Consider the following 57,671-nt stretch of genomic DNA (forward strand, 5'->3'; position numbering starts at 1 on the left):
ACGTCCGTCGCGATGGCGAGGCCGTCGAATTCGTCAGCGACGTCGGTGAGCTTGTCGATTCGACGACCGAGCAGCGCGACGCGTGCTCCGCGCGCCGCCAGCGTCCTTGCCGTCGCGGCGCCGATACCCGTACCTGCGCCGGTCACCACCGCGATGCGGCCGTCGAGAGTTGCGGTGTTCTCGTGTTGTGTCAGTGCTTCATGTGGCAGTGCTTGTTTCGTCCTGGCTTCTTGTGTCATAGCTACAAGGATCGAGCGGCTCGGACGGCACGAACAGACCGCGTCGTGAGGGGTCCTCGCACTACCTGGCTGTCGATCGCTGCGAGCCTAGACTTTCGCTATGACCGCACTCGGAGAGTTCCTGCGCGCCCGCCGCGAGCGTGTCGACCCTGCGACGCTCGGTCTGCGGACGGTCGGCCCGCGGCGTACGCCCGGTCTGCGTCGTGAGGAGGTTGCCAGTCTCGCCGGCATCAGCGTCGAATACCTTGTGCGGCTCGAACGTGGACGCGACCGCAATCCGTCGGCTGCGGTCGTGGCCTCGCTGGCCGATGTACTCGGACTCGATGATGCCGAGCGTGAGCATCTCGCCGCACTCGCCGATGTGCGCATCGACGTCGACTTCGCCGATCATGAGGTGGTCGAACCGATACGAGTCTTGATGGCTCAATGGCAGCAGCCTGCGATCGTGATGAATCGGTTCATGGACCTCCTCGCGATCAACGACGCAGGAGCAGCACTTCATCAGGCGATCGGGACCGTGCCCGGAGACAACATGTTGCGCAAGCTCTTTCTTGATTCGCACGCTCCGTCGATCTATCCCGATTACGAGTTGCTGGCGGCCGAGACCGTCGCCAACCTGCGATCGCTCACCGGAGCAGACATTGATCATCCGCGTCTGCGCGACCTCGTGGGCGAACTCTCGCTGCACAGCCCGTTGTTCGCCGAGATCTGGGCGCGCAACGAGGTTCAGGTGAAGTCCAGCGGCGCCAAGCGGATAGTGCTCGCCGACGTCGGCGTCGTCGAATTACGTTGGGACACTCTCGAAGTCGCCGGTGCGCGGGGGCAGAGGGTCGTCGTCTACCAGCCTGTCGAGGGCACCGGCAGCGCCGAGAAGCTCGCACGACTCGACGCCGCCGCCAGGGTCGGTGTGGTCGGCAGCTGACCCGAACAGCACACTGCCCCGGTCTCGTGAGACCGGGGCAGTGCAGTGGGGTGATAGATCAGGCGTTCGCCAGCACCTCGGTGGTGGTGATGGCCTGTGCTACACCGGTAATCGTCGCGGCGACCTTGACGGCCTCCCAGACCTGTTCCTTGGTCAGGCCGCCATCACGGACGACCTTCGCGTGCGCTGCCGTGCAGTCGTGGCAACCGTTGATGGTCGACACGGCGAGGCTCCACAGCTCGAAGTCGGTCTTGTCGACGCCGGGGTTGCCGATGATGTTCATCCGCAGACCCATGCGCACCTGGGTGTAGTCGTCGCCGAGAAAACTCTTGGCGCGGTACGCGACATTGTTCATGCCCATGATCGACGCCGCGCCCAGCGCCGCGTTGTAGGCCTCGGCCGAGAGGGTGTCCGCGGCTTCCTCGGAGACCTCGGCCAGCACCTTCGCGTTGCGAGATGCCGCAGCCGACGCGAGGAAGGTGCCCCAGAGCTGCTGCTCGGAGAGCTCGGTCGAACGCGCCAGCGAACTCAGATTGAGCTTGAGGTCCTTGGCGTACTCGGGGAGGGCTTCCTTGAGATTGTCGATGCTCATGCCGATTCCTCTCAGACGCTTGCGGTGAGGAGCTCGCCGGCGTCGATGGTCGGATCGCCCTTCTTCCAGTTGCAGGCGCACAGCTCGTCGGACTGCAGTGCGTCGAGAACACGCAGCACCTCGTCGACGTTGCGGCCGACGGAACCGGCCGTCACCGAGACGAACTGGATCTCGTTGTTGGGGTCGATGATGAAGGTCGCGCGATCGGCGACGCCATCGGCGTTGAGAACGCCTGCGGCGGTGGCGAGCTCACGCTTGAGGTCGCTCAGCATCGGGAAGGGGAGGGTCTTGAGGTCCTCGTGCTGTGCACGCCACTGGAAGTGGACGAACTCGTTGTCGACGGACGCGCCGAGGACCTGGGCGTCGCGATCGGCGAACTCGTCGTTCAGCTTTCCGAAAGCGGCGATCTCGGTCGGGCACACGAACGTGAAGTCCTTGGGCCAGAAGAAGACGATGCGCCACTTGCCGGGGTGATCGTCGCTCGACACCTGGGTGAAGTAGTCGTCGGGCTGCTGGGCGTCCACCTTGCTCAGGTCGCCTCCGATGACCGCCGTCAGGTTGTAGGCGGGGAACTGGTCTCCGATGGTCAGAAGAGCCATGTGTGTTTTCGCTCCTTCGTGTCGATTGCGTTCGTGGGTGGCGCGCGAACTCACGTTCTGCAGTTGCCTCTCAATTCTGCCGAAAAGCCACCAAAAGCGAAACGTGATGATTAGCACTAGACTGATAGGCATGAGTGATAAAAGTTATCAGCCGTCCGTGGCCGGTCTGCGGGCGTTCGTCGCACTCGCTCGCAAACGTCATTTCGGTTCTGCGGCAACAGAACTCGGTGTCAGCCAGCCGTCTCTGTCGCAAGCACTCGCCGGCCTCGAGGCCGGGTTGGGCAAGCAACTCATCGAACGTACAACGCGGCGTGTCTTCGTGACGCCGGAGGGCGAGATGCTTCTACCCAAAGCGATCGCGGTGACCGACGCCGTCGACGAATTCCTCTCTGCCTCCGCGGGTTCCGACGATCCACTTGCCGGCACTCTGCGACTCGGCCTGATCCCGACGGTCGCGCCATACGTTCTGCCGACCGTACTGCGCGGGCTCGCCGCCGAATTGCCCTCTCTCGCTTTGCGGGTCGTCGAGGACCAGACGGCGCGACTGGTGGCGCAGTTACGTGAGGGCTCACTCGACGCCGCGTGTCTCGCGCTACCCGCCGACGTGCCCGGCCTTGCCGAGATACCGATGTACGCCGAGGATTTCGTGCTGGCGCTGCCGTCCGATCATCCGTTGGCCGGACGCAAGCGCGTCGACCCGAGTTCGCTCGCCGACCTTCCGCTCCTGCTGCTCGACGAGGGGCACTGCCTACGCGACCAGGCGCTCGAGGTGTGCCGACTCGCGGGCGTGCGCGCCGACATCGGGCACACCCGAGCGGCGTCGTTGGCGACCGCGGTGCAGTGCGTCGAAGGTGGTCTGGGCGTCACGCTGATCCCAGGGACCGCCGTTGCCGCCGAAACAGCGGGCGGCGACCTCGCGACCGCGACATTCACGACGCCGCGGCCGGGGCGTCGAATCGGGCTGGTCTACCGCGAGTCGTCGGGCAGAGGCGAGTCGTATCGGCGACTGGCGTCCATCATCGCCGGTCTTGTCGAACAGACCGGCGCGGTGCGCGTGGAGAAAGCGGCTGCCGTGTGAGAGTGATTCGGTCGGCGTCTCAGTGTTCCTCGGCGAGGGCGTCGGCGGCGGCGGTGCGGGCCAACTCTTCCCACTCGTCGAGGAGACTTGAGTCGACATCGCGGACCATGTCGCCGACGCGTTCGGTGAGTTCGACGATCTCGTCGGTCAACACCGTGGTCGGAACACCCTGGCGCAACACGCGATAGCAGTCGGATAGGTACCGCAGTACCACTCCTTCGCTGCGGGCCAGACCGTAGGCAGAGATCAGTTCGGTGAACGTCATCGCTCGCTCGAGCATCAGCCGGAGGACCGACTTCGGCGACGGCGGAAACCCCGCTATCCACGGGTGGGTCCGGCGGTAGACACCGAAGGCGTAGTCGATCTCCTCGGCGAGCGGTTGCGGCCAGGTGATCTCCTCGAGCCGCGCCATGCGCTCCTCGTACTCGACGCCGTCGGCTTTCATCTCGGCGATCGCAGCGTCGCGCGCTTCCTTGCGCTGTGCCATCAGCACCGGGCGGGGATCGTCGAGAGTGGATTCGAGGATCGAGACGACGTCGAGCGCATAGGTCGACGAATCCGGATCGAGTAGCTCGAAGGCGGCGAGCGCGAAGGCCGACAGCGGGTTGGTGAGTGCGAAGTTCTCGGGCATGTCGACGCTGAGCGCGACGTATCGGCCCTCGTCGTCGGGTTCGGGTAGTTGTACGACGATGCCCGCGTCGCGCAGGTCACGGTAGAGGCGAATGGTGTGGCGGATCTGTCCCAGTTGTCGATTGCGGGGAAGATGGTTGTCTTCCAACAGATGTCGCGTGGCCGCGAAGCAATCTCCGGGCCGGCCGAGGACTTCGAGCAACATCGCCGTTGTCATGCGGAAGTGCGAGCGCAACGGCTCATCGGGTGCGTCGACGAGTTGCAGGAACGTCTTCTCGCCCCAGGAGACGAAACCCTCGGGTGGCTTCTTGCGCACCAGCTTTCGCAGTTTCTTCGGGTCGTCGCCCGCCTTGGCGACCGCGCGGGCGTTCTCGACGTCGTGCTCGGGTGCCTGCGCGACGACGTAGCCGATGGTGTCGAAGCCTGCTCGCCCGGCGCGGCCGGCGATCTGGTGGAATTCGCGGGCGCGCAGACGACGTACGCGCGTGCCGTCGTATTTGCTCAGACCGGCGAACAGGACGGTACGGATGGGCACGTTGATGCCGACTCCGAGGGTGTCGGTACCGGCGATGACCTTGAGAAGTCCCTGTTGGGCAAGGCGTTCGACGAGACGTCGGTAGCGCGGCAACATGCCTGCGTGGTGGACCCCGATGCCGGCGCGGAGCAGCTTCGACAGGGTGGAGCCGAATCCGGTGGAGAAGCGGAAGTCGCCGATCGCCTCGGCGATCTGAGCCTTCTCCTCCTTGGTGGTGATTCGTGCCGACAGGAGTGCCTGCGCGCGCTCGACCGCTGCTGCCTGGGTGAAATGCACGACGTAGATCGGGGCGCGACCCGCGTCGATGAGTCCCTCGATCGTCTCGTGGATAGGCGTCATCGCATACGTGTATTCGAGGGGGACCGGTCGATGGGTTCCGGTGACCGCGGTGGTCGTGCGGTCGGTGCGTCGCGACAGGTCGTCGACGAAGAAGCTGATGTCGCCGAGCGTCGCCGACATCAGAAGGAATTGCGTGTGCGGAAGCTCGATCAGCGGGACTTCCCACGCCCATCCGCGGTCGGACTCGCCGTAGAAGTGGAACTCGTCGGCGACGAGAACCCCGATATCGCTGTTCGGACCGTCGCGAAGTGCGAGGTTCGCGACGATCTCGGCGGTCGCGCAGATGATCGGAGCGTTGGCGTTGACCGAGGCGTCGCCGGTCATCAGGCCGACCTGGTCGGCCCCGAACTGAGCGCAGAGATCGAAGAACTTCTCGCTGACCAGCGCCTTGATCGGCGCGGTATAGAAAGCTCGTTGGCCCCGACATCGGGCGAAGTAGATGGCGCCGGAGGCAACGAGCGACTTGCCCGAACCAGTCGGTGTGGCCAGGATGACGTTGTTACCCGAGATCAACTCGAGCAGCGACTCCTCCTGATGGGGATACAGGTCGATGCCGCGGTCGGCCCACCATCCGGTGAACGTGTCAAATGCGGCGTCGTCATCGTCGGCGACAGGGGTCAGCGTCGTCGCCGACCCCGAAACGGACTCGTCGATCAGTTCGGCGATGACGAACCGCCGTTGCCGTCCTCGTCGTGGAGATCTCCGGTGCCGTCCGGATCGACGTCGCCACGCGATTGCTCCGCCAGGAACCGCTCGAGTTCAGCGCCGAGCTCATCCCCGCTGGGCAGCGGTTCGTCGGCGGCGAGCAGAGATGCGCGCTGAGTCTGTGCCTCGGTGAAGCTGTCGTACTGCGCCTCGAGCGCCGCGACGACGGATTCGATCTCACCGTTGCCCGACACCTCGGCGTCGACCTGCTCACGCACTGCCGCTGCTGCGGATTCGAGTGCACTGGTGGGCAATTCGAGACCTGTCAGTCCCGACACCGCCTCCAGCAGACGTGCTGACGCAGCCGGGTAGTCGGTCTGGGAGAGGTAGTGCGGCACGTGCACCGACAGTCCAGAGGTGCGTCGTCCGCCCTGACCAAGGCGCAGCTCCAAGAGCATCGACGCACTCGCGGGGAGCTTCATCTGCGAACCCCACGTCGGTAGGTCGCCCAACGATTCGGGCTCGTTGCCGTGCGCGGTCAACGACGACGGGCGGGTGTGCGGAACGGCCATCGGGATGGCGTTGAGACCGATCACGTCGGTGACCCGGAAATGGTCGGCGAGGCGTCGAATGGCCTCGGTGAACTGTTCCCACCGCAGGTCTGGCTCCGAGCCGGACAGCAGCAGGAACGGCTTGCCGGCGTTGTCGCGGATCGCGTGCAGCGTGAGCGTTGGCATCTGCACGTCGGTGAAGGTCTCGCCGCTGAAGGTGATCGTCGGACGGCGAGAGCGATAGTCCATCAGCTCGTCGTTGTCGAAGGTCGCGACCACCTCGGAGTCGAGCGAGTCGCGAAGATTCTGCGCGGCGAGTGCCACGGCGTGTCCCGCGTCGGCGAAGCCGTCGAGCGCGTGGATCAGTACGGGGCCGGTTCCCGCAGCGTCGGAGACCTGGGGAGCGGGGAAGGCGAGCTCGAAGAGCTGACGGCCCTCGTCCGGATTGGAATCCATGTCGTCCCTCCTCTTGAAGATCGGCACGTGCCTGTCCTACCTGTTCGTCGAATTGTCCCGCATCCACACCACTCGTGACCAATCGGTGTCGCTCGTCGAGCGTCCGCGTGACGCATCTGTGTTGTTCTTGCAGCGGATCCTTGTGTGTTAGCGGATCTTTGTGTGTTCAACAACCGCGCCCACCTCTCGATTCCCCGTGATGATCTGGAGACCGTCGGAGTGTCGTGAGCGGTGCCTCGGCCTTGCGGTGGCACAGTCGAAGGTCGTGGGTGTACGCAGTGTCGGTGTGGTGATGGGGTTGGCCGCGGCTTTTCTCGTGGCGTCGTGTTCGGTCGATGGTGATGCGACGCAGAACACTGCCGATCTCTCTTCGCGATCGGTGACCGCAGCCGATTTTCCGGTTTCGGGTGCTACCCGCGTTCCGCAGAACTCCGTCGCATACGCGATCGGCGACCTCATCGGCCGACCAGCCAACTCGCCCTACGATCCACCCGCGTGTCAGCCCGCGGCGGTCGGCTCCGACGGAGCCGTCGTCTATCTGGGAATCGTCGAAGCCGACCGTGCGTCCTTCACCTCCGCCGTCGTCGGAGTCGATGACGCGTTGAGCACGGTGGTCGATCAGGCGCGTGCGTGTCCTCGAGCGACCACCGGCAACGCGACGACGGCGACGAGCAAGGTGCAGACAAGGGTGTCCGACGCCCCCGAACATCCTGCCGGGGTCGATACCGCTGCCGTCCTGCGGACTGTCGAGACCGGTGGCGACCAGGCGCCGCTCTTGACGCGCACGATGACCTACATCGGACAGCAGGGCACGGTGCGCGTGTACTGCCAATACCGGTGGCCATCAGCGGGTGACATCAGTTCCGAGGCGAAGGGTCAGCTCGGAGCTCTGTTCGAGAAGGTGTTGCGGGCGGCTTTCGGTTCGTGAGTTTGTGCACCCGTCCGAGGGTGTGCACAACGTCGGTCATCGGAGCTTCTCGCGGGTTCGGGCGTCTCCGGGTGAACCCAAGATGTTCGACATGTCACTTCGAAACGATTCGTCGAACGGGCCGATCCGGACCGTCTCCGCGCTGCTCACCGCTATCCCTGGCTTCTTCGGGTTCATTCCCGAGCGCTCGCTCGTGCTCCTGGCACTCGCGCCGGACGGACGCACGGTCCAGGCGTCCGTACGGCTCGATCTCGACCTTGCCCCCGACGGCTCACCGGCGCGACCGATGCTCAACGAGATCGACAATCTGGCGCGAATATTTCAGGGCTACGGCAGCGCCGACCTCATCGCGGTCATCGGTGATGACCGCTTCGAACTTGATACCCGCACGTATGAGCAGATTCTGTCGAAAGTCGATCGGCGGATGCGACTGTGCGGAGGCATTGGTCGCGGCTACGTGTGCAGTCGCTTCGCCGAGGGGGAGCCGTGGACGCAGATCTGGGAGCACGGCGCTGCGCTGTCGGCGCAGTCGTTGAGGCACTGCGGGGTGCTCACCGACCCTCGGATCTCGCCGACCGCGGTGTCCGGTGCCGTGCATTCAGGGCGCTTCCTCATGGCGAACCGCGCGGAGATCGCAGCGATGCTCGCTCCGACGCCTCATTGCGACGACGGCTCCTGCAGCACCATCGCCGACGACGGCCGCTTCGATGACGAACCACCACAGGAACTCCTGGTAGCGATCTACGAGGCGGTCGTGATGGAGTCCGACTACTACTCGTGCGAGCGGGTTGCCGAACTCGAACGCGCGATCTGCGACGTTCGGGTTCGCGATGCGGCCCTGGCATTCGCGGTCACAGATCTTCGCTCAGGTGCCGAGATGTTGTGGCGTGAACTGACCCGACGGTTGACCGGTACCGGACGAGCCAGCGCTGCAACACTCCTCGCGCATCTGCACTACATCGCAGGTGAGGGGAGTTTCGCAGGTGTGGCGCTCGACGTCGCGCGCGACGCCGACCGCAACTGGAAGCTCGCACAACTCCTCGACCACTCGCTGCGCAACGGATTACGTCCGGACAACCTGTGGCACCTCATCGGTGATTCGTACGACGCGGCAGCGGAGCTCGGCCTTGTCTTGCCGCACGCAACCCTGCGCGATGCGGGTTGACGTGTTGCTCCGAATTGTGTTGTCGCTCAGACCTTTTCGACGAACAGTGAGTGGGCCATCTCCGGAGACAGTGTCAGTCCGGCGTGCCCTGGCGTGCTGATCTCCACCTTCTGCGGCGTGCAGGTCACTGTCACGCGTGCGTTCGGGACCACGCCCGCCTCGCGCAGCGCCGCGATCAGCTCTGTATCCGACTGCGCGTGCTCGGAGAGTCGACGCACGATCACCGCAACCGCCTCACCCTGCGGGAGGTCGGACAGGCGCGCGGCCTCACCAGTGGACGTCGTCGTCTCGACGCCGAGCTCTTCCAGGCCGGGAATCGGGTTGCCATATGGCGAGGTCGTCGGGTTGTCGAGCACGGCGAGGAGACGGCGCTCGACGTTCTCGCTCATGACATGCTCCCAGCGGCACGCTTCCTCGTGGACCTCGTCCCAGGGCATGCCGATCACGTCTACGAGCAGCCGCTCGGCGAGACGATGCTTGCGCATCACGGCGACCGCGAGGGCGCGACCCTTGTCGGTCAGCTCGAGGTGCCGGTCGCCTGCGACGCGCAACAGTCCGTCGCGTTCCATACGCGCGACTGTCTGAGACACAGTCGGTCCGCTCTGCTCGAGTCGTTCGGCGATGCGTGCGCGCAGTGGGACGATTCCCTCTTCTTCGAGGTCGTAGATCGTCCGGAGGTACATCTCGGTGGTATCAACCAGATCGTTCACTTGAGCCAGTCCCTTCCGTCTTTACAAGAGTACCTTGACCTGCGTTCGAGACTGCCTCGTCACATGCCGAACGCGTCCGGCCCGCGCGGCGAGGCACTAGCCTTGGTCGTGTGCGTAGTGCGTGGAGACATCAATGAGCGCGGCAGTGATCTGGAGCGAGGAGTTCCTCTCGTATCGCTGGGCACACACCCACCCGATGAATCCCGTGCGCTTGGCGCTGACGATGACGCTCGCGCAGAGCCTCGGAGTGCTCGACGATGTCGACGTCGCCGAACCACTTGCGATCGGCGATGATGCGCTGACCGTCGTCCACAGTCAGGACTACATCGACGCGGTGCGTGCTGTCGGATCGGGGACGGCGTCGTTGTCGGGCCCGCTTCTCGAGCGTCTGTTCGGTCTCGGCGACTCCGACAATCCCGTGTTCGACGGAATGCACGAGGCGGCACGGCTGTTGGTCGGCGGAACGCTGGCGGCGGCGCAGGCGGTCGGTTCCGGGGCGGTGCGTCGAGCAGTCAATATCGGTGGCGGGATGCACCACGCGATGCGGTCGCGGGCTGCCGGATTCTGCATCTACAACGACTGCGCGGTGGCCATTCACTGGCTACTCGAGAACGGCTTCGACCGCATCGCCTACATCGACATCGACGCGCACCACGGTGACGGCGTGCAGGTGGCGTTCGCGTCCGACCCGCGCGTGATGACAGTGTCGCTGCACCAGCATCCGGCGACGTTGTGGCCGGGAACGGGCTGGCCGACCGAGGTCGGCGACGACGGCGCGGAGGGTTCCGCGGTCAACATCGCCCTGATGCCCGACACGCAGGACCGGTTGTGGCTGCGCGCCTTCCATGCCGTCGTTCCGTCGCTGATCGCCGAGTTCAAGCCGCAGATCATCATCAGCCAGTGCGGCGCCGACAGCCATCGCGCCGATCCGTTGACCGACCTGTCGCTGACCGTCGACGGGCAGCGCGCCGCGATGATCGCGATGCGCGACCTGGCCGAGAAGCATTGCGACGGTAGGTGGATCGCGGTCGGCGGAGGCGGCTACGGCGTGGTGAACGTCGTCCCGCGTAGTTGGTCGCACCTGCTCGGGGTCGTCCTTGATCGTGACGTTGACGTCACGACCCCGATCAACGAATCGTGGTGCGCCACAGCCGAACAGATCGCAACGCAGGTGCATTCGGAGTACTCGCAGGCGCCCGTGCATGTGATGGGCGACGATGGCGACGTCGACTTCGTCGAATGGGATGGCGACACGGGGCAGGAACCACCGCCCGGCATCGACGAGAGCGCCCAACGACAAACCGATCGCGCCATCATGGCCACTCGCCGTGCCGTGTATCCGCTACACGGACTCGACCCGGAGGACCCCCGTGACTGATTCCCCCGCGACTGACACCTCAGCCGCTGGTACCCCGGCCACTGATTCCCCAGCCGCTGGTACCCCAGCGACGGATTCAGCCGTGCAGACCGCTCCCCGGGACGATCACGGAGAGGGTGAGCGCCCGCGCGGTCCGTGGGATTACCCCCGACACTGGATCGCCGATGTCCTCGCGTCCGACGGTGGCGTGGTGCATCTGCGTCCGATCGTTCCCGACGACGCCGACCGCGTCGTCCGATTCCACTCGGGTTTGTCCGAACGCACCAGGTACATGCGCTACTTCGGTCCGACGCCGACGCTTCCGCCGCGCGAGGTCGCACGCATGACAACGGTCGACCACCGCAACCGGGTTGCGATCGTCGCAGTGCTCGGTGGGGAGATCATCGCGATCGGCATCTACGAGGGACTCGCCGCCGACGGCAAGCCCGAATCTGCCGAGGTCGCCTTCGTCGTCGCCGACGAACACCAGGGCCGCGGCCTCGGGCCGATTCTGCTCGAACATCTCGCCGGTGCCGCTGCCGAGAACGGATTCACCCGCTTCGAGGCCGAGGTGCTCAGCGAGAATCCCAACATGGTCGCCGTCTTCCGCGACGCCGGCTACCAGATCTCGCGCGCATTCGACGGCTCGACGGTGCACGTCGAGTTCACGATCGATCCCACCGAGGCGATGCTCTCGGTGCGCAACGACCGTGAGCGCGCCTCCGAGGCGCGCAGCGTCGCCAACCTGTTGCGACCGGCGTCTGTTGCCGTGATCGGGGCGTCGACCGATCCCAAGAAGGTGGGAAACGCGCTGCTGGCCAACATCATTGCGGCCGGATTCACCGGCCCTGTGTTCCCGGTCAATGGTCCCGACCGTGACGGTGAACCCGACGATGAGCAGGGCGGATCGGCTCACGACGCGGCGCGTGCCGGGGCGACGCGCCAACCACAGCGACGCCATCGCGGCCCGGCGCGGGCGCCCCGCGTGCGGCCGCCGTCGGTCAGGGGAATCCGCGCGTACCCGACGGTGCGCGACATTCCCGATCCGGTCGATCTCGCGGTGGTCGCGGTGCCCGCGGCGAGCGTCGACGAGGTGCTCGACGACTGCATGGTCAAGGGCGTGCGCGCGCTCGTGATCGTGTCGTCGGGATTCGGCGAAAGCGGTGAGGCGGGCCTGGAGAGCGAACATCGCCTCGTCCAGCAGGTCCGTGAGCACGGCATGCGCCTGGTCGGGCCGAATGCTCTCGGCGTCGCGAACAACGACCCGTCGATTGCGCTGAATGCCACTCTCGCGCCGCGTATCCCGCCACTGGGACGTGTCGGATTCTTCTGTCAGTCCGGTGCGCTCGGCATCGCGATCCTCGACACGGCCGCACATCGCCAGATCGGGTTGTCGACCTTTGTCTCGGCGGGCAACCGTGCCGACGTCTCAGGCAACGACCTGCTGCAGTACTGGGATTCCGACGCCGCTACCGACGTCGTGCTGCTGTATCTCGAGAGTTTCGGTAATCCGCGCAAGTTCTCGCGCATCGCTCGCAGAGTGTCGCGGTCCAAGCCGATCGTCGCGGTCAAATCGGGCAAGGGTGCGATGAGCCCGGTGCGTGCCGCACGGACGGCTGCGGCGAGCCTCGACGATCGCATCGCCCAGATGATGCTCGAGCAAGCGGGCGTCATCCAGGTCGACACCATTCCCGAATTGTTCGACTGCGCATCACTTTTCGCGTATCAACCGCTGCCTCGCGGTCCGCGGACCCGCATCATCGGCAACTCCTCGGTGCTCGGCAGTCTTGCCGCCGACACCGCGCGGTCAGGCGGTCTCGAAGTCGAGTCGACCATCGACCTCGGCGCAGGAGCCTCGGAGGACGAGTTCGAGGCCTCCGTCGCGCAGGCCATGGCCGATCCGGGTGTCGACAGCGTGATCGTCGTCTTCGTGCCACCGGTCGCCGTCGACCTCGACTGGCACGCACGCGCCCTGATCGCGGGCGCGAACACACCGGACGCCGACGCCGACAAACCGATCGTGACCACCTTCCTCGCCGTCGAGGGCATCCCGCCCGGCCTGATGAGGCCCGGACCGTCGGGGCTGCCGGCGCGCGGCTCGATTCCGTCGTATTCGTCCCCCGAACGTGCCGCGGCCGCGCTGGCACGGGCATGGCAGTACGCGCGGTGGTGTGCACGACCGGAGGTCCCCGTCGAGAGACCCGACGGGATCGACCCCGAGGCTGCGAGGACATGGGTGCGCGAAGCCATGTGGGGACTTCCCGACGACGATCCGGGCGTCGATTCTGGTGTCGATTCTGGTGTCGATTCGGACGGCTCCACGGTCGGCGGCGCCGATCCGGTGACGGTGCTCGACGACGTCGACTCCGCCCGCCTGCTCGAGTGGTACGGAGTCGAGGTGGTGCCCTTCCGCGAGGTCTCGACGATGCACGAGGCGTCGGCCGCAGCGCGTGACCTGGGATTCCCTGTCGCAGTGAAAGCAACATCACCGGCATGGCGCGGCCGACTCGACCGTGAGGGCGCACGTCTGGATCTGCCTGACGCCACCGCCGTGGTGACCGCCTTCGCCGAGATCTCGGAGCTGACCGGCGACGACGTGCTCCACGTGCAGAAGATGGCACCCAAGGGTGTCGGCACCATGGTGCGCATGCGCGACGACCCGTCGTTCGGGCCGTTGATTTCCTTCGGATTGTCGGGCAGGACGTTCGAGCTACTCGGCGACGACGGGTACCGCGCGATCCCGATCAATGCGCTCGATGCCGACGAACTCATCGACGAGCCACGATCGGCCCCACTGCTCTACGGGTATCGGGGAGAGGCCCCGGTCAACAGAGGAGCGTTGGTCGACCTACTGATCCGCATCTCGACGATGGCAGACGACATCCCGGAGATCCGCGAGATCGTCGTCGATCCCGTGCTGTGTTCGCCGGAGGGCGCCGCAATCCTCAACGCCCGCATACGAATCGGCCCGGTGCCCACCAAGGCGGACACCGGACCGAGACGATTGAGCTGATTGAGTTGGCGGGAGCGGGTCAGCTCGCGTAGGCGCGCAGGCGCTCGGCGCGCTCGCCCTGACGGAGCTTGCCCATCACCTCACGCTCGATCTGACGGACGCGTTCGCGCGAGAGCCCGAACATGCGGCCGATCTGGTCGAGTGTGCGTGGCTGTCCGTCGTCGAGGCCGTAACGCATACGGATCACCTGCTGCTCACGCTCGTCGAGCGTTGCGAGCACCGCGCGGACGTCGGTGTGCATGAGTCCGGCGATGACGGCGCTCTCCGCGGAGGTCGCCTCGGCGTCTTCGATGAAGTCGCCCAGTGGTGCCTCTTCGTCGCTGCCGACCGGCATGTCGAGGCTCACCGGATCGCGGCTGTGGTCGAGCAGATCTGCGATCTTCTCCGCCGGGATGCCCGATTCGTTGGCGAGCTCGTCGTCGGTGGCCTCGCGTCCGAGCTGCTGATGCAGCTCACGCTTGATGCGCGCCAACTTGTTGACCTGCTCGACCAAGTGGACAGGCAGACGAATGGTGCGGCTCTGGTCAGCCATGCCTCGGGTGATGGCCTGGCGAATCCACCAGGTCGCGTAAGTCGAGAACTTGAAGCCCTTCGCGTAGTCGAACTTCTCCATCGCGCGGATCAGACCGAGGTTGCCCTCCTGGATGAGGTCGAGAAGCGGCATTCCGCGGCCCGTGTAGCGCTTTGCCAGCGAGACGACGAGGCGCAGGTTGGCCTCGAGGAGGTGGGAGCGTGCTGCCTCGCCTTCGCGAATGACGATCGTGAGATCACGCTTCTTTGCCGCGGACAGCCGCTTGCGGGTCGCCAGAACGTGCTTGGCGTAGAGACCTGCTTCGATCTGCTTGGCGAGCTCGACCTCCTGCTCTGCGTTGAGCAGGGCTGTGCGGCCGATGCCGTTGAGGTAGACACGGACCAGATCCGCCGCAGGTGACTGTGCGTCGAGATCCTGTTCCGTCATCGCCGGACGCGAGGGGGTGGTGTCGCCAGAAGCGACGGTGGATGTGGAGCGTGTGACGGTGGAGCGTGACATCTGGCCTCCTAATCGAGTGCGTTCATAGGGTGCAACGACATGCACTCCTCGAAAGTTCCCCGGAGGCTGATTCGGGCTACTGGCTCCTGACCTGCATAAACACTCATTAAGGGATGTCGAACCGACTGAGAATCGGCTGAGATCTACGCGCGGTCGGTCTGTTACGGACGCGGTAGATCGATCCGGAAGCGTCAATGGGGATGTCGGTCGTCGGCGACCGTGGAGTCGATGACATTCGACTCGCCGCCGAGGGCCTGCGGACCGACGACGTGGTGGTCGGGACCGTATTTGTACTGGGCAACCTCTCCGCGCTTGCGAGGCGGCCGATCGTTGGCGATCAGTACGGCGACCCAGGGGAGTGGGATCGACAGTGCGACGATGCCGAGCGCCCACCAGCCCGATCCCGTCATGCTGTAGACGATGCCCGCGATGATCAGCGCGGGAACACGAAACGACATGAGCGTCAGATATTTCCGTACGCGTGTCCGGTGCTGCTCGTCGAGGGACTCCTGCGCGTCGGTGATGAGGAAGGCCTCGGGCGACACGTGATCGCGGCGTGGCCCCTCAGCGCCAACCATGACTGCGCTTCGTTCCGTCGAATCCCATGTCTCCACTGTTCCACTTTCAGTTCCTGATTGCACCGATGGGGCAACCGTGGTGTGACGCGCTCGGGCGTGTCAGGGCCGCGATGGTGGCCCGGGTCGTCGCGCGTGGCGGGTCACCGTGTCGGAATCGGCCCGTGAGGAGCACAATAGAGTGCATGGCTACCGAAACTATCGAGCGGCCCGACCTCGACGAATGGTCGGACACCAAGACCGATGAGCGGCCCGACGCCGATGCGACCGATCGGGGAGACGACGACAGACCCAAGTTCTTCCATTACGTTAAAAAGGACAAGATCGCCGAGAGCGCTGTCATGGGCAATCACGTGGTTGCCTTGTGCGGCGAGACATTCCCGGTGACGCGCTCGGCCAAGCCGGGTTCGCCCGTCTGCCCCAAGTGCAAGAAGATCTACAGTCGGATGCGCAAGGAGTGACTCTCCCCGCCTCAGCCACCGCCGCCCGCTAGCGACTCTCGCCGGGCGGCGGTTGCCGTTGAGGTCCCGATTCGCGGTCTGGGGGCTGCTGAGGACCCTTGCGGATCGGTCCGGTGGCCAGCCGCTCGGGAAGCGCCTTGATGTGGCCGGTGAAGTCGGAGGTCTGTTCGTGTACCCAGTGTCGGACGTGCGCGGTGGCGGGCGGTTTGGCGGGCCAGAGTGATTGGACCGCTGCGTTGAACTCGGCGCCGATCACGATCGCGAAGCCGAGGAAGAACGTGAAGAGCAAGAAGGCGATCGGCGTCGCCAGTGCGCCGTAGGTGTATCCGGCGCGTGTGATCGCGGCGAGGTAGATGCGCAGAACATAGCTGGCGATCCAGAAGAAGACCCCGGCGACCACCGCGCCTCCGACGAGCCTGTGCCAGGGCAACGGATTGGGCAGAGCCAGGTGGTAGAGCGTCGTGAGGACCCCGAGTAGCAGCAGCGCGACGAACGGGAAGTATCCGAAGTCGATCAGCGCGCTCACTCCTCGGTCCCAGGAGTCGGGAACGATCTCGTGCAAGTAGTTCGGGCCGAGTGCGACCAGCGGTAGCAGGAAGACCGACACGACGAGGAAGCACACGTACAGCAGGAGCGCGAAGATCCGCTGCCAAACCGGGTTGCGCACCTCGTGCTGGTCGTGCGCCCGAACGATCGACGCGACGAAACACGACACCGCCGACGAACCGGCCCACAGCGACAGGATGAAGCCCACCGAGATGACGCCGACCCGCCCGCGGCCGAGGACGTTGTCGACGGTGGGGGTGATGAGATCGTTCACGACGTTCGTCGAGAAGGTGCGCTCAGCGAAGCTGATGATCCGCGACGAGATCACCTCGACGGTGTCGGGACCGAACCACCCGGCGATGTAGCCGACGCTGCCGAGGAGCCCGAGGAGCAGCGGAGGTAGCGACAACGCTTGCCAGAATGCTGCCTGCGCGGCCCAGCCGACGATCCCGTCGTCCCAGGCCTTCTTGATCGTGCGCCAGACAACCCGATGCAGATTGGGCAGCACAGGAGGCCCGGGCGACGACGTCTGGTGCTCCTGCGGATCGTCGGTTCCCGTCGATGCGGTGCCGTCTTTCGTCGATCCGGTGTCGTCGGTCTCACGTGTCGGCGCAGCGCGCCTCGGGGCGTCGGGAGAATCGAGCGGCTGGCGTTCGTCTCCCAGCGGAAGATCCATCGACACCGGCGCAGGCCGACGAGGTGTTCTGCGCACGCGTTCTCCGAGAGCCGGCGACGGGGCGGCGTCGTCGGTCATCGGAACAGGGTTGCGGCGTGTCGTGGCTATGGGTCCAGCATCCCTGATCGGCGCAGGTTACGTGCGACACACCCCTTGCCGCGTGTCACAAAGCCCATCACCCGGCTCACCTCGACAGCCGTGTCTGGCGAAAGGCGCGTCGGCGCGAGCCGCTAAGATCGGAAGGTCCCCTCGGATGAGTGAATGTGTTCCGGCACGGTCCATCTGGCCGAGGGGTTGTTTCTTGCCTTCGCGCCGTCGGGAGCTTTGTTTACGTGACTTCTGCCCAATCGCCCGCAACGCCCGCCGGTCCGCCGCTACGCGCCTGGCAGCGTCGAGCGCTCACGAAGTACCTCGCGACCCGGCCGACCGACTTCCTCGCGGTGGCGACGCCAGGTGCGGGAAAGACGACGTTCGGACTTCGGGTCGCGCGGGAACTGCTCGACGATCGCACGATCGAACAGGTCACCGTCGTCACCCCGACCGAACACCTCAAGCATCAGTGGGCGCAGGCTGCCGCGCGCGTCGGCATCGCCCTCGACTCCCGCTTCCGCAACTCCGACGGTCAGACCAGCTCGGACTACAACGGCGTCGCCCTGACGTATGCGCAGGTGGCCGCGCACCCGTCGCGCCACCGGGTGCGCACCGAGAATCGTCGAACACTCGTGATCCTCGACGAGATCCATCACGGTGGCGACGCGAAGTCGTGGGGCGACGCGATCCGTGAGGCGTTCTCCGACGCCGTGCGGAGGTTGTCGCTGACAGGAACACCGTTCCGCTCCGACGACTCACCCATCCCGTTCGTCACGTACGAGCCGGAAGGGGCAGGAGTGCTCCGATCGCGTGCCGACCACACCTACGGCTACGCGGACGCACTCGCCGACGGCGTCGTGCGCCCGGTCGTGTTCCTTGCGTACTCCGGGCAGGCGAGTTGGCGCACGTCGGCGGGCGAGGAGTACACCGCCCGACTCGGTGAGCCGCTGTCCGCCGAGCAGACCGCACGAGCCTGGCGAACCGCACTCGACGCGCACGGTGACTGGATTCCGTCAGTCCTCCAGGCCGCCCACACGAGGTTGGGCCAATTGCGTGCGGCGGGCGTTCCGGACGCCGGAGGACTCGTCATCGCCACCGATCAGACCGTCGCCCGCGACTACGCCGAACTGCTCGAGTCGATCACCGGCCGCAAACCAGTCCTCGTCCTCTCCGACGACCCCAAGTCGACGTCGCGCATTTCGCAGTTCGCCGAATCCGACGATGAGTGGATGGTCGCGGTCCGCATGGTGTCCGAGGGCGTCGACGTGCCGCGTCTCGCGGTCGGTGTGTATGCGACGAGTGCGTCGACCCCGCTGTTTTTTGCGCAGGCGATCGGGCGCTTCGTGCGTTCGAGACGCCCGGGCGAGACCGCGAGCGTGTTCCTGCCCTCCGTGCCCGTGCTGTTGAATCTGGCGAGCCAGATGGAAGCCGAGCGCGACCACGTGCTCGGCAAACCGCATCGCGACAGCGACGGTCTCGACGACGCCCTGCTGATCGATGCCAACAAGCAGAAGGACGAGCCGGGCGAGGACGAGAAGAGCTTCCAATCGCTGCATGCCGACGCCGAGCTCGACCAGGTGATCTTCGACGGCTCGTCGTTCGGAACGGCGACGTTCGCAGGCAGCGACGAGGAATCGGACTACCTGGGCCTTCCCGGGCTGCTCGACGCCGACCAGGTGCGCGCTCTGCTCCGGAAGAAGCAGGCCGACCAGGTGGCACAGCGCTCGACGGTCACGCAGATCGTGCCTGCGGCAGATAAGGTGCCGACGCAGCCCGCGACGGGGGAGAACCTCCACGCGCTGCGCAAGGAACTCAACGGGCTGGTCGCGATGCACCACCATCGCACCGGTAAGCCGCACGGCATGGTGCACAACGAACTACGCAGCAAACTCGGCGGCCCGCCGACGGCCATGGCGACGGCCGACCAGCTCCGCGAACGCATTAAGGCGCTCCGCGCGTGGCGGTGACGTGGGCAGCGAAACCTGAATAGCAGAACACCCCGGCCACATCCGAGTGGTCGGGGTGTTCGCTACGTGTATCGGTCTCTAGACCAGCTCTCCCGCAGACTCTTCGACGGTGGCACTGAGCTCGACGAGTCGGGCTTCGTGCTCGTTGAAGTGGTGGCGGCAGAAGAGAAGCTCGCCGCCCTTGGGCAGGACGGCACGAACCTTTGCGGCTGCGCCGCAGCGATCACAGCGATCGGCAGCGGTGAGCGGTATGGAGATCGGGGTTGTGGTGGCGATGTCAGACATTTTCCTCCGTCCCGGTCCGGCGCCGGTGTGGTCGCCTTCCCTTCAGAGCCAACGCATCCGGACGATGCGTCAACCTCACTGTGTCAGACGTTTGGGGGCCCCGTATTGTTCCGTCGGTTTCCCGGGTGTGTCGTCACTCACCGTTTACATCGGTTCCCCGAGGTGCAACACAACTACACGACCCCGTTACGCGCGAGGCGATCTGGCTCACATTTCGATAGTGGTGAGACCTCTGGTGGCTATGGTGCTGCAGTGACGTCACCAACCGACGAGCCGGCCGTCGAACGCCTCATCCATCTGATGTCGAGTGCGGACTGGGACGCAGCCCGACACGAATCGGAACTACGGCCGCCGTCGCTGGCCGACGTCGGGTTCATTCACCTCTCGACCCCGCAACAGGTGCACCTGCCGGCAAACAGGTTCTACTCCGGTGAGGAGGATCTGCTCGCACTCCACGTCGAGTCGGCACGCCTCGACGCCGAGATCCGCTGGGAGCCCGGCGTCGACGACGATCCTGAATCGATGCTGTTCCCGCACCTCTACGGCCCACTACCGCTCAGTGCGGTGGTCGACGTCACGCCCTATCCGCGTAGCGAAGACGGCACATTCGCGCCGTTTGACGGGCGAAGTGCCTGAACCCCGTGACGACGGTCAGTCGAGGTAGTCGCGAAGCACCTGAGAGCGGCTCGGGTGGCGAAGCTTCGACATGGTCTTCGACTCGATCTGACGGATGCGCTCACGCGTCACGCCGTAGACCTGGCCGATCTCGTCGAGTGTGCGCGGCTGACCGTCGGTGAGTCCGAAGCGGAGCCGGACAACGCCTGCCTCGCGCTCGGACAGCGTCTCGAGAACCGACTGCAGCTGGTCCTGGAGCAGCGTGAAGCTGACCGCGTCGACCGCGACCACGGCTTCGGAGTCCTCGATGAAGTCGCCGAGCTGTGAATCGCCCTCGTCGCCGATCGTCTGGTCGAGCGAAATCGGCTCACGCGCGTACTGCTGGATCTCCAGCACCTTCTCGGGCGTGATGTCCATTTCCTTCGCGAGCTCTTCAGGAGTCGGCTCACGGCCGAGGTCCTGGAGCAGTTCACGCTGGATGCGACCGAGCTTGTTGATGACCTCGACCATGTGCACCGGGATACGGATAGTGCGGGCCTGATCGGCCATCGCGCGGGTGATCGCCTGACGGATCCACCAGGTGGCATACGTCGAGAACTTGTAACCCTTGGTGTAGTCGAACTTCTCGACAGCGCGGATCAGACCGAGGTTGCCCTCCTGGATCAGGTCCAGGAAAGCCATGCCGCGGCCGGTGTAGCGCTTGGCGAGGGAGACGACGAGGCGGAGGTTTGCCTCGAGGAGGTGATTCTTGGCGCGGTTGCCGTCGCGGGAGATCCAGTTCAGGTCGCGCTTCTGTGCGGTCGAGATCTTCTCGCCGGACTCCATGATCCGGCGTAGACGCTCGGTGGCGTACAGGCCCGCTTCGATGCGCTTGGCGAGTTCGACTTCCTCTTCTGCGTTGAGGAGAGCGACCTTGCCGATCTGCTTGAGGTAGGCACGAACCGAGTCGGCGGACGCGGTGAGCTCTGCGTCTTTACGGGCCTGACGAAGAGCCTCTGACTCTTCCTCGTCCCAGACGAAGTCTCCCGCGGTCTTCGCGTCGGCGTCCTTCGACGACTTGTCGGCGGGCGGCGCAACCGGGGGAGTGGCTCCGGCGGTCGTCTTGGCCGGAGTCTCCGGCTCCTCGGCGTCGTCATCGTCGGCCGAATCCTCGGCCGAATCCTCGGCCTCATCCTCGACGTCGATATCCTCGTCGTCGATCTCGACGTCCTCTTCGAGTTCCGCGTCGGGACCGTCGATGTCGTCGATCGAGCCGCCGTCGAGTTCTTCCTCGGCGTTGGCTTCTTCTGCCCCGTCGGCAGGACTCGCGGCCTTCTTGGCCGCCTTCTTCGGAGCGGCTTTCTTGGCCGCCTTCTTGGCGGGGGCCTTGCGAGCGGTGGCCTTCTTGGCCGCCTTCTTGGCGGTCTTCTTGGCCGTCGCCTTTTCTGCAGCCGGGGCCGACGTCGTCGTCGAATCCTCGGCTTCGGCGTCGCTCTGGCGGGTCTGGGTGGCTGCCACGTACAACCTTTCCGAACACAATCTGACACGCTGATTCACAGCGGAAAACCGCTGCGGATCGGGCTGGTTTCTCGGTGCATCGTCACCGGTGGAAACCATTGTAACGACAACATCACTCCGAATGTGACAAATGCCAGGTCAGACAGGTTGTCGCAGGATCGGTTACGTCGACTTCGCCAGCCCCCACCGATCGCCGACGGCTCGCGCTGGGAGACCGCGCAGACCTCGGCCTGATCAGGGCTTGAGACCCCGATCGACGGCCATCGCGGCGCCCACGATTCCCGCGGTGTTCTGTAGGGCGGCCGGAACCACCTTGGTGTCGTTCGTCAGGTACGGAATCCACTTGTCGGCCTTACGGCTGATGCCGCCGCCGGCGATGAACAACGACGGCCAGAAGAGCGCCTCGTACTCCTCGAGGACCGTGCTGACCTTCTTGGACCACTTCTTGTACGACCAGCCCTTTTCTTCCTTCACGCGCGAGGACGCCTGATGCTCGGCTTCCTTCTTTCCGACGATGAGGTGACCGAGCTCGGTGTTCGGTACGAGCGTGCCATTGACCAGGATCGCCGATCCGATGCCGGTGCCGAACGTCAGCAGCATGACAACGCCGTCGACTCCGCTTCCGGCTCCGTGTGCGTCCTCCGCCATTCCGGCCGCGTCCGCGTCGTTGACGACCGAGAGAGCACGCCCCCCGAGGTCCTTGGCGAAGAGCTCGTAGGTATTCGTGCCGATCCACCCCTTGTCGATGTTCGCCGCGGTGCGCATGGTTCCGTCGGTGATGACCCCGGGAAGCGTGATGCCAACGGGCCCATCCCAGTTGAAGTGGCCGACGACCTCGGCGACACCCTTCGAGACCGCTTCGGGTGTCGCGGGTTTGGGGGTGAGCACCTTGTAGCGTTCGCCGACGAGCTTGCCGGTCGTGAGGTCCACGATTCCGCCCTTGATCCCCGACCCCCCGACATCGACGCCGAACGCGCGGGGTCCGGCGGAATCTTTCGCAGAGGTGGATGAGTCGGTCATGGCGGCTTCCTCTCTCGGGGGATCGCGGTGTCCGCGACCGTGCGATATTCAGGCTATCGAGGGGTGACGTGCAACGGGCGGACGTTGTCGGAAATCGTGTCGCACGGTGACGATCACGTGACCGGCGAGTGACGGTATGCCTGCACCGGGTCGGGCGCGGTTGCCCGCAGGGTCGAGCAAACGTCACCGACATGGTCGCGCGAAGGTCAACTGACATGATGGTCTGGTGAACATCCCACGCGAGAACGCCGATACGGCCCAGACCATTGCAGGCGTCGACGTGGAGAAGCTCGGTGAGGTGGCATTCGAGGTGGCCACCGATGCGGCTCGCCATGTCCGGAGGCGACGTCCGGAGTTGTTCGGGCGAACCGGAACGGCGCCGGGAACGGGCAATGACGTTGTCCCGTCGGCGGTGTCGACGAAATCCACGCCGACCGATCCGGTGACGCTTGCCGATACCGAATCCGAGGAACTCATCCGCGCGCTGCTGAAGCGGCTGCGCCCGGACGACGCTGTTCTCGGCGAGGAGGAGGGCGGCTCCGTCGAGGTCCCGTCCGGTGTGCGCTGGGTGATCGATCCCATCGACGGGACGGTCAACTTCCTCTACGGCATTCCCGCATACGCGGTGTCCGTGGCAGCCCAAGTCGACGGCAGGTCGGTCGCCGGTGCTGTCGTCGACGTCGCGCGTGATGTCGTGTACACGGCGACGCTGTCCGGTGGCGCGTACGAGGTTCGCGACGGCGTGCGCACGAGGCTGCGTGCCAATCCGATCTCGCGAGTCGACCTCGCGCTGGTCGCGACCGGATTTGGTTACGACGTCGAGCGTCGTCGCGCACAGGGCGAACTGATGTCTCGGCTGCTTCCGCGGGTTCGGGATCTACGTCGAATAGGCGCAGCGGCGCTCGACCTGTGCATGGTGGCCTCGGGTGCGGTTGATGCGCACATCGAGCACGGATTGAGTCCCTGGGACTGGGCCGCCGGTGCGCTTGTGGCGGCAGAGGCGGGCGCGATCGTGCGGACCCCGCCGCCGGATTCGCGCTCAGCCGACGGCGACGCCACGGTTGCCGTCGCGCCGGGCATCGGCGAGGAGTTCTTTGCGCTGCTCGATGAGATCGGTGCGCTCAAGCCCATCGTCTGAGCGACCAATTGTCCTGTCTGTCAACAGGGTTGGGCGTGAACCGCTCGTACCACTCCGGGATCGGCTCCGGTCTTCGGGTTGTGCGGATCGGCCGACCGGAGAGCTTCGAGGGCTGCCTGCGTGTCCTGTGACTGCTCACGTGCTTTGTAGTACTCGCCGAGTGCGACGTCGACCGAAGTGCCTGTGCGCCCATCGTCGACGAGTTCAGCGCAGGGGATCGCGACCCAGACCGACGCCGCGGCAGCCTTGCCCGCGGGCCCGAATCGGATCTGTGCCACGCAGTCGAGGTCGTGGTTGGGGTACAGCGCGTCGTCGGCATAGGCGCCGTCAGGAACGGGATTGAAACCCTGGGCGGTCAGGTCGTCGGAGACGGTCTGAGCCTCACCGCGCTGAGTCGATGCGTTGAGCACGCGCACCTGGAATGTGGACAGCGCGGCGGGTGCGACGTTCAGCATGTCGTCACGACTGACGACGGTGAGCTTCGGTGTTTTCGCAGACGCCGCTGCGGGGGCGTTGGCGGCAGGGGGCGCCACGACCGATGAACTTGCCGGGGTGGGCGCGTTGCAGCTGGTCGGCGTCGCGTCCGCGGTCGAATTCGACAGCGCGACCGCCCATGCGATCACACCTACGACGAGCAGGATGACCGCGACGATGATGGCCGGCCGCGCGTGCCGACGTCGGTAGGGGCGTCCCTTGTCGTCGGTCGGGTAGCCGACCGTAATCCTCGAGACCACCGTTGACCCTGCTCCTTCTCGTATCCACGCATACCTGCGCCTGCCGGCGCCGGGAGCCCAGCGAGCAGGACGAGTTCACTGTAGAGGGTTCGCGGGCGCCGATGTGTCAAGCGCTGTGTGTGCGAGTCGGAGCTCACCGGTACCCGGGTGATGAATCACTCGGGAATGAATCGGCGTAGCCGTGATGTTGACCGCGGACAAGCGATGCACTACAGTTCGGGCGCCCCGTCCTAGACATGGATGGACCAGCCTACGGATTATGTGATGCACATCACATAAATCTGTTTGGTTGGGGGTAACGAATTGCAGGCGCCACGAGTTGTTGTGACGTCGGTGAAATCCAAACCCCCGACAGGCATCGTGCTCATTGGTCGACCGGCCACAAGCCAGTCTTCCTCGGCTCCAACTCCAACCAAGTAAGGCACACAATGGCTACTGATTACGACGCGCCACGGCGTACGGAGACCGAAGACCTGAATGAGGATTCGCTCGAAGAGTTGAAGGCTCGTCGCAGCGAAGCCCAGTCGTCTGCGGTCGACGTCGACGAGACCGACACAGCCGAGTCGTTCGAACTGCCCGGCGCTGATCTCTCCGGAGAAGAGCTCTCCGTTCGTGTGATCCCCAAGCAGGCTGACGAATTCACCTGCAGCAGCTGCTTCCTCGTCTACCACCGCAGCCGTTTGGCTCGGGAGAACGGCAGCTCGCTCATCTGCGTCGACTGCGCCTGAGCGCTGCGCAGCGTGCCGGTCTCCGGCACTGCTGCGCCGCTCACGACCGTCGGTGAGTCGCGACTGGGCGCGGGCATCGACTCGCCTCGCGGCGTTAACTCTGTTCGCGTTAACTCTGTTCGCGGTCCGAGTGCTCGGGACTCACCACACTCGTCGCGCTGGCATCGGGAATGTCCAGTGCGGCGAGCACCTTCTCGGGATGTCTCGTTGACACCAGCCAGTACGGCGTCGGGTCATCGGGATCGTCCAACACCAACAACACCATTGTCTTGATCCACGCATGATGCATGAGGAACGCGGCCGGATCGAGCTGACGGCCGAGTGCCGCACTCTTGGCCGACGCCGGAATGCTCGCGCCGCGCGCGATCACCGAATTGGGCAGCTGCGCCTTGCCCGCGTGCAGGACACCGTCGGCGTCGACCCTGATCTGGGTACGGCCCATCGACCACAGCAGAAATGCGCAGAGCAGACCGACCGCGATGTACCCGACGAAGCTCCACGACGAGCGATGCGCCGAGAGTTGGATCTCGTATCCGGCGACGGCTGTCACCACGGCTGCCGCCGGCCACCACCACAGGGGCACACGCAGGCGTTCGCTGTAGCGGTCTGCTGCCGGATCGGCAGGTCCTGACGACCGGGACCCGGTCTCCTCGGGTGGTTCGGATGAGCTCACATGCTCAGCGTAGTCTGCGTTCGTGACCGTAGAATCCACCCCCGGCGCTGCGGCGATCGGTCCGATCCCGGTGAAGCGACTCGATCCGGGTATTCCGTTGCCGACTCGCGCTCATCCCGGCGACGCGGGAGTCGACCTGTGCTCCACCATCGATGTCGAACTACCACCGGGACGCAGGCAACTCGTCGGCACGGGTATCGCCGTGGCACTGCCATTCGGAACGGTCGGGCTGATTCATCCGCGGTCGGGACTCGCGGCCCGCGCGGGCTTGTCGATCGTCAACGCCCCGGGAACCATCGACGCCGGGTACCGCGGGGAGATCAAGGTCTGTCTCATCAACCTCGACCCGTCGGAGACGATCAGCATCGTCCGCGGGGATCGCATCGCGCAGTTGCTGATCCAGCGGATCGAACTAGCCGACTTCACCGAGGTCGATGAACTCGACGAGACGGCACGCGGCGAGGGTGGCTACGGATCGAGCGGTGGACACGCCATACTGACGAGCGGGGGCCCTGTCGATCCGGCCACAGTCCACACGAACAGCGGATCGGATACCGCAGGCGACAACGCGAACGAGGAGAACCCCACGTGATGGCACGAGACCCCGAGTCGACGTCGAACGCATCCGACCAGCCACTGCTCATCGGACAGGCGCGCGGACCCTACGACATCACCGAACTCGACACCCCTGCCGAGGATCTGGAGAAATCGCACCTCGACCTCGGTGCCGTGCTCGTGCCAGTCGTCGAAGGCGGGCAGGTCACCGTCGAGATGACTGCCGATCATCAGCCGGAGGCCGTTTACCTGGTCACTCCGTATGGACGGCTCACCGTCGCGGCCTTCGCGGCACCCAAGTCGCCGGGACTATGGCGCGAGGTGGTCGGTGAACTCGTCGACTCACTGAAGAACGACGGCGCGGCAACGAGCATCGAAGACGGCCACTGGGGTCGCGAGATCGTCGCAGAGGTCCCCGGCGGCAGCCACCGCTTCATCGGCGTCGACGGCCCGCGCTGGATGGTTCGGTTGGTGGCCAGCGGACCGACCGAGACCGCTTCCGAACTTTCACAACTTTCCCGTGCCGTGCTCGCCGAGTCGGTGGTACGTCGAGGCACCGAGCCCGCGCCGCCACGCGAGATGCTGCCGCTCGTGCTCCCGCCGGTGCTCGCCGAGCAGGTCGCTGCAGCACAGCAGCAGATGTTCGCCGCAGAGGGGGGCGAGGTCCCGCCCGGCGTCGTGGTCCCCGACGGCGCGGTGACAGGCGCGGGCGACGACGTGCAGCCCGCGCAGCAGGCAGCCGTCACGGAACCGAGCGGCGCGGCCGACGACGCCGGGTTCGCCACCGGTGACGAAGTCGACTCCGCCGACGATCAGCCCCGTTCTGCCGGCTCGGCCATGCAGCGTTTCCGTCGACGCCGCTGACCTCGCTGACATCTGCGCGCCACTAAGGGCGTCGAGCACCGGGGGCTGGTGCTGGAGTGACCAGCAGGCGCAGCCATGCCCGTGCGCACGCTGTCCCGAGCACCGAGGGATCGGTGCCCCACTGAGTCAGTCCGACGTCGACGACCTCCGCGCACGGCGCGGCCGCCGACCACTTCTCGGCGATGTCGCGGGGATGGAGCGGATCGTCGACCGCAGCGGTGATCGCAAGCGGCACAGTGAGTGTGGAGATCTCGTCCGGCGTCGGCGCCACGCACTGCGACGCTGCGCGCAGTTGCGCGACGAGGTCGCGGGACTGCGCGCGCCACGACCGGCTCAGCTCGACGCCGAGCCACTCGGGACTCGTCGACACCATCGTCGCGATCGTTGCGTCGAGACCGTCACGCTCGATGGCGTCGGCGGTGAGGCGGGCGCTTGCCGCGGCGAGCGATCCGGACGGTTGGCCGCTCCAGGGCGGCAGGGCAGCCAAGACCCCGGCACAGGTTGCGGTCCCTGCATGTGCGGACTGCCTGTCCAGCGCCCAGCGCAGCGCAGTCACCGCACCGATGGACACGCCGCCGACCAGGACGGACTCGTGCTCGCGCGCCGCGGAGTCGAGTGCGCGGATGAATCCGGGGATGAGGTCAGCAGTCGGTTTCACAGCGATGAGTTCGACGTCGAGAAGTCGGGAAGCCGGTCCGAACGCCCGTCGAATGTAGTCGTCGTCCGACCCGGTTCCGGGCATGGCGATCAGCGCGGTCGGTGCTGGTGGGGGCACGGTGTCAGCCAAGGGCATGAACCGATGATGCCGTGCGTTGTAAGTGGTGAGCGCAGAGGTCTAGGCTGACCGAGAGCGGCTCGGTTGGTTCAGCCCGATACGCCGAGTCCGAAACACCGATCGAGCCCGAAACACCGATCGTGTCACAAGCACGACGTCTACTTGGAGGTTGTGATGCCCACAGCCGGTTATCTCAAGCGACTGACCAGGCGGCTCACCGAAGATCTCGGAGAAGCCGACGCGGAGAAGATCGCGGCGGAGTCGGCAGCCACCGGCGCACAGCGCGCGGTGGAGTGTTCGCGCGGCGACGAGGTCACGATGCATGGTGAGTTGCGCGCTGTCGAGACCTGTTCCCGCACCGCGAAGAGTGGGGTCAAGGCCGAGTTCTTCGACGGAAGCGACGTCGTCTTTCTGAAGTGGATGGGACGCAACCGCATCCCCGGTATCGAGCCGGGTCGGAAGATCACCGTGAGCGGGCGTCTCGGCGAACACAACGGCACCAAGGTGATCTACAACCCCGATTACGAATTGCATGGCGACGGAGAAGACTGACAGTCCCGACGCCGCGTCGGAAGTCGACGCAGCCGAACGGTCAACCGCGACCGTTCTCGACCAGCTCGGCGGAGTATCCGGTCTGATTTCGTCGACGATCCCGGTCATCGTGTTCGTGGTTGTCAACGCCGCATTCGGCGTGACGGCGGCCATCGTCGCGGCATTGTGTACGGCAGCACTGGTTGCCGTCGTCCGCCTGCTCCGGCGCGATGGACTCGCACCGGCGGTCTCCGGCTTTCTCGGCGTAGCGATCTGTGCGTTCATCGCTCATCGCGTCGGTGACGCGAAAGGCTACTTTCTACTCGGCATCTGGACGTCGCTGGTGTACGCGGGTGTCCTGCTCGCTTCGATCCTGGTTCGGTGGCCGCTGATCGGCGTTGCCTGGAACTACGTCAACGGCGCCGGAACGCAGTGGCGCCGCAACCGCAGAACGTTGATCGCCTACGACATCGCCACGGCGTTCTGGGCGCTGGTGTTCGCGGGACGCTACCTCGCACAGTCGTCGCTCTATGACAGCGGCGACACAGGTTGGCTGGCAGTGGCCCGGATCGGAATGGGCTGGCCTCTCACCGCGCTCGCCGTCGTGGTGACCGTCTTGCTTGTCCGACGCGCCTCGCGCGCCTCACTTACATCAGCCGACCGAAATCAGCCGACCCAGATCAGTTGACGTGCATCGCCGCGTGGAGAGCCGGTTCGACGTCGACTGCCGCGACGAAGACGAGTTCGTCTCCGCCTTCGAGCGGATCGTCGCGCTCGGGCACGATGACGCGGCCGCCACGGATGATCGCCACCAGCGCGGCATCGCGCGGCAGGTCGATCTTGCGTACCGGCTTTCCCGCCAATGGGGTGTCCGGCGGCAGTGTGAGTTCGACGAGGTTGGCCTGGCCCTGACGAAATGTCATGAGGCGCACCAGATCTCCGACGGAGACCGCTTCTTCGACCAGCGAGGCGAGGAGTCGAGGTGTCGAGACCGCGACGTCGACGCCCCAGTCCTCCCCGAACAGCCACTCGTTGCGCGGATCGTTCACGCGGGCGACCACCCTGCTCACCGCGAACTCGGTCTTCGCAAGCAAGCTGACCACGAGATTGGCCTTGTCGTCTCCGGTCGCCGCGATCATCACGTCGTAGGACTGCAACCCGGCTCGTTCGAGGTTGGCGAGCTCGCAGGCGTCCGCGAGTAGCCAGGTCGCTCCCTGGACCGCGTCGACGTCGATGTGGCTTGCGAGGCGTTCGAACAGGGTCACCTCGTGTCCAGCCGCGATGAGTTCACGGGCGATCGAGCGACCCACTGCGCCTGCACCGGCGATGGCGACTTTCATCTCTCTCCTCTAATCGGCGTGAGCCAGGGGTGCTGCGACCAGCGCACGTACTCCGGCAAGATCGTCGAGGCGGACCGACGCGAACACGATGTCGTCTTGTTGCAGAACGGTTTTGGCTTCGGGAAGGATCGGTTTGCCGTGTCGGTTCAGAAACGACAAGCGAGCGCCGGACAGCTCTTGAAACTTCACCGACGTGATGCCGATCCACGACTCGTGGATGTCGAGCTGGGCGATCGCGATGGTTCCCGACGGATCGCGCCACTCCGTCGTGGTCGACGTCTCGCCGAGTGCCGAGACGAAACGCTCAGTCGTCCACGGCACCGTCGCGACGGTCGGGATGCCCAGTCGCTCGTATACCTGTGCGCGCTTGGCGTCGTAGATTCTGGCGACGACGCGCGGGACGTCGAAGGTCTCGCGGGCGACGCGCGCGGCGATGATGTTGGAGTTGTCGCCCGACGACACCGCAGCGAACGAGTCGGCCTGCTCTATTCCGGCACGGGTGAGTACCTCGCGATCGAATCCGACCCCGACGATCCGCTCTCCGGTGAAGTCGTCGGACAGTCGTGTGAACGCCGCCGGATCGCGGTCGATGATGGACACCTGATGTCCGCGCTTCTGCATGGCCATCGCCAGGGACGATCCCACTCGTCCGCACCCCATGATGACTACCCGCACATCGATCCTCTCGTGGGTTCACTACTCGTCGGGCGCGGTGGAGCGTCGACGCAGGCGACTGCCGCCGATTGTCCGCGCGACTTGAACCTACCCGCACCATCAGCCCGGCGACATCGGGCCACGCGAACTGGTCGCGCACGCAGCGATCATGGCCACCTGATCGACCACCCCGGGGCCGTAGTGGCCCTACACGAGCGCAAGGTCTTAGTGTTGCGTGGTGTCCACCGTGTCAAAGGCGTCTGTTGCGACGAAACGACTGCTCCTCGGCAGGCCGTTCCGTAGCGACAAATTGGGCCACACGCTGCTGCCCAAGCGGATCGCACTGCCCGTGTTCGCCTCAGACGCGATGTCGTCGGTCGCCTACGCGCCGCAGGAGATCTTCCTGGTGCTCTCGGTTGCCGGCCTCAGCGCCATGACCCTTGCCCCGTGGATCGCGATCGCCGTCGCGGTCGTGATGGCGGTGGTTGTCGCCAGCTACCGACAGAACGTCCACGCCTATCCGTCCGGTGGTGGCGACTACGAGGTGGCAACCGTCAATCTGGGGTCGTCGGCGGGTCTGGTCGTCGGCAGCGCCCTGCTCGTCGACTACGTGCTGACCGTCGCGGTCTCCATCTCGTCGGCCGCAGAGAACATCGGTTCCGCCATCCCGTTCGTGCACGAGCACCGGGTGTGGTTCTGTGTGGCCGCGATCGTGGTGCTCGCCGCCGTCAACCTGCGCGGCATCAAGGAATCCGGTTCGGTGCTGGCCGTTCCGACCTACGCGTTCATCTTCGGCGTCATCGCCATGCTCGTGTGGGGTGCGATCGAGATCTTCATCCTCGGTCGCGACGTCCGCGCCGAGACCGCCGACTTCGATATCCGGGCGGAGAACACGCATCTCGCCGGTGTGGCGTTCATCTTCCTCATCGCGCGCGCATTCTCGTCGGGTTCGGCGGCCCTAACCGGTGTCGAGGCCATCAGCAACGGCGTGCCCGCCTTCCAGAAACCGAAGTCGCGCAACGCCGCCACGACGCTGCTCATGCTGGGAACAATCGCGATCGTGCTGCTGCTCGGGATCGTCTGGCTCGCCGAGCGGGTCGGTGCCAAGTACGTGTCCGACCCGGCTCGCGACCTGATCGGCGCGCCACCCGGCTATCAGCAGGAAGCGCTCATCGCACAGTTGGCGCAGGCCGTCTTCGACAATTTCCCCGTGGGGTTCTACTTCGTGGCCGTCGCCACGGCGCTCATCCTGATGCTCGCGGCCAACACCGCGTTCAACGGATTCCCCGTGCTCGGTTCCGTTCTGGCGCAGGATCGCTTCCTGCCCCGACAGTTGCACACGCGTGGCGACCGCCTCGCGTTCAGTAACGGCATCATCTTCCTCGCCGTCGCGGCGATCGCCTTCGTCGTGGCATTCGGCGGCGAGGTCACCGCGCTCATCCAGCTCTACATCGTCGGTGTGTTCGTCTCGTTCACGCTGAGCCAGGCGGGCATGGTTCGGCACTGGACGCGCCTGTTGCGACACGAGACCGATCCGCGCGCGCGGCGTCGGATGAAGCAGTCGCGGATCATCAACTCCGTTGGCCTGGTGATGACGGCTACCGTCCTGGTCGTCGTGCTCATCACCAAATTCACTGCCGGGGCATGGATCGCCATACTCGCCATGGTCATCCTGTACGTACTGATGAAGCTGATCCACCACCATTACGCGTCGGTGCAGCGAGAGCTCGAGCGGGTCGAAGCAGAAGAAGACCAGGTTCTTCCGAGCCGCACGCACTCGATCGTGTTGATTTCCACGCTGCACCTCGCGACCAAGCGTGCGTTGCTCTACGCCCGCGCCACGCGGCCGGACGTCCTCGAGGCCATCACGGTCAACGTCGACGACCGCGACACGCGAATACTGGTGTCGCAGTGGGAGGAAAGCGACATCAAGGTGCCACTCAAGGTGATTGCGTCGCCGTACCGTGAGATCACCAGACCGGTGATCGAGTATGTGCGTCGGGTGCGGCGCGAGCACCCGCGAGACGTGATCACCGTCTTCATCCCCGAATACGTTGTCGGGCACTGGTGGGAGCAGATTCTGCACAACCAGTCGGCGCTGCGACTCAAGACGCGTCTGTTGTTCGAGCCCGGCGTGATGGTCACGTCGGTGCCGTGGCAGCTCACGTCGTCGGACCGACGCCGCGACGACCTCGAGTACAACGCTCCCGGCGACACTCGGCGAGCGTTGGGTGGCCAGTGAGTTCGACGCCGCAACCACCCTTGACCGCGCCCGTCGTGACCGTGCGGGTTGATCGACCGGCCAACGGGGGAGACGCCGTGGGCCGTCTCGACGACGGACGAGTGGTGTTCGTGCGTGGCGCCATTCCAGGGGAGACGGTCGCGGCGCGGGTCGTCGACACCCGAGCGGAGTCGTTCTGGCGCGCGGAGGCGATCGACATCCTCGACCCTTCGCCGCATCGCGTCGACATGATCTGCCCGGCGGCCACCCACGGCGCGGGCTGCTGCGACCTCGCCTTCATCGAACCCGGCCATGCGCGGACATTGAAGGCGCAGGCACTCGAGGACGTCCTCGTGCGGGTCGGCCATTTCGCCGCCGATCGTGTCCACGACTGGTGCGCCGACGACGCGAATCCCGATGCGCCACCCGCGATCGGCATCCGTTCGCTGTCCGACGACGCCACGGGCTGGCGCGTGCGGACGCGTCTGGCGGTGGACGCCGCGGGCCGAAGCGGACAGCACCGATTCCACAGCGGCGACCTCGTCGTGGGGGTCGACTGTGTGCAGCCGGTCGCAGGTCTGCTCGACGGACTCGACGACCGCCGCTTCACGCCAGGTGCAGAGTTGGCGATCGTCGCCGACGCCGCCGACCGCAGGCACATCACCGAACTCGCTCCGGCGGCGCCGCCCCAACGGCACTCCCGTCGCGATCGAGGCAGAAGTGCCGCGCAGCGTCGTCGACGTAGCGTCGAATCACGCAGGGCAACAACGGTACTCGAAGGCGACGCCGCCGCACGCCACCGCGTGGGGGAGCGGGAGTGGTCGATTCCGGTGACGGGCTTCTGGCAGGCGCATCGAATGGCGCCGACCCGCTACGCGCAGACCGTCGCCGAGTTCGTCGCTTCGACCGACGTCTCGCGGCCCGCGACCTGTTGGGACCTCTACGGCGGTGCAGGCGTCTTCGCGGGCGCTCTGGTCGACACGCTGGACACCGGTGAAGTCCATATCGTCGACTCAGACGCCGCCGCACTGGCCGCTGCGGACGCGGTGTTCGCCGAGGAGGACTCGTCGGTCGCCACCCACCGCGGCGAAGTCGCCGACGTGATCAAGTCGTTGCCTGCCCCGGAGGTCGTCGTCCTCGACCCGCCGCGAACCGGCGCAGGCACCCGAGTGATCGACAGGATCGTCGCCGCCTCGCCCCAGGTGGTGGTGCACGTCGGGTGCGACGCCGCACGATTCGCGCGTGACCTCGCTTTGTTCACCGAACGCGGGTACGCCGTCACCCGGATGCGGGCATTCGACGCTTTCCCGCTGACGCACCACGTCGAAGCGATCGCGCTGCTCGTGCCGAACGCAGCCGTCGGTGTGTGACCAGTTCGCTGTTGTGGTGACCAATTCGTGGTTGTGGTGACCAATTCGTGGTTGTGGTGAGTCAGTGCACTGCCGCGAGGTCCGTAGACTGTTCGACACGACCGCGACAAGCCCGCGCGGTCGGTGTGCGTAGTAGGAGGACTCGATGAGTGTGCTCGAGCGGATCTCTTCCCCGGCCGATCTCAAGGCGTTGTCGCCGGACGAGGTCGTGGTGCTCGCAGGGGAGATCCGTGAGTTCCTCATCGAGAAGGTGTCGGCGACCGGCGGCCACCTGGGCCCTAATCTGGGGGTTGTCGAGCTGACTCTCGCACTCCACCGTGTCTTCGATTCGCCCGTCGACCCGGTGATCTTCGACACGGGTCATCAGTCGTACGTGCACAAGATCGTCACCGGACGCGCCGCGGGTTTCGACGAGTTGCGTCAACGCGACGGACTCACCGGGTACCAGGATCGCACCGAGAGTGAGCACGACTGGGTCGAGTCCTCGCACGCATCGGCAGCACTGAGTTACGCCGACGGTCTGGCGAAGTCGTTCGCTCTGACCGGTCAGGACCGCACGGTCGTCGCGATCGTCGGCGACGGCGCGCTCACCGGCGGAATGTGTTGGGAGGCGATCAACAACATCGCCGATTCCGACCGCTCGGTCGTCATCGTCGTCAACGACAACGGGCGCTCGTACGCACCGACCATCGGGGGCGTCGCGGCACACCTGTCGGGTCTGCGGCTCCAGCCCGGCTACGAACGCTTCCTCGACGAGAGTCGTCGTGTGATGCAGATGTTGCCCGTTGTCGGCGGACCGGCATACGCGGTTCTGCACGGCATGAAGAGCGGGATCAAAGATCTCCTCGCGCCCCAGCAGATGTTCACCGATCTCGGACTGAAGTACGTCGGACCCGTAGACGGCCACGATGTCGAAGCGCTCGAAGCGGCGTTCGCGCGGGCACGATCGTTCGGCGGTCCGGTCATCGTGCATGCCGTCACCCGCAAGGGCAATGGCTATATTCACGCCGAGAACCACGTGGCCGATCAAATGCACTCGACCGGTGTGATCGATCCCAAGACCGGCCGCGCCAAGTCGGTGTCGGCGCAGGACTGGACGTCGGTGTTCTCCGCGGCGCTACTCGAAGCCGGTGCGACGCGCCCCGACGTTGTCGCGATCACCGCTGCGATGCCGGGCCCGACAGGGCTCGCACCCTTCGGCGAGAAGTACCCCGACCGCATGTTCGACGTCGGCATCGCCGAACAGCACGCGCTCACCTCGGCGGCGGGCCTTGCACTGGGCGGGATGCATCCCGTCGTCGCGATCTACTCGACGTTCCTCAACCGCGCATTCGACCAGCTCCTCATGGACGTCGCGTTGCTGCGGCAGCCGGTCACCCTCGTCCTCGACCGTGCGGGGATCACCGGACCCGACGGCCCCAGCCACCACGGCATGTGGGATCTGTCGCTGATGGCGATGGTCCCCGGTCTTCGGGTCGCCGCACCGCGCGACGCCGTCCGTCTTCGCGAAGAGTTCGACGAGGCGCTTGCCGTCGACGACGGCCCGACCGCACTGCGCTTCTCGAAAGGCGCTGTGCCCGAGGACATTCGCGCCGTGGAGCGTCTCGACGACGGCGTCGACATCCTGCGTCGGTCGTCACCCGGCGTCGGGGAAGCCGCGGGCGACGTGCTCATCGTCGCCGTCGGCGCGTTCTGCGGTCTCGCTGTCGACACCGCAGACCGGCTGGCCAAGCAGGGCATCGACGCGACGGTCGTCGACCCGCGGTGGGTGCTACCCGTCGCGGAGTCGATCGTCGACCTCGCGCGCAGGCATCGACTGGTGGTGACACTCGAGGACAGTGGTGTGAGCGGGGGAGTGGGAGCTGCAGTCAGCGCCGCTCTCTCCGAGGCGGAAGTGCCTGTGCCCGTGCAACTTCGAGGAATCCCGCAGCGCTTCATCGAACACGCGTCGCGCGGCGAGATCCTGGCCGAGCTCGGCCTGACGGCTCAGGACCTCGCGCGATCGATCACGGCCACGGTGTCGGGGATGGAAACGGTGCCAGAACTCGAGCACGCCGACGACGCGGTCGATGTGGCGCGTGATGCCGCAGGTGTCGACACAACCGAGGTCGACCGAGGCTGACGGTGCGAGCTGATCTCGCGGTCAGCTCATCGAATCCGACTCAGCGGCAGGCGCACGGCTAAGGTGGTCGAGGGGCTTGGGGGAACCCGCCTCTTCCGAAGACTCCTTGGACTCGCTGCTGCAACACCGTGATCAGACCGAGTCCGGTTGGCCGAGGTCGTGCGTCGCGGTGGCCATCACCGGTCCGGCCTTGCCTGCCAGGCCAAGCGCCGTGGTGTCCTTCCCGTTGAGCTCGCCAACCGTGGGGTGCAAAAGTGCCGAGCTGATGCGGCTCAGCGCCGTTCGCTGAATAGCTGCCGTGCAATGACCAACCGCTGAATCTGGTTGGTGCCTTCATAGATCTGGGTGATCTTTGCGTCACGCATCATACGTTCGACGGGGTAGTCCTTGACGTAGCCTGCACCTCCCAGGATCTGTACGGCGTCCGTGGTCGCTGACATTGCGGTGTCAGAAGCGAAGCACTTCGCCATTGCACCAGCGAGACCGACTTCGGAGTGATTTTGATCACACGCGATCGAAGCGGCCCAAGTGAGCAGACGCGCTGCGCGGATATTGGTCGCCATGTCGGCAGCCATGAACTGGATTCCTTGGAACTGCGATATCGGCGACCCGAACTGCACACGCTGCTTGGCGTAGTCGGTCGCCACGTCCAGGGCGGCCTGCGCAATACCTACCGCCTGCGCCGCGACGACCGTCCTGGTGCGGTCGAGAGTGCCCAACGCGATCCGTAAACCGCGCCCGGCCTCGCCGATCAGGCGATCGCTCGGAACAAATACGTTGTCGAACGTGATCTCCCGTGTCGGCGAACCTCGCAGCCCCATCTTGCGTTCGAGCGCACCGAACACGATTCCGGCGTCGGTCGATTCGACGACGAACGCGCTGATCCCGCGTGCTCCTGCCGATGGGTCCGTCGATGCGAACACGATGTAGACGTCCGCGTGACCTGCGTTCGTGATCCAACGTTTTGTCCCGTTGAGTGTCCAGCCGCCGGGTACCGCCCTTGCATGGACTCTCATGCTCGCTACGTCACTGCCGGCCTCCGGCTCACTAAGGGCGAACGCGCCGAGAAACTCTCCGGACGCGATACGAGGCAGATACTTCGATTTCAGTTCTGGCGAACCCGCCAACAGCACTGGAGTGGCGAACAATTCGCTCCCACCGGCAACCTGCTGAGTGGTTGCGCAGGCTCGAGCGATCTCCTCGGCAACAATCGCGGAGGCGAGGTGGTCTCCGCCCTGACCGCCGTACTCTTCTGGCACGCCGACTGCATGCAGGTTCGCTGCGATGAGTGCTTTGAGTGACTGTTCCGGGAACTCGGCGCACTCATCGACCATTGCTGCGTGGGGTGCGATCTGCGTGTCGGCCACGGCTGCGGCGGTCTCTCGCAGGGCGCGATGCTCATCGCTCAAAAGCCAGGTCGCTTCGACCGATTTCGGAGTCAACGGACCGATGCTTCGTGTGTGGCGTCGCTTCGCAACGCTGTCTTGCGGACCTTTCCCGAGCCCGTCCGCGGGAGCCTTGGAACCACCGTGATGCGCTTGGGAACCTTGTAGCGAGCGAGTCGGGTACTGGCAAACTCTTGTACCTCGGAGACGTTGATCAGCGCATCCTCGTGGGAGACGACGAATGCGTGGCCGACTTCTCCCCATCGGTCATCGGGCATACCGATCACTGCCGCCTCGGCGACATCGGGGTGCTCGAACAACACGGCCTCGACCTCGGCGGGATAGACGTTCTCTCCACCCGAGATGTACATGTCTTTGAGGCGGTCGACGATGAAGAAGAATCCCTCGGTGTCGCGATACCCGATGTCTCCTGAATGAAACCATCCGCCGTCGCTGAACGCTGTGGCAGTTGCGGCGGGATTGCGCCAGTAGCCAGTGCTGACGTTAGGCCCTCGGATGATGATCTCTCCTGTTGTGCCAGGGGGACATTCGGTGCCGTCGGCGTCAACGATCATGACTTCATCGAACATCACCTGGGCGCCGGCCGATCCAGCCTTTCGTACGGACTCATGCTGCGGCAGGAACGTCGCCCCTGGCGCCGTCTCGGTGAGTCCATATCCCTGGCAGAATGTAATGCCCTTCTCCATGTAGAGGTCGATGAGGTGTCGCGGTATGGGCGCGCCACCGGACATCACGCTCCGTATTGACGCGAGGTCGGTGTGGGCCCAGCGTGCCGAGTTGGTCAGGTCCGCGAACATCGTCGCGACACCGAACATCCATGTCACACCGTGTGATTCGATGAGGTCCAACGCGAGATCAGCATCCCACTTCGGCGCGATCACGCTCCTCCCGCCTTTGAGGTACACGGTCACGACGAGTTGATTGAGTGCCGCGACGTGGAACATCGGAGCACTGACAAGCGCTACCTCGTCGGAGCGAACGTCGACATCAAGCATCAGATTGAAGCTGTTCCATAGCAGATTCTCGTGACTGAGAATTGCGCCTTTTGGTCGCCCTGTTGTGCCCGACGTGTACAGCAGAAATGCGGGGTCGGTCCCACCGACTTGCGCTGCGGGCACTGCGATTGCGGGGGCGGCCACCGGATCGGGCGACCACACGGCAACGTCAACGATGAACGAGGCATCTGCAAAAGACTCTGAGTCGGCGCATCTTTCGGGACCGAGGATGAGCGCGGATGCGGCCGAGTCCGTCAATTGATAGTGAAGTTCGTTGTGTGTCAAGCGGTTGTTCAGCGGGAGGAACACGCCGCCGATCCGCACGACGGCGAGCATAGTCTCGATGAGAGCAGGGTGGTTCTCGCCGAGGTACGCGACTCGATCTCCCTTGCCGACACCGGCCGCTGCGAGAGCGGCTGCGCGGATGAGAACTCGACTATGAACCTCGCGATATGTGATCTGATCACCGAGGTAGACCAAGGCGACCTCGCTGCCGCTCATTGCTGCGCGTCGCTCGGACAGTGTCGCCAAGCCTGGACGAAAGCCACAAAAATCTTCCACGTCATCGCGGTACATATGAGACTCCTTCATCTCGACCTCACTCAGGCTCATGCGGTTCGACCGGCGAGTTCGTCCGACGACACCCAATTGCCGTGTAGTCCTGACTTGATACGCATGGGCATCCGTAGGGTTGCTACAGGCGGGCGGTCGACGTGGGCGGCATCAAGGATCACCAGCTCGCTGTACATGCGGTCGCGCCGTGCCACCACGACGAACACGTACCCTTCGCCCTCGCGTGCAGTCTCGTTGGCGGGCACGAAGATTGGCTCACCGACCGTCGAATTCTCTCCGGGATCATAGAATTTCGTCGTGGCGCTCGCGTGATCGATAGTGCCGACCCAACGGAATCCATGACTTGATTTCTGTTGTCCTGGAAGGTCATTGACTGCCATGACGCCCCAGTGGTAGCGGAGTGTCTCGTATCGGTCGTCCATGCGCGGAAACTCGCCCGCAGCCCTCATCAGCCTTTCTTCGGTGAATCCATCCGACCCATCGGACATATCGATCGTCCACCGGCTCAAGCGGGTCTTGCTGCGCTCCGGGTCGTAGGTTGCGCCGGTGATGTCGGGGAACCAGGGGAAGTAATTGGTCTCCGCAACCGGTGTGTCCAGGTAGATCCGGCGGCCGTCATCGTAGGCGCCCATGATGTGGCTGGCGAACCGATTCGATCCTCGAAACCATCGCAGTTGTCGCGCAGTGCCTTTGCGTGGCAGGACACCGAGGTACACGTCCTCGTTCGGGTCCCAGAAGAACTGTGGGTTGCCCTCGCGCAGCCATTCGGTGCTGCTTCGTAGCGGCACGATTGGAAAGACGACGAAATTCTGGGTCACGGCAAAGTCGTGAATCATGCACGAGTACGGGGCTCGAATCCACGTTTCATGAATGATGCTGCCATTCGCATCCGCCTCGTAGTAGGCGATATCGGGCGTGGCCTCGCCGGTCGCGGCGTAACCGAAGAACACCATCTCGCCCGTCCTGGGATCGACCTTGGGATGTGCGGTCGACGTCTCTGAGGTCATCGCTCCCTCGAACTGATACTCACCCAAGGTTTCGAGTGTCACCGGATCGATCAGGATGGGCGGGCTGTCTTCCTTCGATGCATACAACCTGCCACCGTGGAAGAAGACGTTTGTGTTCGCCAGTCCACGACGGACGCCGGCGACGGTCGGGTCGTCGGTGAAGGCATTGCGGTATGCGCCGAATAGCGACCTACCCGCCTTCTCCTCGGCAACGAAGCGAGGTGTGCGCACATAGCGACTCTTGAAATCGACTCTGCCGCTTCGGAATGTGAAAGACATGACCATACCGTCAGAGTTGAATAGTGCGAGATCGTTGGGGATGAACGACGGATAGTGCCTATCGACGACCACGCGGTAGTACGAACCGTCAAGATGCTCGGGGACTTCTCCCTGTACGCACTCGAGATCGGTGATGTCTGCTTCGAGACGCATGGGCGCTTCGAACGGGTCCTCAGTGATGGGAAAACGGTCCACGACCACGTACTCCTTTGTCGGCACCCGACGTGACGCATCACGGAGTGCACTTCTGGGGTGATGTGAATCACGACATCACTCGGAGCTGGACCAGTCCAAAGAACAAGCCGAGCATTCCGCTATATGGAACGTGGTCGTCAGGAGCGGTTGTCGCGCAGTCGGACGGAGATGTCGTTTGCCGCCTGCATCACCTGTGCGACGTGCGCATCAATCTCAGACCGCGTGCGTAACCACGTCGCGAACCCGGTGAGCACGACCGCCCCAGCCGGGGCGCCGCTACCGATGAGGACGGCGGAGGCAAGGCTTGTCAGGCTCGGGTCGTACTCGCCGACGCTCACGGCCCACCCTCGACGTCGGACGACGTCGAGCTCGTTCAACAGCGCATCCCAGTCGGTGATCGATCGGTCCGTGTGTCGTGTAAGTCGCTTGCCCGGAAACCGGTGGCGTAACTCTCGTTCGGACTCGTGCGCCAGAATGGCCTTTCCGCCCGCCGTGCAATGGGCGGGCAGTAGTGCGCCGAGTCCTGACGCCGCAGTCGTCGTCCGGCCTCCCGGCAGAGCCTGGACTACACGCACGGACTTTCCTTCTAGGACATAGAACGAGACCATCTCGTCGACGGAATTGCGGAGTTGCTCGAGCACTGGCTCGGCGGACTGTCGCAGGTCACGCGCGCTGGTCGCTGTCAGCGCTAATTCGTGGATAGCGGGTCCGATCACGTATGGCCCGCCCGAGACGTCCTGTCGAACAAATTCTGTTCTGCGGCAGTTGTTCAGCACGCGGTGCGCGGTCGATGGTGCGACGCCGAGCTCCCGTGACAGTTCGGCCACCGTAATCGATCCGCGTTGGCCGACGAGCTTGACGGTGCGCAGTGCCAGTTCGGCCGAGGTCATGCCAGATGCCCGACGTGGTCCGTCAGGTGGGTCGGCCAGCGTGAAGCTGTCGCCATGTGGAAATCGAGCCATGTCATCAGCTTTCCACATAGGAGAATCTGCCACCGCGATTCTTGGCGATGTGCGCCACATCCAGCTTAAGTCTGTGAAGTCCATCACGGAAAGCCGAGGCCCCGTCCTCGGTGCCGTCCACGAGTACGAAAGCGATGTCAATGACCGACACGATGACAGCTCCAACTCCCACAACAGACGACGCGCTGTCCACGCTCACGCGGCGCGTTGATCGCCTCGAAGCCGAGCTCGCTGTTCGTCGGCTGCAGCATAGCTACGGCTACTACCTCGACAAGTGTCTCTATCAAGAAGTCGCTGACCTATTCAGTGACGATGCGGAAGCGATCTTCTGCGGTGGTGTCTACCGTGGCCGTGCCGGCATCAACCGCCTCTATCTTGACCGCTTTCGTGCCCGGTTTACTCAGGGACACAACGGTCCAGTGTTTGGTTTCCTGCTCGACCATCCCCAGCTCCAGGATGTCATCAGCGTCAATTCCGACGCGACGGAAGCCAACGGCCGCTTCCGGTGCATTATGCAGGCAGGCGTTCACGCGTCGGCACGTGAGCAATTCGCCGGTCGGACGACCCACGATCAGTGGTGGGAAGGGGCGCTGTACGAGAACACCTACGTTCGCGAGAACGGGGTGTGGAAGATCAAACGCCTCGATTACCAGCCATTTTGGCACGCCGAGTACGCCAAGGGTTGGGCGCAGACCGAGCCCATGAACGCAGTCATCCCGATCGAAACCTATCCGGTTGATCCAGTCGGCCCCGATGAGATCCGTCCTTTCGCGCTGTTTCCGAACACAGATGTCGTCGACTTTCACTACGCACATCCGGTCACAGGCAAAGCGTGGACCGAATCAGAATGACTCGGTGGGACGTAATGAAACGTTTAGCAGCGAATGATGTTGTCGCCGAATGGTCTACCGCAATGCCGTCTGTGTGTGGTGGAGATCTGCACTTCGGCGAGGTCACCAATCCCGCTCGTCCAAGGGAAGTCGTAGGGCGATTCGCGCGGAGTGGCCGCGCAGAGGTCGAACTTGCGGTCGCAGCCGCGAAGCAAGCGTTCCCCGCCTGGCGAGATCTCGGAGCGGGCAAGCGGGCTAAGTGCATGCGCGCGGCAGCGGAGGTCGCTGACGGCCTTGTTGACGACTTGGCTTCACTCCTCACCGCAGAGGTAGGAAAGACGCTAGGCGAGTCGCGAGGTGACGCGGGTGGTGCCGCACGACTGCTGCGCGAATTTGCCGACCTTGCCTCAGCAGCTGACCGCGAGACCGATCTTTCCAGTGATCCGGCTTCGTATGCCGCAACGGACGTGCTCGTTCGTCGGGTGGCGCTCGGGCCTGTTGTGGTCATCTCTCCATGGAATACCCCAATTCACCTGGCATTCAACGCCGTTGCTCCCAACCTCATCGCAGGCAATACCGTTGTAGTGAAGCCGCCGGAGGTAGCTCCTCTGGCTCTGACGGCGCTCGTGGCTGCTCTCGCGGCAGTGCTCCCCGAGGGTGTGCTGACGGTGGTGCCTGGGGAGGGGGCAGTGGCAGGTGCGGCTCTCACCTCACATCCCGACATCCGGGGCGTCTTCTTCACCGGCGGTATCAGCACTGGGCGTGAGGTTCTGAAGTCGGCTTCGGAAACCATAAAAAAGGTCGCCATGGAACTTGGCGGAAACGACGCTGCTGTCGTCCTCGACTCTGCGGTGATCAACGAGGATATGGTGCGCGAACTCGTTGTCGGCTCGATGGGGTGTGCTGGCCAGATCTGCTTTAACGTGAAGCGAATCTACGTTCACCGGAAGCACTTCGATGCCTTTGTCGAGTTGTTCGTCGATCTGGCCGGTCACATTGTCGTTGGCGAGGGAACGGATGCCTCCGTCGACATCGGCCCCCTTGCGACTGAGGAGGGCCGAAACCGAGCCGTACGACTGATTGAGCAAGCGCGCGCCGCTGGAGCAGACGTGAGAGTGGCTGGGACCTACGCAGATTCGGCTCGTGTCGATGAAGGCCACTACGTTCTGCCGACCATCATCACCGGCATCGCACCCGACGACGAACTCATCCTCACTGAACAGTTCTGTCCGGTTATTCCGATCATCGCGTTCGATTCCGACGACGATGCTATTGCTGCGGCAAATGGCACAGAATTCGGACTCGCGTCCTCGGTCTGGTCGACCGATGTCGAACATGCGATGCGCGTCGCCCGGCAGATCGAATCCGGGAGCACCTTCATCAACGTCCACAGACTTGGCGCATCGGTGTCCTCGACGCCGTTCGGCGGCGTCAAGCACTCTGGGCTCGGTCGTACACACGGCGAATACTCGTTGCTTTCCTGCACCGAGGAGCACGCCATCGTGCGATTCGCTGATCCGGCGCGCGATCTACCGGGGATCGCCCGCTGGAATCACCTCCGCGCCTCTTCATCGACATCGTAAGGAAGCCACCATGAATGACCAGAAGGCCGTGGAGCGCGGCTACCGCAGGATCGCGGTCGAGGAAGCCTACGCGCCGACCGAGATGCTCGATCTGTACCGCCGCCTCCTTGACACAGGTGCGGTCAATGATCGCGGGTTCGAGTCTTTGATGGGGTTCTACCTGCGCAGTGACGCAGCGAAACCCGTTGCTGTCCGGCGTCGATTGGCAGATCTCGGAGACGAGAGGCTCGCCGATATGGACGCGGCCGGTATCGATCATCAGGTGCTATCACTGACATCTCCTGCCACGAACGTGCTGGATGTCCCGAGTGCGCGTGAGATCGCTGCGCTTGTCAATGATCGGCTCGCAGAGGCCTGCGCTCGGCATCCGGACCGGTTTTCGGCGTTGGCAGCGGTTCCATTTCAGGACGTCAACGCCGCAGTGCGTGAGTTGGATCGGGCAGTCAACACCCTCGGACTGCGAGGTGTGATCGCGAACTCGCACATCGCGGGAACCTATCTCGACGCCCCCCGCTACGCGCCGGTTCTAGAAGCGGCGGAAGCGCTCGGTGTGCCCGTGTATCTACACCCGAACACTCCGACGAACGAGATGATCGGCCCGTTGTTGGACAGTGGAATCGACGGCGCAATTTTCGGGTTCGGCGTCGAGACCGGCATGCACCTGCTGCGAATCATCACCTCCGGCGTGTTTGATCGTTTCCCCGACCTCAAGCTGGTGGTGGGGCACCTCGGCGAGGCGCTCCCGTATTGGCTCAGCCGGATCGATTACATGCACGCAGCACAGGTCGCGGCAGGTCGGTATGAGGCGATCAAACCGCTGCAGCGAAAGCCGAGTGAGTACTTCCGTACGAATATCTGGCTTACTACCAGCGGAATGCCGTGGCAGCCGGCAATCATGTTCGCGCGCGAGGTCGTTGGCAACGACAGAGTCATGTATGCCATGGATTACCCATACCAATACGTTCCGGAAGAAGTTGAAATTCAAGACAATCTGCCGATATCCGCCGCAGATAAAAGAGCGTTCTTCGAGACCATTGCGGTAGATGTCTTCGGATTACGAGAACCGGCCACGGCGGGTATCGCGTCGCCATCCACGAAGGGGCAGTGACCATGAGTCTGGCCGAACAGATAAAAGAGTCGTCCATGAGCCGATTCCAAATACTCACTGTCATCACATGCTTGGCGGTCGTTGTCGTCGAGGGCTACGACGTGATCGTCATGTCGTTCTCGGCGTCGGCGATAGCAGATGAATGGGGCGTGACACGGAGTGTTCTCGGTTACGGGCTGAGCGCGTCAACTGCAGGTATGGCGCTGGGTTCGCTCTGCATTGCCCCCATCGGCGATCGCATTGGTAGACGGATGGTCGGGTTGAGTGGACTCGCAGTCGTCGCAGTGGGTATGGCGTACTCGGCTGTTGCTCCCGATTTCGGCAACCTGATGCTGTCCCGCCTTATCACGGGCGTCGGTATTGGAAGTGTGATGGCCTCAGTCGGCGTCGTCATCGCAGAGTATTCGTCACGTCGCCGGGTAGGTCTCACAATGGCACTCTTTGCCGCCGCGAACGGTACAGGCGGAGTCCTCGGTGGCCTCGCGGCAGACATGCTGATCTTTAGCCATGGTTGGCGGTCGGTGTTTGCAGTCGGCGCCGGCGCAACCTTGGTCATCTTCGTCGTCGCTCTCGTTGCGATGCCCGAGTCGCTGGCATTCCTGTCGACCAGAACCGACGATCGCGCGCAACGGCGACTGCGCAGAATCGCGGCCAAGATGGGTCTCCAAGTCGATGCCGAGCACCTCCAGGTGTCCGGCGGCGTGGATAGTAATGGGCGGTATCGAGACCTATTCGCACGCAGCACCGTAGTCAGCACCATCCTGCTGTCGCTCGGTTATGGCGCACTGATGACGACCTTCTACTTTATTGTCAGCTGGACGCCCAACCTGGTGTCCGATGCCACCGGTGATGATCGCCTCGGTATACAAATTGGTGTTCTGCTGCCACTCGGTGGAATCGTTGGTTGCGTGGCGTTCGGTCTTTTGACCGCGGTCGTCAGAGTTCGACCCTTGGCGGCAGTTGCGCTATCGCTCGCGGCCGTATGTACGCTGCTGATGGCGTACGCGCTGAGTACAGGGAGTGCCCCCATCGTCCTAGCGCTAGCAATCGGGGTGCTTTTGAATGCGGGAATCAGCGCGTACTACGGCGTCATTCCATCGGCATTTCCAACTCAGATACGCACGACGGGATTCGGTTTCGTTCTCGGCATATCCAGAGTACTGGGGATAGCATCGCCAATCATCGCGGGATATCTCCTTGGCTTCCTTTCCGGTGCAATGGTATTTGGACTCTTCGGAGTGGTGCTGGCCTTATCTGCGATCGCTTTCATTGCGCAAGGCCGGTTGTCTGAATCTGAAGCCGATGATGTGCCGACTGAGTCCACTGGAGCCGTTCTTGCGACTCCTGCGCCAGCATTTGACGATTGACCACCCAGCATCATCGAGAAGAAGGAGAACAATATGACTGAACTACTGGAGAAGCCGGTATGGGAATCGGCAGTTTTCAACGGCACGTGGAACCCGGGAAGTGGTAAGGATCTTCCGGTCGTCGAGCCTGCTACTGGCGCGCAGCTGAGCACTGTCGGAGGTGCCAGTCCCGCGGACGTCGACGCTGCTGTGGCGAAGGCTGCAGTTGCGCAACGGGAGTGGGCCAACACCCCGTATACGGTCCGCGCCGCGGTCCTCCGACGGGCCGGCTTGTTGTTTGAGGAACATGCCGACGAGATCAACGAGTGGATCGTTCGGGAGAGCGGCGCGATCACAGCCAAGGCCGAACTCGAAACGCACGTCGCCGCAGAGGAGTGCTACGGAGCATCGGCGCTCGCCGCACATCCGTACGGCGAGGTACTGCGCTCGGAGCAACCGCGGATCAGTTATTCGCGGCGGATGCCGGTTGGTGTGGTGGGTGTAATCGCACCTTTCAACTTTCCGTTGATCTTGTCGATCCGAGCCGTGGCCCCAGCACTCGCTCTCGGTAATGCCGTTGTGCTCAAACCGGATCCGCGTACGTCGCTCTGTGGGGGTGTCGTACTCGCACGGATCTTCGAGGAAGCCGGGCTTCCGGAAGGGCTACTGAGTGTTTTGCCCGGCGGCGCCGACGTCGGCGAGGCACTGGTTGTGCACCCGCATGTCCGGGTCATCGCGTTCACCGGCTCAACCGCGGCTGGACGAGCGATCGGAGAGCTGGCGGGCCGTCACCTCAAACGTGCTCACCTCGAACTCGGTGGCAACAACGCGCTCATCATCCTTGACGATGTTGACATCGAGAAGGCTGCGTCCATTGGTTCCTTCGGTTCATTTATGCATCAGGGACAGATCTGCATGACAGTGGGCCGACACATCGTGCACGAATCGGTCGCTGCCGACTACGCGACCGCGCTGGCTGAGCACGCGTCGCGTTTACCGGTCGGCGACCCGTTCGTCGAACAGGTGGCACTGGGGCCGCTGATCGATGCCGGACAACGTGACCGGGTGCATGCCCTGGTGTCCGCGAGCATCGATTCCGGTGCACGTGTGCTCGCTGGCGGAACCTACGATGAGTTGTTCTATAGGCCAACGGTTCTTACCGACGTATCCACATCTGCGCCTGCATTTGCGCAGGAGGTTTTCGGTCCGGTCGCGCCGATCGTGTCGTTCGCGGATATCGATCAGGCTATCGCGATCGCGAACGATTGCGAGTACGGGCTATCGCTCGGGATTCTGGCGGCAGACGGACTCCGCGCCTTGGAGGTGGCCGACCGGATCCCGACCGGGCTTGTTCACATCAATGATCAGACCGTCAGCGACGAGGCAGTGATCCCGTTCGGTGGTACAGGCTTCTCTGGCAATGGAGGCAGGGTGGGCGGAGTGGGCGCAAATCTCGACGCCTTCACTGAAACCCAGTGGGTCACTGCGCAGTCGGCGTTGGCGAGCTATCCGTTCTGAGTCCACTTCGTAGTTGAGGCCGACGCATGACGTCTGGCAGTACCGCCACCGCACTCGCGGTGGCGGTACTGCTGTATCGGTCTCACGAATGCGCGCCAAGTACGGACAGGGCGCACGCATAGAAATCGCCGCACCCGATTTCGGGTGCGGCGATCGTCAATAGTGGAGCGGGTCAGGGAATTTCGAGTGTCACGCTTGCACGGCGGCCGCCGGAGACGACTCGGGACACGCAGCAGCACATCGTGTCGTCCGCCGACTTCTGCTTCTCGCTCAGGAAGACGTCGCGGTGGTCGATTGTGCCGTCGCTTGCCACAACCTTGACCTGGCAGAGTCCGCATTCGCCTTTTCTGCAGTCGAACATCATGTCTGCGCCGGCCTTCTCGAGAGCGGCGAGTAGCGAGTCGCCCGGGCTGACGGTCGTCGTCAGGTCGAGCTTGGGGATTGACACGACGAACTCCTCAGCGTCGAACCATCCACTGTTGCCGAATGTCTCGTAACGCAGGTCGGTAACCGGCAGGTCGTGGTCGAGCCAGCAGCGTCTCACCGCATCCATCAGGCGGATCGGGCCGCACATATAGAGTTCCGTGCCGGTGCCGAGCGCTGCGATAAGTGAGGTCACATCGAGGCCGGAGCCTTCATCGTCCACGGCCACATCAATGCGGTCTCCGTGCAGCGCAACCAGTTCGGGGAGAAATGCCATCGCTGACCGTCTACGCCCAACGTAGACGAGGCGATAGTCGGCGCCCACGCGACGTAGTACCGCAGCCATTGCCGCGATGGCCGTGATACCAATGCCGCCTGCCAGGAGTACATATCTCCGTGCGCCGACCCTCAATGGAAAATTCTGCAGTGGCGCAGTGACATTGACGTCGTCACCCGGCGCCAAGTCATGCATGAAGGTCGAGCCACCGTTGCTTGTGGGCGACAGTCGTACCCCGATCGTCACTGCTCGGCCGTCTGCGCTGCCTGACACTACGGAATACGACCGAGTTGTTCCGTCGGGGATCCGGACGTCGATATGCGAACCGGGCTCGGCACGATGCGACTGTTCGGTCTCGATGGTGATCTGTGCAATCCCGTCGGCAGCCGGACGTGTCGAGGTAATTCGCCCGTACATCCACGTGATCTTGTTGTCGGTCACGCTATCTCACCGATCCGCTTGCGAGTGCATCGATGTTTGCGACGGTCGAACGTTCTGCTTCGATCATTCGCTGGATGATGCGCCGGACCCACATTCCGCCAGCGTCGATGTTCAGGTTATAGAACTCATGGTCGGGGTTTGCTTCGATCGCCCGCTGCTGGGCGGTCAGCATCTCCTCGTCTTCTCCGAAGACGTTGTGTACACCATCGCGTAGTTGCGTGGTGATGAGTTGGCTATCGAGGCAGTAGTTCCGCATAAAGGCCCAGAAGTACAGTGCCGTCCGCTTGTCCACGGGGCTGATTGTGTTCATTACGTAGCCGTTGACGCCATGACTTCGGTCGCCTTCGGGGGCGCCGCTGCCTGCCTTCGCAACTCCGACGTCGATGCAGATCGTACCCGGCGCCTGAAATTCGATGATTTGCCAACGGTCGACCTTGCCCTCGAAACCGGGGAACTTGTCGCGCATGTTCTTGAGCCAGAACGGTGGTGCGTCGATGTCGTGCATCCACCGGCTCACGGTCACGGTGTTGTGCGTATGGGTGACTTCGAAGTCGGATTCACTGAGTTCGTCCTGCCCAATCGAGGAGGAGTGAACGAACTCCTCGTGTGTGAGATCCATCAGATTGTCGAGAACAAGCTGATAGTTCGCTTGGACATCGATAGTGAGTCCATCACCTGCCCACTCGGGGGAATCCATCTGATGCATATCAGGAATTGTTGCGGGGTCCGCAAGCGTCGGATCTCCCGGCCACACCCAGAGGTAGCGATAGCGCTGCTCTATGGGGTAGGAAGCGACCATTGCTGAGGGATTGATTGTTTCCTGAGCTGGCATCTGCGTGCATCGCCCCGCTGAGTTGAATCGCAGGCCGTGATAGGGACACTGAACCTCGTCGTTGCCTATGCGCTTGCCCATCGAGAGAGGCGCGAGTCGATGCCAGCAGGCATCCGCAAGTGCAACTGGTCGTCCATCTGAGGTGCGATACAGGGTCATCGGAGTGCCTGCGATGGTGCGAGGTAGCAGCGACGACGAGTTGACCTCGTGGTCCCACGCCGCTGCGTACCACGCGTTGAGCGGGAACTCCATGTTCTTGGCGGTCGCGCCGCCCGGTCCTAGATCGGTCAAGGGATCGTCCTTCCAGGCTGTGTAATAGCTATCATCATAGTTATTAGGTGATGTGAGACACACGATAACTATGGCTATAGTTATTCGCAAGAGCCGTGGCCGGACACTGCGGGTAAGGAGAGTCGTGAGCTTGCGATATGCACTTCTGGCGGTGCTTACTGCTGGTCCGCTGACCGGATACGACGCCGCGAAGCGTTTCAGCTCTTCAGTCGGGCATGTCTGGAGTGCGCCGGATTCACAGATCTACCCCGAACTGCGCCGGATGGAGCGTGAGGGCCTTCTCGTCGGTGAAGAGGTTCGGTGGGGACCAAACAGCACGAAAACGCAGTACCGAATCACCGACGCGGGTGTGGAGAGCTTTCGTGTCTGGGTGAACACGCCACTCGGCTACTCGCCGACCCGCGATGTGCATCGCACTCAAGCAGCCTATTTTGAATGGGCAAGTCCCGAGTCGGCTCGGCAGATCCTGCTTGCTCACGCTGCTCACCATGCTCGTCAGGTCGAATTGCTTACTGTCATACGCGACGGAATCAAGGCGGGCACCGACCCGGCCATCAGTCGTCGACTAGAAAGTGCACCTCAGTCAGATCGAGAGCGAATAATCGCGTACAAAGTGCACATGTACGACGGCATGATAGCGCAAGCGAACATGGAAATAGATTGGGCGCGTGAGGGTTTGGATCTCGTCAATCGAATGAACCCAGGTCGCGACGTGGACCAATAGGAGTAGCGCTAGTCGCCCGACTGTGCCGTCGTCGTGTCTGCGTTCAACGCATCGGCAAGAGCAACGTCGGTCAGGTCGCGCTGCCACGGTCGGGCCCCGCCCGCCGCGAGGTACGCGTCGACGGCGTCCGGTGTCGCGGGCAAAGCCACTCCGTCCCAGGCGAGTTGGCGTACCAGGTCGGGTGCGAGGAGATTCTCGACGGGCAGGTTGTTGCTCTCGGCGATCTCTTTGACGATCGGACGGACCTGCGCGATGCGCGCGGCGGCGTCGGGGTTGCGCTGTTCCCACCTGCTGATAGGTGGGAGTCCTACTGTCGGACCGCGTTTCGACGGCAGTTGGGATTCGGGGAGGCTACGCGCGCGATCGATCGCGCCGAGCCAGATCCCGGCCTGACGGCGTTGCCTGGGGCCGCCGAACACGGGCAGTCGGGTCAGCTCCGCCTCCGAGGTAGGCATGGCGTTGGCTGCGGTGACGATGGCCGAATCGGGCAGGATTCGGCCGGGTGCGACATCACGACGCTGAGCGAGTTGTTCACGGGCAGTCCACAACTCGCGGACCGCAGCCAACGATCGGCTGCTCTTCACGGTGTGCACGTTGGCGGTCCTGCGCCATTTGTCGACGCGTGGGGCAGGGGCCGGCCGGTCGAGAACGTAGCGGAACTCCTGGCGTGCCCACTCGTCCTTCCCCTGCTCCACCAGCGCCTGTTGCACGGCGTCGCGTAATTCGACGAGCACTTCCACATCGAGCGCGGCGTAGTTGAGCCAATCGTCGGGGAGCGGTCGGCGCGACCAGTCCGCGGCGCCGTGGCCCTTTTGGAGGCCGAGTCCGAGATAGGTGGCGACCATCGCTGCGAGATTGACCTTGGGCTCGCCGAGAAGGCGCCCGGCCAGTTCGGTGTCGAAGACCGTCTCGCAGCGGAAACCGAGTTCGCGCAGGCAGGGCAGATCTTGATCGGCGGCGTGCAATACCCATTCCGGGCCGTCGAGGGCCTCGATCACCGGGGCGAGTGCCTCGGGCTCGCTGATCGGGTCGAGCAGGAAGGAGCCGGAGCCAGTGCGACGCAACTGAACGAGGTACGCCCGCTGCGAGTATCGATATCCCGAGGCGCGTTCGGTATCGACGGCGATGGGGCCGGTTCCGGCGGCAAGGCATTCGGCGGCATAGGCGAACTCCGCCGCGCGGGACAGCACGGGTGGAACACCGTCGGCGGGTGCGAGCAATGGTTCGACGGCCGGCTCTGCGTCGACCTCGATGCCGGAGTCGGCGGGCCGATCGTCGGACGTACTCATCTCGCTGTACTCACACCGAGCCGAGTTCGGTGATGCCGACCGGCGGCAGACCCGCGGCCGACGAGAGCACCTCGCAGAACGCCTCGAGATGGCCGCCGAGTCCGTCGGCAGTGGGAGCGGTCCACGAGGCTCGCAGTTCGAGCTGATGTGCTCTGGGCGGTCCCGCGATGTCGCCGTAGCGCACCGACGTCGTCGACGTGACCGTCCCGCCGAGCGCTGTGACGACGATCGGTTCGCCGGTCCGCGACATCTGGGTGCCGTCGCTCGACGTCGAACCCACTTCTGCGCCCAGCGCATCGGACAGCCAACTCCACGCCACCTCGGGCAGAAGTGGATCCATGGCAAGAGCGGCCTCGACCTCGGCCTGGATGTAGGCGACGAGGCGCATGGTGCCGTTCCAGGCGTCCTGGCCTGCCGGGTCGTAGAGCAGGACCAAGCGGCCGAACGCGCTTCCCGACGAGTCGACCGGCACGTCGTCGTCGATATCGGGTACGCGCACCTCGGCGCCTACGGCGTAGCTGTACGGGGCGAGTCGCTGCGGGGGACGGATCGGCCCGACCTCGATATCGCGTCGGATCTGGGCGGTGTGCAGCGACTCGACCGCGGTGCGGAAGTCAGCAGGCTCCGTCGGAGCTCCAGAGGAGGTCACATCTCGACGGTAGAGTGAGGTAGGCGTGGCCGACGGGAGGCGCGCCGGGCAAGGGGGCCTTGGTCGGCGGTCTGTCGGGTCGGCGGCGTGTCGGGTAGTCGGGGAGCTCTCAGAGTAACGCCGACCTGGTCGGCCTGCGCCGTTGTCGCACATGGCAGAGTGATTGGTGATGTCACACCCTGCCCGCACGCGCCGAAATCATGCCCAGATGCCGCTCATCGCTGCCGCGACCGGAGGCACGCCCACACGTCGCCCCGTGTGGTTCATGCGGCAGGCCGGCCGATCCCTGCCTGAATACCGTGCCATTCGTGCCGATCACGGAATGCTCGAGTCGTGCTTCGATTCGTCGATGGTCTGTGAAATCACCATGCAACCGGTGCGGCGCCACGACGTCGACGCCGCAATCCTGTTCTCCGACATCGTCGTCCCGCTCAAGGCCGCCGGAGTCGACCTCGACATCGTGGCCGGTACCGGCCCGGTCATCGCGCATCCGGTGCGGACCGCCGACGACGTGGCACACCTCCCAGTCCTTGACCCCCAATCGGTGGGCGCGATCGCACGGGCCATCGGGTTGATCCTCGACGAACTCGACGACGAGACCGCACTCATCGGATTCGCGGGTGCGCCGTTCACCCTTGCCTCGTATCTGATCGAGGGCGGACCGAGCCGCAACTACACCATCACCAAGTCGATGATGTACTCCGATCCGGAGCTCTGGCATGCGTTGATGGGGCGTCTCGCCGACATCACCATCACCTTCCTGCGCACCCAGCTCGACGCAGGCGTCGACGCGATCCAGCTCTTCGATTCGTGGGCCGGTGCGCTGTCGGATGCCGACTACCGGACCTTCGTCGCGCCACACAGTGCGCGCGTGCTGGCCGAGGTCTCCGATTTCGGCGTGCCCCGCATCCACTTCGGTGTCGGGACAGGGGAGTTGCTCGAGTCCATGACCAAGGTCGGAGCCGACGTGATCGGCGTCGACTGGCGCGTACCCCTCGACGATGCCGCGCGCCGGGTCGGCGGACGAGTCGCAGTGCAGGGAAACCTCGATCCCACAGTGCTTTTCGCCGGCGACACGGCGGTCGACCAACATGTTCGACGCATCGTCGCCGAGGGCGAGCGTGCTGTCGTGCACGGCGCGGCCGGGCACATCTTCAACCTGGGGCACGGTGTGCTGCCGGGAACCGATCCGGATGTGATCACGCGGACCGTCGAACTGGTCCATTCGATCTGAACGCTCGCGAGGTGAGGACATGACCATCGACGTCGCCGTTGTCGGAGCGGGCATCTCGGGTCTCACCGCGGCGTTCCGGCTGCGGCAGCAGCTCGGTCCCGACGCACGTATCGACCTGTACGAAGCGGGGGAGCGGACGGGCGGAATTCTCAAGACGGTCGACGTCGGTGCTCACGGTCGGGGGTCGGTGCTCGTTGATGTCGGCGCTGAGGCGTTCATCGTGCGACGGCCAGAGGCGCTCGGTTTGGTCACCGAGCTCGGACTGGCTGATCGGGTGGTGTCGCCGACCGGGCGTCGACCCGCATTGTGGGCGTCTGGCCGATTGCACGACATGCCCCGCCCCGCGCTGATGGGGATTCCCGCAACGCCCGACGCGGTGGCCGACCTGGTCGATCCGGCAGACCTCGAGCGGATGCGTACCGAACCGGACCGTCGGTTGGAATGGGCTCCCGGTACCGACGTCTCGGTGGGAGATCTTGTCGCCGACCGGTTCGGCCCGTCGGTGGTGTCGCGCAGCGTCGACCCGATGCTCGGCGGGGTGTATTCGAGCCTGGCCGCGGATATCGGTGTGCGCGAAGCACTTCCGGCTCTGGCGGCACAGCTCGATGCGGGTGCGCCGAGTCTGACGGCCGCGGTCGGCGCCCTGCTGGCCAACCCGACCGCGACCGGGCCGGTCTTCGGAACGTTGGTCGGCGGGTATCGAGTCCTCGTCGAAGCGCTGCTCGACGCCGCGCGACCCGACCTCCGCCCGTGCGCGGCGGTGACCGATATCCGACGCGACGGCTCGCGATGGGCACTGTTCACGGGCGATCGCCCGGCCGGTGCCGACGCGAGCTACGACGGCGTCGTCCTGTCGACGCCGGCCTGGATGACGGGACACATGCTCCGCCGTGAGGTGCCCGACGCCGCGTCGACGTTGCTGGCGGTCGAGCGGGCGGGGTCGGTGGTCGTGTCCATCACGCTGGCGCCCGACACCGCACTTCCCGACAACTCCGGGGTGCTCGTCGCTACGGGAGAAGACCTGCGCGCCAAGGCTTTCACGCTCAGCTCACGCAAGTGGGCGCATCTCGGCGAACCCGACGCGGCGCTGTCGGTGCGTGCGTCCTTCGGCCGATACGGGCAGCCGATTCCCGGCGAGGACGTCGAGCCAGGGATCGACGATCGCCTGCGCGACTGGGCACTGGCCGATCTCGATCGTGTGTGTGCGGCGGCAGGCATCGAGCCGTTGACGGGACGCGTCGTCGACACTTTCGTGCAGCGATGGACGCTACCGCGTTACGCGCCAGGACATCTCGCGACGATGGCGAGGGTCGAAGAGTCGCTGCCTGCCGGGCTGGCCCTGGCCGGCAACGCGGTGCGGGGTGTCGGAGTCCCCGCGTGCATCGGTCAGGCAGGCAGGGCCGTCGAACGCCTGCTCGGCGACCTGGAGGCCTAACCCCGCTGGTCGAGCGGACGTGCGCCCAACTTCGCTGGTCGAGCGGCGTGAGCCGGAGCGCCCAACCCCGCTGGTCGAGCGGGCGTGAGCGCCAGCGAGCACCCGAGTCGAGACCACCCCGCCCAACTCCGCTGGTCGAGCGGGCGTGAGCGTCAGCGAGCACCCGAGTCGAGACCACCCTGTCCAATTCCGCTGGTCGAGCGGGCGTGAGCGTCAGCGAGCACCCGAGTCGAGACCACCCTGCCCGGTTCGCGGACGCGCGCCGGTGGCACCATTGATCTCATGAGCCGCCTCGACTACTCCGCCCTGAACTCGACGATCCGCTACCTGATGTTCTCGGTCTTCGCTGTGCGCCCAGGCGAGCTCGGCGACGACCGTGACCAGGCCAAGTCGGACGCCACCGACTTCTTCAAGTCGCTGGAGGACGAGGGCGTGGTCGTGCGCGGCGTGTACGACGTGTCGGGACTGCGTGCAGATGCCGACTTCATGATCTGGTGGCACGCCGAGCACATCGAGCAGTTGCAGGCCGCCTACAGCCGATTCCGTCGCGAGACGCTGCTCGGCCAGGCGTGCGATCCGGTGTGGAGCGCAGCGGCGCTGCACCGGCCGGCAGAGTTCAACAAGAGTCACGTGCCTGCCTTCCTCGCCGGTGAAGAAGCCGGGAAGTACATCTGCGTCTACCCGTTCGTGCGCTCTTACGACTGGTACCTGCTACCCGACGAGGAGCGTCGGGCGATCCTCGCGGAACACGGCAAGGCTGCTCGTGGTTACAAGGACGTCAGGGCCAACACGGTCGCGTCGTTCGCGCTCGGAGACTACGAGTGGTTGCTCGCCTTCGAGGCGCCGGAGTTGCACCGGATCGTCGACCTGATGCGCGATCTGCGCGCCACCGAGGCTCGCCGTCACGTGCGCGAGGAGATTCCGTTCTTCACGGGACCACGCGTCGAGGTCGTCGACCTCGTCGACGCGCTGCCTTAATTCCCGAACAAGGAGGGCACGTGGTCAAGGTCCTGGCCGTCGACACTTTCGGCACCGTCACCGATTGGCATTCGGGTGTGAGCGCCGTTCTGGCCGAACAGTTTCCGACTGTTGACAGCTCGCAGCTCGCGCGCGACTGGCGAGACACCTACGCGCCGGCGCTGGAGCAGATCGAATCGGGTGCCAGACAGTGGACACTGCTGGACGATCTGCACCGGGAGTCACTGGACGCGTTGCTGCGAGACTCCTACGGCATCACGGCGACTTCGACGCAGCTGGACACGGCCGTCTACGCCTGGCACGTCATCCCGGGTTGGCCCGACGCCGCAGATGGGATTCGCCGCCTGACGTCGAAGTTCGTCGTCTCCTCGTTGAGCAACGGCAACGTGGCGCTACTCGCCGAGATGGCCAAGCACAACGGATTCGATTGGGACTTCCTCGGTGGTGCCGACCTGTGGCGGCATTACAAGCCGTCGCCGGAGGTCTACCTCGGGATCGCGCGCCTCATGCAGGTGGAGCCGTCAGATGTCCTGATGGTCGCGACGCACGCGTGGGATCTCGACGCGGCTCGCGCGTGCGGACTGCGCACCGCCTATATCGAACGTCCCCGCGAGTGGGGTCCGGTACACAAGGACGAAACCCCGAATCCCCTCGACGACCTCCGCGCCACGGGCTTCGACGACCTGGCCGATCAGCTCGGCTGCTGATCGGCCCGACCGGTCAGCTCTCGTCCGGCTCCAGCGTCATGCTGATCGAGTTGATGCAGTACCGCAGGTCGGTCGGGGTGTCGTAGCCCTCGCCGGCGAAGACATGGCCGAGGTGCGAGCCGCAGGTGGCACACAGCACCTCGGTGCGTCGCATCCCCATCGAGTCGTCGGATCGCTCGATGATCGCGTCGCCCGCCAACGGTGAGAAGAACGACGGCCAGCCGCAGTGGGAATCGAATTTCTGGTCGCTGCGGAACAATTCGGCACCGCACGCCCGGCAGCGGTAGACGCCGGTGGTCTTGGTGTCGGTGTACTCGCCGACGAACGGCGCTTCGGTGCCCGCCTGCCGCAACACGCGGAACT

54 protein-coding genes (2 of these 54 only partly in view) are annotated in these 57,671 nt (G+C 64.6%); 28 read left to right on the plus strand and 26 right to left on the minus strand.

Features of this window, described 5'->3' with window-relative positions:
• Positions 1-239, minus strand: partial view of an SDR family oxidoreductase gene (locus ABW18_RS01135; protein ID WP_083444265.1) — the 5' end (the start) only. It extends 565 nt beyond the left edge of the window; only the first 239 of its 804 coding nucleotides appear in the window; its start codon is at positions 237-239; its stop codon lies off the left edge, out of view.
• Positions 240-339: 100 nt separating this feature from the next.
• Between ABW18_RS01135 and ABW18_RS01140 the strand changes: the two genes are divergently transcribed.
• Complete coding sequence (locus ABW18_RS01140; protein ID WP_049697174.1) at positions 340-1,161, plus strand: helix-turn-helix transcriptional regulator; 822 nt, start codon at positions 340-342, stop codon at positions 1,159-1,161.
• A gap of 58 nt (positions 1,162-1,219) precedes the next feature.
• Here ABW18_RS01140 and ahpD read toward each other — a convergent pair whose 3' ends face one another.
• The gene (gene ahpD / locus ABW18_RS01145) at positions 1,220-1,753 is read right to left on the minus strand and encodes an alkylhydroperoxidase, AhpD family (protein ID WP_049697175.1); all 534 of its coding nucleotides are present in this window, start codon (positions 1,751-1,753) and stop codon (positions 1,220-1,222) included.
• An 11-nt stretch (positions 1,754-1,764) separates the two neighbouring features.
• On the minus strand, positions 1,765-2,352 hold the full coding sequence (locus tag ABW18_RS01150; protein WP_005204599.1) for a peroxiredoxin: 588 nt from the start codon (positions 2,350-2,352) through the stop codon (positions 1,765-1,767).
• A 130-nt stretch (positions 2,353-2,482) separates the two neighbouring features.
• Between ABW18_RS01150 and ABW18_RS01155 the strand changes: the two genes are divergently transcribed.
• Positions 2,483-3,430 carry a hydrogen peroxide-inducible genes activator gene (locus ABW18_RS01155; protein ID WP_049697176.1) on the plus strand — a complete coding sequence of 316 codons (948 nt, stop codon included), beginning with the start codon at positions 2,483-2,485 and terminating at the stop codon, positions 3,428-3,430.
• Positions 3,431-3,449: 19 nt separating this feature from the next.
• On the opposite strand, the gene ABW18_RS01160 is transcribed toward ABW18_RS01155, so the two are convergent.
• Both ABW18_RS01160 and ABW18_RS01165 read right to left on the minus strand, forming a co-directional pair.
• A complete protein-coding gene (locus ABW18_RS01160) occupies positions 3,450-5,588 on the minus strand; it encodes a DEAD/DEAH box helicase (protein ID WP_049697177.1) in 2,139 nt (712 codons plus the stop codon).
• Positions 5,588-6,586 (minus strand): PAC2 family protein, encoded by a 999-nt coding sequence (locus tag ABW18_RS01165; RefSeq protein WP_049697178.1) that lies wholly within the window; start codon positions 6,584-6,586, stop codon positions 5,588-5,590. Before ABW18_RS01165 ends, ABW18_RS01160 begins: the two co-directional genes overlap by 1 nt.
• 265 nt (positions 6,587-6,851) lie before the next feature.
• On the opposite strand from ABW18_RS01165, the gene ABW18_RS01170 reads away from it, so the two are divergent.
• Together ABW18_RS01170 and ABW18_RS01175 are read left to right on the plus strand one after the other, a co-directional pair.
• The gene (locus tag ABW18_RS01170; protein WP_200903187.1) at positions 6,852-7,514 is read left to right on the plus strand and encodes a hypothetical protein; all 663 of its coding nucleotides are present in this window, start codon (positions 6,852-6,854) and stop codon (positions 7,512-7,514) included.
• 91 nt (positions 7,515-7,605) lie between these two features.
• The gene (locus tag ABW18_RS01175; RefSeq protein WP_235434257.1) at positions 7,606-8,679 is read left to right on the plus strand and encodes a DUF4192 domain-containing protein; all 1,074 of its coding nucleotides are present in this window, start codon (positions 7,606-7,608) and stop codon (positions 8,677-8,679) included.
• Between the two features lie 26 nt (positions 8,680-8,705).
• Here ABW18_RS01175 and ABW18_RS01180 read toward each other — a convergent pair whose 3' ends face one another.
• A complete protein-coding gene (locus ABW18_RS01180; RefSeq protein ID WP_049697181.1) occupies positions 8,706-9,389 on the minus strand; it encodes an iron-dependent transcriptional repressor DtxR in 684 nt (227 codons plus the stop codon).
• 133 nt (positions 9,390-9,522) lie between these two features.
• Here ABW18_RS01180 and ABW18_RS01185 point away from each other — a divergent pair, with 133 nt between their 5' ends.
• Complete coding sequence (locus tag ABW18_RS01185) at positions 9,523-10,767, plus strand: acetoin utilization protein AcuC (protein WP_049697182.1); 1,245 nt, start codon at positions 9,523-9,525, stop codon at positions 10,765-10,767.
• A gap of 82 nt (positions 10,768-10,849) precedes the next feature.
• On the plus strand, positions 10,850-13,759 hold the full coding sequence (locus ABW18_RS01190) for a bifunctional acetate--CoA ligase family protein/GNAT family N-acetyltransferase (protein ID WP_049697183.1): 2,910 nt from the start codon (positions 10,850-10,852) through the stop codon (positions 13,757-13,759).
• Between the two features lie 19 nt (positions 13,760-13,778).
• On the opposite strand, the gene ABW18_RS01195 is transcribed toward ABW18_RS01190, so the two are convergent.
• On the minus strand, positions 13,779-14,789 hold the full coding sequence (locus tag ABW18_RS01195) for a sigma-70 family RNA polymerase sigma factor (protein ID WP_049697184.1): 1,011 nt from the start codon (positions 14,787-14,789) through the stop codon (positions 13,779-13,781).
• 191 nt (positions 14,790-14,980) lie between these two features.
• Positions 14,981-15,367, minus strand: coding sequence for a DUF3099 domain-containing protein (locus ABW18_RS01200; RefSeq protein ID WP_049697185.1), 387 nt, complete (start codon positions 15,365-15,367; stop codon positions 14,981-14,983).
• Between the two features lie 182 nt (positions 15,368-15,549).
• Here ABW18_RS01200 and ABW18_RS01205 point away from each other — a divergent pair, with 182 nt between their 5' ends.
• On the plus strand, positions 15,550-15,825 hold the full coding sequence (locus ABW18_RS01205) for a DUF3039 domain-containing protein (protein WP_049697486.1): 276 nt from the start codon (positions 15,550-15,552) through the stop codon (positions 15,823-15,825).
• Positions 15,826-15,853: 28 nt separating this feature from the next.
• Here ABW18_RS01205 and ABW18_RS01210 read toward each other — a convergent pair whose 3' ends face one another.
• The gene (locus ABW18_RS01210) at positions 15,854-17,047 is read right to left on the minus strand and encodes a YihY/virulence factor BrkB family protein (protein WP_049697487.1); all 1,194 of its coding nucleotides are present in this window, start codon (positions 17,045-17,047) and stop codon (positions 15,854-15,856) included.
• Between the two features lie 332 nt (positions 17,048-17,379).
• On the opposite strand from ABW18_RS01210, the gene ABW18_RS01215 reads away from it, so the two are divergent.
• On the plus strand, positions 17,380-19,104 hold the full coding sequence (locus ABW18_RS01215) for a DEAD/DEAH box helicase (RefSeq protein WP_049697186.1): 1,725 nt from the start codon (positions 17,380-17,382) through the stop codon (positions 19,102-19,104).
• Positions 19,105-19,182: 78 nt separating this feature from the next.
• Here ABW18_RS01215 and ABW18_RS01220 read toward each other — a convergent pair whose 3' ends face one another.
• Entirely contained in the window at positions 19,183-19,389 is a 207-nt protein-coding gene (locus ABW18_RS01220; protein ID WP_005173003.1) for a DUF7455 domain-containing protein, read from the minus strand.
• Between the two features lie 300 nt (positions 19,390-19,689).
• On the opposite strand from ABW18_RS01220, the gene ABW18_RS01225 reads away from it, so the two are divergent.
• Positions 19,690-20,025, plus strand: coding sequence for a DUF952 domain-containing protein (locus ABW18_RS01225; RefSeq protein ID WP_053117349.1), 336 nt, complete (start codon positions 19,690-19,692; stop codon positions 20,023-20,025).
• Between the two features lie 15 nt (positions 20,026-20,040).
• On the opposite strand, the gene ABW18_RS01230 is transcribed toward ABW18_RS01225, so the two are convergent.
• A complete protein-coding gene (locus ABW18_RS01230) occupies positions 20,041-21,501 on the minus strand; it encodes an RNA polymerase sigma factor (protein WP_049697188.1) in 1,461 nt (486 codons plus the stop codon).
• A 234-nt stretch (positions 21,502-21,735) separates the two neighbouring features.
• Positions 21,736-22,521, minus strand: coding sequence for a polyphosphate--glucose phosphotransferase (gene ppgK / locus ABW18_RS01235; protein WP_049697189.1), 786 nt, complete (start codon positions 22,519-22,521; stop codon positions 21,736-21,738).
• A gap of 226 nt (positions 22,522-22,747) precedes the next feature.
• Between ppgK and ABW18_RS01240 the strand changes: the two genes are divergently transcribed.
• Positions 22,748-23,659: an inositol monophosphatase family protein gene (locus tag ABW18_RS01240; protein WP_049697190.1), complete on the plus strand. Its 912-nt coding sequence runs from the start codon at positions 22,748-22,750 to the stop codon at positions 23,657-23,659.
• Positions 23,660-23,679: 20 nt separating this feature from the next.
• On the opposite strand, the gene cei is transcribed toward ABW18_RS01240, so the two are convergent.
• Positions 23,680-24,393, minus strand: coding sequence for an envelope integrity protein Cei (cei, locus tag ABW18_RS01245; RefSeq protein ID WP_049697191.1), 714 nt, complete (start codon positions 24,391-24,393; stop codon positions 23,680-23,682).
• 428 nt (positions 24,394-24,821) lie between these two features.
• On the opposite strand from cei, the gene ABW18_RS01250 reads away from it, so the two are divergent.
• Entirely contained in the window at positions 24,822-25,121 is a 300-nt protein-coding gene (locus ABW18_RS01250) for a DUF4193 domain-containing protein (RefSeq protein ID WP_005173015.1), read from the plus strand.
• 109 nt (positions 25,122-25,230) lie between these two features.
• Here ABW18_RS01250 and ABW18_RS01255 read toward each other — a convergent pair whose 3' ends face one another.
• Entirely contained in the window at positions 25,231-25,794 is a 564-nt protein-coding gene (locus tag ABW18_RS01255; RefSeq protein WP_049697488.1) for a DUF3093 domain-containing protein, read from the minus strand.
• Positions 25,795-25,816: 22 nt separating this feature from the next.
• Here ABW18_RS01255 and dut point away from each other — a divergent pair, with 22 nt between their 5' ends.
• Both dut and ABW18_RS01265 read left to right on the plus strand, forming a co-directional pair.
• Positions 25,817-26,386: a dUTP diphosphatase gene (gene dut / locus ABW18_RS01260; RefSeq protein ID WP_049697192.1), complete on the plus strand. Its 570-nt coding sequence runs from the start codon at positions 25,817-25,819 to the stop codon at positions 26,384-26,386.
• Positions 26,386-27,213: a DUF3710 domain-containing protein gene (locus ABW18_RS01265; protein ID WP_049697193.1), complete on the plus strand. Its 828-nt coding sequence runs from the start codon at positions 26,386-26,388 to the stop codon at positions 27,211-27,213. Before dut ends, ABW18_RS01265 begins: the two co-directional genes overlap by 1 nt.
• 22 nt (positions 27,214-27,235) lie before the next feature.
• Here the strand turns inward: ABW18_RS01265 and ABW18_RS01270 are convergent, their stop codons facing one another.
• On the minus strand, positions 27,236-28,006 hold the full coding sequence (locus ABW18_RS01270; RefSeq protein WP_049697194.1) for an alpha/beta hydrolase: 771 nt from the start codon (positions 28,004-28,006) through the stop codon (positions 27,236-27,238).
• Between the two features lie 156 nt (positions 28,007-28,162).
• Between ABW18_RS01270 and ABW18_RS01275 the strand changes: the two genes are divergently transcribed.
• Together ABW18_RS01275 and ABW18_RS01280 are read left to right on the plus strand one after the other, a co-directional pair.
• On the plus strand, positions 28,163-28,540 hold the full coding sequence (locus tag ABW18_RS01275) for an OB-fold nucleic acid binding domain-containing protein (protein WP_005201887.1): 378 nt from the start codon (positions 28,163-28,165) through the stop codon (positions 28,538-28,540).
• Complete coding sequence (locus ABW18_RS01280) at positions 28,521-29,207, plus strand: DUF3159 domain-containing protein (protein ID WP_049697195.1); 687 nt, start codon at positions 28,521-28,523, stop codon at positions 29,205-29,207. Before ABW18_RS01275 ends, ABW18_RS01280 begins: the two co-directional genes overlap by 20 nt.
• On the opposite strand, the gene ABW18_RS01285 is transcribed toward ABW18_RS01280, so the two are convergent.
• Positions 29,200-29,859: a potassium channel family protein gene (locus ABW18_RS01285; protein WP_049697196.1), complete on the minus strand. Its 660-nt coding sequence runs from the start codon at positions 29,857-29,859 to the stop codon at positions 29,200-29,202. The genes ABW18_RS01280 and ABW18_RS01285 overlap by 8 nt on opposite strands.
• 9 nt (positions 29,860-29,868) lie before the next feature.
• Positions 29,869-30,534 carry a potassium channel family protein gene (locus tag ABW18_RS01290; protein ID WP_049697197.1) on the minus strand — a complete coding sequence of 222 codons (666 nt, stop codon included), beginning with the start codon at positions 30,532-30,534 and terminating at the stop codon, positions 29,869-29,871.
• 217 nt (positions 30,535-30,751) lie between these two features.
• On the opposite strand from ABW18_RS01290, the gene ABW18_RS01295 reads away from it, so the two are divergent.
• The 3 genes from ABW18_RS01295 to dxs all read left to right on the plus strand — a co-directional run bounded on the left by ABW18_RS01295 (position 30,752) and on the right by dxs (position 36,226).
• Positions 30,752-32,755, plus strand: a complete 2,004-nt coding sequence (locus ABW18_RS01295; RefSeq protein ID WP_197494641.1) for an APC family permease — start codon at positions 30,752-30,754, stop codon at positions 32,753-32,755.
• A 20-nt stretch (positions 32,756-32,775) separates the two neighbouring features.
• Entirely contained in the window at positions 32,776-34,104 is a 1,329-nt protein-coding gene (locus ABW18_RS01300) for a class I SAM-dependent RNA methyltransferase (RefSeq protein WP_083444266.1), read from the plus strand.
• Positions 34,105-34,249: 145 nt separating this feature from the next.
• Positions 34,250-36,226, plus strand: a complete 1,977-nt coding sequence (gene dxs / locus ABW18_RS01305; protein ID WP_049697200.1) for a 1-deoxy-D-xylulose-5-phosphate synthase — start codon at positions 34,250-34,252, stop codon at positions 36,224-36,226.
• Between the two features lie 272 nt (positions 36,227-36,498).
• Here the strand turns inward: dxs and ABW18_RS01310 are convergent, their stop codons facing one another.
• From ABW18_RS01310 to ABW18_RS01325, 4 genes are all read right to left on the minus strand, one after another.
• Positions 36,499-37,668 (minus strand): acyl-CoA dehydrogenase family protein, encoded by a 1,170-nt coding sequence (locus tag ABW18_RS01310; RefSeq protein ID WP_083444267.1) that lies wholly within the window; start codon positions 37,666-37,668, stop codon positions 36,499-36,501.
• A complete protein-coding gene (locus ABW18_RS01315; RefSeq protein WP_200903188.1) occupies positions 37,665-39,158 on the minus strand; it encodes an acyl-CoA synthetase in 1,494 nt (497 codons plus the stop codon). Before ABW18_RS01315 ends, ABW18_RS01310 begins: the two co-directional genes overlap by 4 nt.
• 77 nt (positions 39,159-39,235) lie before the next feature.
• Positions 39,236-40,681, minus strand: coding sequence for a carotenoid oxygenase family protein (locus tag ABW18_RS01320; protein ID WP_200903189.1), 1,446 nt, complete (start codon positions 40,679-40,681; stop codon positions 39,236-39,238).
• A 137-nt stretch (positions 40,682-40,818) separates the two neighbouring features.
• The gene (locus tag ABW18_RS01325) at positions 40,819-41,643 is read right to left on the minus strand and encodes an IclR family transcriptional regulator (protein ID WP_160318035.1); all 825 of its coding nucleotides are present in this window, start codon (positions 41,641-41,643) and stop codon (positions 40,819-40,821) included.
• Positions 41,644-41,783: 140 nt separating this feature from the next.
• Between ABW18_RS01325 and ABW18_RS01330 the strand changes: the two genes are divergently transcribed.
• The 5 genes from ABW18_RS01330 to ABW18_RS01350 all read left to right on the plus strand — a co-directional run bounded on the left by ABW18_RS01330 (position 41,784) and on the right by ABW18_RS01350 (position 48,028).
• Positions 41,784-42,494 (plus strand): nuclear transport factor 2 family protein, encoded by a 711-nt coding sequence (locus ABW18_RS01330; protein ID WP_200903190.1) that lies wholly within the window; start codon positions 41,784-41,786, stop codon positions 42,492-42,494.
• A 62-nt stretch (positions 42,495-42,556) separates the two neighbouring features.
• Positions 42,557-44,056: an aldehyde dehydrogenase family protein gene (locus ABW18_RS01335; protein ID WP_049697204.1), complete on the plus strand. Its 1,500-nt coding sequence runs from the start codon at positions 42,557-42,559 to the stop codon at positions 44,054-44,056.
• Between the two features lie 10 nt (positions 44,057-44,066).
• Positions 44,067-45,164, plus strand: a complete 1,098-nt coding sequence (locus tag ABW18_RS01340) for an amidohydrolase family protein (protein WP_049697205.1) — start codon at positions 44,067-44,069, stop codon at positions 45,162-45,164.
• A 2-nt stretch (positions 45,165-45,166) separates the two neighbouring features.
• Complete coding sequence (locus ABW18_RS01345; RefSeq protein ID WP_049697206.1) at positions 45,167-46,531, plus strand: MFS transporter; 1,365 nt, start codon at positions 45,167-45,169, stop codon at positions 46,529-46,531.
• A gap of 33 nt (positions 46,532-46,564) precedes the next feature.
• The gene (locus tag ABW18_RS01350) at positions 46,565-48,028 is read left to right on the plus strand and encodes a benzaldehyde dehydrogenase (RefSeq protein ID WP_049697207.1); all 1,464 of its coding nucleotides are present in this window, start codon (positions 46,565-46,567) and stop codon (positions 48,026-48,028) included.
• A gap of 172 nt (positions 48,029-48,200) precedes the next feature.
• On the opposite strand, the gene ABW18_RS01355 is transcribed toward ABW18_RS01350, so the two are convergent.
• Both ABW18_RS01355 and ABW18_RS01360 read right to left on the minus strand, forming a co-directional pair.
• Positions 48,201-49,169 (minus strand): PDR/VanB family oxidoreductase, encoded by a 969-nt coding sequence (locus ABW18_RS01355; protein WP_235434259.1) that lies wholly within the window; start codon positions 49,167-49,169, stop codon positions 48,201-48,203.
• A 1-nt stretch (position 49,170) separates the two neighbouring features.
• A complete protein-coding gene (locus tag ABW18_RS01360; protein ID WP_049697208.1) occupies positions 49,171-50,292 on the minus strand; it encodes an aromatic ring-hydroxylating dioxygenase subunit alpha in 1,122 nt (373 codons plus the stop codon).
• A 124-nt stretch (positions 50,293-50,416) separates the two neighbouring features.
• Here ABW18_RS01360 and ABW18_RS01365 point away from each other — a divergent pair, with 124 nt between their 5' ends.
• Positions 50,417-51,016 (plus strand): PadR family transcriptional regulator, encoded by a 600-nt coding sequence (locus ABW18_RS01365; RefSeq protein WP_049697209.1) that lies wholly within the window; start codon positions 50,417-50,419, stop codon positions 51,014-51,016.
• 8 nt (positions 51,017-51,024) lie between these two features.
• Here ABW18_RS01365 and ABW18_RS01370 read toward each other — a convergent pair whose 3' ends face one another.
• Together ABW18_RS01370 and ABW18_RS01375 are read right to left on the minus strand one after the other, a co-directional pair.
• Positions 51,025-52,305, minus strand: a complete 1,281-nt coding sequence (locus tag ABW18_RS01370) for an HRDC domain-containing protein (protein WP_049697210.1) — start codon at positions 52,303-52,305, stop codon at positions 51,025-51,027.
• A gap of 10 nt (positions 52,306-52,315) precedes the next feature.
• Entirely contained in the window at positions 52,316-52,954 is a 639-nt protein-coding gene (locus ABW18_RS01375) for a DUF3000 domain-containing protein (RefSeq protein WP_049697211.1), read from the minus strand.
• A gap of 208 nt (positions 52,955-53,162) precedes the next feature.
• On the opposite strand from ABW18_RS01375, the gene hemE reads away from it, so the two are divergent.
• The 4 genes from hemE (at position 53,163) to ABW18_RS01395 (ending at position 57,308) form a co-directional block, all read left to right on the plus strand.
• Complete coding sequence (gene hemE / locus ABW18_RS01380; RefSeq protein ID WP_049697212.1) at positions 53,163-54,188, plus strand: uroporphyrinogen decarboxylase; 1,026 nt, start codon at positions 53,163-53,165, stop codon at positions 54,186-54,188.
• Positions 54,189-54,207: 19 nt separating this feature from the next.
• Positions 54,208-55,623 (plus strand): protoporphyrinogen oxidase, encoded by a 1,416-nt coding sequence (gene hemG / locus ABW18_RS01385; protein WP_049697213.1) that lies wholly within the window; start codon positions 54,208-54,210, stop codon positions 55,621-55,623.
• A 282-nt stretch (positions 55,624-55,905) separates the two neighbouring features.
• Positions 55,906-56,601, plus strand: a complete 696-nt coding sequence (hemQ, locus tag ABW18_RS01390; protein WP_049697214.1) for a hydrogen peroxide-dependent heme synthase — start codon at positions 55,906-55,908, stop codon at positions 56,599-56,601.
• Between the two features lie 20 nt (positions 56,602-56,621).
• Complete coding sequence (locus ABW18_RS01395; RefSeq protein WP_049697215.1) at positions 56,622-57,308, plus strand: haloacid dehalogenase type II; 687 nt, start codon at positions 56,622-56,624, stop codon at positions 57,306-57,308.
• Positions 57,309-57,321: 13 nt separating this feature from the next.
• Here the strand turns inward: ABW18_RS01395 and msrB are convergent, their stop codons facing one another.
• On the minus strand, positions 57,322-57,671 hold the 3' portion of the coding sequence (gene msrB, locus ABW18_RS01400) for a peptide-methionine (R)-S-oxide reductase MsrB (protein ID WP_049697216.1). 97 nt of this gene lie beyond the right edge of the window; 350 of the gene's 447 nt are visible here — the last part of the coding sequence; the start codon falls outside the window, past its right edge; it ends in the stop codon at positions 57,322-57,324.

The organism is Gordonia jacobaea (genome assembly GCF_001186365.1).
GTDB lineage: Bacteria > Actinomycetota > Actinomycetes > Mycobacteriales > Mycobacteriaceae > Gordonia > Gordonia jacobaea.

Bases quoted from the DNA above. Each gene is read 5' to 3' on its own strand.
- ABW18_RS01140 (WP_049697174.1), top strand. From the start codon at position 340: ATGACCGCACTCGGAGAGTTCCTGCGCGCCCGCCGCGAGCGTGTCGAC.
- ahpD (WP_049697175.1), bottom strand. From the start codon at position 1,753: ATGAGCATCGACAATCTCAAGGAAGCCCTCCCCGAGTACGCCAAGGAC.
- ABW18_RS01150 (WP_005204599.1), bottom strand. From the start codon at position 2,352: ATGGCTCTTCTGACCATCGGAGACCAGTTCCCCGCCTACAACCTGACG.
- ABW18_RS01155 (WP_049697176.1), top strand. From the start codon at position 2,483: ATGAGTGATAAAAGTTATCAGCCGTCCGTGGCCGGTCTGCGGGCGTTC.
- ABW18_RS01165 (WP_049697178.1), bottom strand. From the start codon at position 6,586: ATGGATTCCAATCCGGACGAGGGCCGTCAGCTCTTCGAGCTCGCCTTC.
- ABW18_RS01175 (WP_235434257.1), top strand. From the start codon at position 7,606: ATGTCACTTCGAAACGATTCGTCGAACGGGCCGATCCGGACCGTCTCC.
- ABW18_RS01185 (WP_049697182.1), top strand. From the start codon at position 9,523: ATGAGCGCGGCAGTGATCTGGAGCGAGGAGTTCCTCTCGTATCGCTGG.
- ABW18_RS01195 (WP_049697184.1), bottom strand. From the start codon at position 14,789: ATGTCACGCTCCACCGTCACACGCTCCACATCCACCGTCGCTTCTGGC.
- ABW18_RS01200 (WP_049697185.1), bottom strand. From the start codon at position 15,367: ATGGTTGGCGCTGAGGGGCCACGCCGCGATCACGTGTCGCCCGAGGCC.
- ABW18_RS01205 (WP_049697486.1), top strand. From the start codon at position 15,550: ATGGCTACCGAAACTATCGAGCGGCCCGACCTCGACGAATGGTCGGAC.
- ABW18_RS01210 (WP_049697487.1), bottom strand. From the start codon at position 17,047: ATGGATCTTCCGCTGGGAGACGAACGCCAGCCGCTCGATTCTCCCGAC.
- ABW18_RS01220 (WP_005173003.1), bottom strand. From the start codon at position 19,389: ATGTCTGACATCGCCACCACAACCCCGATCTCCATACCGCTCACCGCT.
- ABW18_RS01225 (WP_053117349.1), top strand. From the start codon at position 19,690: ATGTCGAGTGCGGACTGGGACGCAGCCCGACACGAATCGGAACTACGG.
- ppgK (WP_049697189.1), bottom strand. From the start codon at position 22,521: ATGACCGACTCATCCACCTCTGCGAAAGATTCCGCCGGACCCCGCGCG.
- ABW18_RS01250 (WP_005173015.1), top strand. From the start codon at position 24,822: ATGGCTACTGATTACGACGCGCCACGGCGTACGGAGACCGAAGACCTG.
- ABW18_RS01265 (WP_049697193.1), top strand. From the start codon at position 26,386: ATGGCACGAGACCCCGAGTCGACGTCGAACGCATCCGACCAGCCACTG.
- ABW18_RS01270 (WP_049697194.1), bottom strand. From the start codon at position 28,006: ATGCCCTTGGCTGACACCGTGCCCCCACCAGCACCGACCGCGCTGATC.
- ABW18_RS01275 (WP_005201887.1), top strand. From the start codon at position 28,163: ATGCCCACAGCCGGTTATCTCAAGCGACTGACCAGGCGGCTCACCGAA.
- ABW18_RS01280 (WP_049697195.1), top strand. From the start codon at position 28,521: ATGGCGACGGAGAAGACTGACAGTCCCGACGCCGCGTCGGAAGTCGAC.
- ABW18_RS01285 (WP_049697196.1), bottom strand. From the start codon at position 29,859: ATGAAAGTCGCCATCGCCGGTGCAGGCGCAGTGGGTCGCTCGATCGCC.
- dxs (WP_049697200.1), top strand. From the start codon at position 34,250: ATGAGTGTGCTCGAGCGGATCTCTTCCCCGGCCGATCTCAAGGCGTTG.
- ABW18_RS01325 (WP_160318035.1), bottom strand. From the start codon at position 41,643: ATGGCTCGATTTCCACATGGCGACAGCTTCACGCTGGCCGACCCACCT.
- ABW18_RS01330 (WP_200903190.1), top strand. From the start codon at position 41,784: ATGACCGACACGATGACAGCTCCAACTCCCACAACAGACGACGCGCTG.
- ABW18_RS01335 (WP_049697204.1), top strand. From the start codon at position 42,557: ATGCCGTCTGTGTGTGGTGGAGATCTGCACTTCGGCGAGGTCACCAAT.
- ABW18_RS01340 (WP_049697205.1), top strand. From the start codon at position 44,067: ATGAATGACCAGAAGGCCGTGGAGCGCGGCTACCGCAGGATCGCGGTC.
- ABW18_RS01345 (WP_049697206.1), top strand. From the start codon at position 45,167: ATGAGTCTGGCCGAACAGATAAAAGAGTCGTCCATGAGCCGATTCCAA.
- ABW18_RS01350 (WP_049697207.1), top strand. From the start codon at position 46,565: ATGACTGAACTACTGGAGAAGCCGGTATGGGAATCGGCAGTTTTCAAC.
- ABW18_RS01370 (WP_049697210.1), bottom strand. From the start codon at position 52,305: ATGAGTACGTCCGACGATCGGCCCGCCGACTCCGGCATCGAGGTCGAC.
- hemE (WP_049697212.1), top strand. From the start codon at position 53,163: ATGCCGCTCATCGCTGCCGCGACCGGAGGCACGCCCACACGTCGCCCC.
- hemG (WP_049697213.1), top strand. From the start codon at position 54,208: ATGACCATCGACGTCGCCGTTGTCGGAGCGGGCATCTCGGGTCTCACC.
- hemQ (WP_049697214.1), top strand. From the start codon at position 55,906: ATGAGCCGCCTCGACTACTCCGCCCTGAACTCGACGATCCGCTACCTG.